Origin of the sequence: Rhodobacter sp. NSM (assembly GCF_052244495.1) — a bacterium.
Classification (GTDB): Bacteria; Pseudomonadota; Alphaproteobacteria; order Rhodobacterales; family Rhodobacteraceae; genus Cereibacter_A.
In genome coordinates, this window is record NZ_JBQPXH010000017.1 from 1 (window position 1) to 47,042 (window position 47,042).

Sequence of the window (47,042 nt, forward strand, 5' to 3'; positions counted from 1 at the left end):
ATTCGAGGAACGGTTCGCCACCGCCCTGCGGCAGCGCCGGACTTCCGGCGGCGATCTCGCCCTCGTCCTCTTCGACATCGACGATTTCAAGGCCTTCAACGACACCTATGGCCATCCTGCGGGCGATCGGGTTCTCAGGTCCGTGGGACGCTGTACCCGCAGCACGATCCGCCGGTCGGACATCTTCGGCCGCGTCGGAGGCGACGAGTTCGCCATCGTCCTGCCCGACACCTCCCTGGCCGAAGCCGAGCGGCTCATGGAGCGCCTGCGCCGGCGCCTGGGCGCCATCCGGCTCGTCGAGGCCCCCCATGTCGCCGTGACGGCGAGTTTCGGCCTGGCCGCGGTCCGTGATCCCGATGCCACGGCCCGCAGCCTGATGAAGAGCGCCGACAAGGCCCTCTATGCGGCAAAGGCCCACGGCAAGAACGCGATCGGCGTTCCGGATCCGTGACCTCCGCGCCCGCGCAAGGCCAGGCGTCCGGAGGCTCGACAGAGGGAGGGAGGCGCAGCAGGCCCGCCCCGGCCGGCCACGGAAAAGGACCCCACGCGCCCTTCGCGTCCCGCAGAACGTGACACCGCACCCGGAGCAGCCGGATCACCATGGACATTCTCCCCTGCTTCACCGGTCTCGCCCTCGACAGCGCGGTCTATGCCACGGGGACGACGCTCGTCGGCTTCGTGCTGCTTGCCTCCTGGCTCCTGCGCCAGGACAGCTTCTTCGGCCGCGCGCATTTCCTGGCCTGCATCTTCGGCATGATCTGGTGGCTGGGGGCGGCCGGCCTCGAACTGGCGGTCCCGCTCCTGTCCTGCAAGCTCGTCTTTGCCACCGCGGCCTGGCCCGCGATCGCGCTCGTGCCCATCTGCTGGTTCTTCTTTCTGAGACACTATTGCTTCGATCTGCGCAGGGGGCGCCTGCGGGCCGAAGCCGTCTTCATCGCAGGTCTCGTCGGCCTCGTGGCAGCCGTGGCTGCGACCAATCCCTGGCACGGGCTGTTCTACCTGCCCGGCACGCGGCTTGCGATCCTGCATGGCCGGCCCTCCGGCATCTTCGAGCACGGACCGCTGTTTCACGCCGCGGCGGCACTGCTCTACGTCTTCCTTCTCTCGGCGCTCGCCATCACCATCCTGGCCGCCTTCCGGGCCAGCCGCATCATGCGGCCGACCCTGATGATGATGATGTTCGGCACCCTGGCGCCCCTGGCCGCCAATCTGGCCCATCTCACGCTGGGCACGACCCTCTTCGGCTTCGATCCCACCCCCTTCGCCTTCGCCTTCATCCTTCTGATCTTCACCTGGGCGATCTACGCCAACCGGTCCTTCGACATCGCGACGCTGGCCCGCGACCTGATCTACTTCAACCTGAACGATCCGGTGCTGGTCCTGGACGGCCGGGGCCGCATCGCGGGACTGAACCCGGCCGCCCGAAAGCTGCTGCCCGATCTCGACCTCGGCGAGAAACCCTGCCGGAGCGGGCCCCTCGCCAACCTGTGCGACCTGCTGGACAAGGACGAGGAGGGCATGAGCGAGGGCGGATCGATGGAGATCCACGGCCGGACGCTCGACATCCGGCTGCTGCCCATGCACCCTCCCCTCGGCGGGCGGACCGCGCGCCTCGGGACCGCGGCCATCCTGACCGACAGGACGGAGCTTCACCGCAATGCCGAGCGGCTCGAGGAGGCGCTCGAGCAGTCGCGCGGCCAGCTTGCCGAGATCACCCGCCTGCGCGAGGCGGCCGAGCACCTGGCGCTCTTCGACCCGCTCACCGGCCTCGGCAATCGCCGGGCGCTCCGGATCGCCTTCGAGGCCGCGCAGGCGAGGCATGCGACCCTCGGCATCGCTCTGATCGACCTCGACCATTTCAAGCAGATCAACGACCGGTTCGGCCATGCGGTGGGCGACCGGGTGCTTTGCCGCTTCGCCACCGCCATGACCCGGATCCTGCCCGAGGGCACCCGCGCCTTCCGGGTGGGCGGAGAGGAGTTCCTGATGCTCTGTCCCGGCTTCGACCGGCCGTCCATGGTGGAGCTGACCGGGCGGCTGGCGCAACGGACCGTGGACATCCCGCCGCTGCGCAGTTCCGACCCCGTCCAGCCGACCTTCTCGGCAGGGATCGCCATCGGTCCCGACGATGGCAGAACTCTCGACGACCTTCAGGCGCAGGCCGACATCCGCCTCTACGAGGCCAAGCGGGGCGGACGCAACCGCATCATGGACCAGACCGGCCCGCTCCCGATGCGCAAGAGCACACCCGCCGCGCCGGAGCCCCGCCCCCGGCGGGGACAGGAGGCCTGGCTGCCTCTCGCGGAGGATCTGGGTGATCCGGCCCGTCTTGCACAGCGCCTGTCGAAGGGACAGCGCCTGGCCACGCCGCTGATGCGCGTCCTGATGCGGGCCACGAGTGCGGAAGTGGATGCCGCGATCGACCATGCGCTCGCGGAGCTTGGCGCCCATTGCATGGCCGACCGGGCCTATGTCTTCCGGATCGGGGAGAGGATGTGCAGCAACACCCATGAATGGTGCCGCGATGGTATCCCGCCGGAGCGGCATACGCTGCAGCGGCTGCCGCTGACGATCATCGAGCCCTGGCTGCCGCTCCTGCAGGATGACATGGCCGTCGATATCCCCGATGTCGCGGCCCTGGAGGACAGGGATCCGATCAAGGCGCATCTTGCCCGGCAGGGCATCCATGCCCTGGTCATCACGCCGCTCACCGACGGCATGAGCCTGACGGGCTTCGTCGGCTTCGACGCGGTCCGGCCGCGTCCGCCCTTCGATCCGGGAGAGACCGCCCTGCTGCGCGCGGTCGCGGATGCGATCGGGGCCGCGCTGGCCCGCCGTGACGCCGAGGCAACCGCGATCATCGCGAGGACCGCCGCCGAGGCCGCCGAGAACACTCTCCATCGCCTCGCCCGCGTGGCAGAGGTGATGACGAACCTCGTCGCCATCCTCGACACCGGCTTGCGGGTCGTCTGGGTCAATCGCGCCTTCGAGCTCCAGACCGGCTACCGGCTCGCCGATGTGGCGGGGCGGGATTTCGGGGCCCTGATCCGGGGGGCGCAGACCGATCCCGCGGCCGTGGCCGCGGTCCATGCCGCCGTCGACCGGCGCGAGAGCCACGAGGGCGAGACCCTCAATTACGACGCGATGGGCCAGCCCTACTGGATCCGCTTCAACATCCATCCGCTCTACGATGCCGATGGCACCTATGCCGGCTATGTCTCGGTCGAGACGGTGATCAGCGACCGCAAGGCGCTCGAGAGCAAGCTCGAGGCGCAGAATGCCCTCCTTGCCGGCGTCCTGCGCACAAGCGTCTCGGCCATCCTGGCCACCGATGCCGCCGAGCGCGTGATCTATGCCAATGCCGAAGCACGGCGCCTCCTGGATCTGGTCCCCGCGCCCGACGATCCGCACGTCCTCCTCATCCCGGACTGGCCTCTGGAAACGCTCCAGGGCGAGCCGGTCGGGAAGAGCGCCCTGCCCTCCGCCCTCGTGACGGCAACCGGGCAGGATCAGCACGACCTGCGCTATGCCCTCCGCCTGTCCAACGGCAACCGGCGCGTGCTCTCCATCAACGCAGCTCCCCTGCCCACGGCACCTCAGGGCGCGAGGATCGTCCTTTCGCTGACCGACATCACCGCAGCCGAAGCCAGTGCCGGGCAGCTGCGCCGGCTGGCGGCCGAGGACCCGCTGACGGGCCTGGCCAACCGCCGCGCGCTGAGTACGGAGCTGCTGGCCCGGCTGGACGGAGGCTCCGGAGAGCCCCTCGCGCTCATCATGCTCGACATCGACAGCTTCAAATCGGTCAACGACACGATGCGTCACGAGACGGGCGACCGGGTCTTGCGCCTCCTGTCCCGACGCCTGCGCGACACCGCGCCTCCGGACAGCCTCGTTGCCCGGACGGGAGGGGACGAGTTCCTGCTGCTTGCGCCGGGGCAGGAGCATGAAGCCGCCGTCGCCCTGGCCGAAAGGCTGCGCCAGGCGGTCACCCTGCCGATCGAGATCGACCGGCAGCCGATCAATCTCACCGCCTCGGCAGGCATCGCGCTCTGCCCCGCCCATGGCACCACCATGGCGATGCTGATGAGCGGGGTGGACATCGCCCTCCATGCCGCCAAGCGCCGCGGACGCAACCGGACGGTCGTGCTGTCGCAGGAGCTCTTCGCGGCCGAGGAACGGCGCAGCGCCATCTGCCAGGCGCTCGCCGGGAGCGCGATCGGCCGGCTGCAACTCGTCTACCAGCCGCAGTTCGCCCTCGACGCCGCCCACCGTCTCACGGGCGCCGAAGCTCTGGTGCGCTGGACGGACCCCGTCCTGGGCGAGGTGCGCCCCGACGAGTTCATCCCGCTGGCCGAGGAAACCGGCCTGATCCTCGGCATCGATGCCCAGGTGATCCGCCTCGCGGTGCGTCAGCTCGGCCAGTGGGCCCGTCGGGGCTGGCGTCATCGGCTCAGCGTGAATGTCTCGGCCCGGAGCTTCGCCCGCCGTGACTTCGCCCGGGATGTCCTGGACCATCTGTTGCAGGAGAAGGTCGACCCTCGCCAGCTCGTGATCGAGCTGACCGAGACCTCCCTCATCACCCGGTCCGAGGCTGCCGCCCGGAACAGCGCCACCCTCCGGCAGGCCGGGATCGGCATCGCCATCGACGATTACGGCACGGGCTACGCCTCCCTCTCCTACCTCCACCGCATGGACGCGTCCGACATCAAGATCGATCGCAGCTTCATCGCCGGCCTCGCTCTCTCCGGCTCCCGGCACAGCGGCCCCCTCATCGAGGCCATCATCAGTCTCGCCCGGACGCTGGGGATGACCACCACGGCAGAGGGCGTGGAAACCGAGGGGCAGCGGGAATGGCTGCGCGCGGCCGGATGCGACCGCATCCAGGGCTACCTGTCAGGTCCTCCCCTGCCCCCTCGGGCCTTCGAGGCCGCCCATGTCTCCGCGCCGGAGGGATCCGCCGCGGGCTGACCGCCCGGTCCCTTGGCTGTCGAGGGACAGCGCCTGGCCACGCCCCCTGATGCGCGTCCTGATGAGGGCCACGGGGTGCGGAAGGGGATGCCGCGATCGACCATGCGCTCGCAGAGCCTGGGGCCCCTTTCAATGGCCGACCCGACGCGCGTTCGACCCACCGCCGCCTGCCCGCGCCACCTCTGAGGGCTGCGATGGCTCTGGAGCAATGCCAGCTCCAGCCCCTTCCTGTTCGCAGGGCCACGCGAGGTACGTATATGTATTTTCAACAAGCTTCCTGTTACGTTCAGGGATCTCTCTTGCTGACTGATCGGAAATGATACGTTCCGATATCCTGGTCTGGAGAACTGATCCGAAAGAGCATCATGAAGCAGAAGTCCGAAGCCATGCGGATGATTGGCAAGCTTTTTCGCAGGAAAAGGCAGGCGGCGCGGCTGACCCAGGAACAGGTGGCCGACCTGGCCGGGATTTCGCGCCCGCGCTACCGCGACGTCGAGACCGGCACGGCGGCCCCCCGCACGACGACCCTGATCAACATCGCCAGGTCGCTCGGCCTGGAAGTGATGCTGGTCCCGCAGGCATTGGTGCCGGCCGTCGAAGCGCTGCTGCGGCCGGAGGACGAGGAGGATCGTCCGGCGTTCAGCCCGCAGGCGGAGCACGAATGACAAAGGCCCGCGCCGCTGAAGAGATCCCCTCACTGGACGTGTTCCTGAACGACGTGAAGGTGGGCACGATTGTCCGGACCCCTGGCGATTACACCGCCTTCAGCCTGACCCCCGCCTATCGCGCGACAGGAGGGCGTCCCATCCTGAGCCTGTCCCTGCAGGCCGCAGGAGGCGAGGCGGCTTGCGCCCTTCTGCCGGCAGGGTCGGTTGCGATTTTTCGAGATGCCTCAGAGTCGATTTGCCGTCTCTTCACCGAGGGCCTGAATGGATAGGTGGGAACTGGGCAGCCACAAGGATCTCCGGATCGTTCACCGCCGACTGCAGGGACATCCTGACGGCGGGCTGATCAGTGCGACCTGAGCCTTGGCCCCGCCGCCTGGACTGGTGTCAGGAGGCGAGACCTGCCCCATACCGCTCGGCGATCCGCCAGAACAGTCCTCGTCGAGATCGGGCCACCGCTCCACCTCGACAATGTCCGGCTCAGCGCGGTCGAAGAGCGCGAGGCAAAGCTCATCGTCGTCGTGCCTGGATCGGTAGAGGATGCCATCGAACCGGGCAGGATGATCGTGAAGGACTTTCGACCAGGCTTGCGGCGCATCGTAGGGAAGGCCGCCATGCGTCACTTCCGCCGTTGCTCCGATGACTCCAAGACCCGGACCATGCAGACGGGCGATCAGGTTGAGTCCGGGCCGGCGCAGGAAGGCTTCCGAGAAGGCTCCACCTTCCCCTTCAGCAACGTAAAGAACGCCGTATGCGTGCGCGGGGTCGTCGAGGCGGCCGGTGCCCGTCTGCCCAAACCAGATCGGTCCGAAGGCCCGGTCATGGAAGCGATGCAGCCGCGCGCCGGCCGACAGCGTGCGGATGAGAGGCGTCCGGAGGTCGATGTCCGGCGGTGGCAGTGGCGGCATCAGGCTCCCTGCTGCCCTTCGCTCTCTGCCGCCTGGATGACAAGGCGCGTCTTCCCGTCCTTGAGCAGGTCGATCGGCTTTCTTCCACCAAGGGCGTCGTGCGGGTTGACAAGGAAGTTGAGCATCGACCACGGGCTTTCGTGTCCGAGTGCGTTCCGCACCTCCTTCAGACCTGGGACGAGAGTGCCGTCACGGGTGAACTGGACCGTCGGATAGACCTTGCGGTTGCTTGGACCCGGTACGGCAAGCAGGCTTCCGTCCTGCACCCTCTTGCCGACCGCCTGCCGGCTCACACCACGCATCAGGCGCTGGACCTCGGCGAGGTCGAAGGCGCCGCCGGCAGAGGCGAGATCCTGTTCCGAGATCTCGATGCCGCGCAGCACGGCCCGGGCTCGGGCATCCGGCCGGTACGCGTCCGGACCTGGAAGAGGACGCGTGGCAGGCTGGTCCGACGTCTCCCGGTCGGCTTGCGCTTGAGCCGCCTTCATGCGCCGTCGGCGCAGCGCAAGGGACCTCCAGTTCTGGACCTTGCGGAGGTCGTCCTTCTCGACCAGCAGCCGGACATCTCCGCCCTCCGTCCGGAGAAGAAGATACTCCATGCCCTTCCTCGTCACGCGCCTGTTCCTGACAGGAGCGAGAGTCCTGAGAACTCGCTTGTAAACCTGTTTCCTGAGCATGCACGCCTCCTTATCCTGGATATGATATGAGGACGGGCCGATCGCTGCCTCGCACGGATTTGCGGTGCAACCTCATCGAACCTCGCCTCCCCCGCTCGGGTGAAGCCAGTTGCCTCGCGGTGCTTCAGCCGGGGATCCTGACGAACTTGCGCAGGTTGTCGGCGGTCCAGGTCCGCCCGGTGAAGGTGCGCAGGCCGGTGCGGTTCAGCGCCTCGGCCTGGGCGGGCCCGGCCAGCGTCTCGAGATCCTGCAGGGCGGCGAGGATCAGCGCCCGGTGCTCGGGCTTGGTGGCGATGCGCGCTTCGTCTGCCCGCCGCCAGCCGCGGAAGTGCTCGACCGGGTTGAACGCCACGCCATCGAGGTCCAGCGGCACGGGGGATATCAGCTCGTGATCCTCATGCGCCAGCCGATCCCAGAGCGGACCATGCCGGCGCCAGCCATGCGCATCGGCGAAGTCCACCAGCACCAGCCGCGCCGCCTTCCGCGCCGCGATCCCGAGCGCGCGTTCCAGATCGTCGAGAAGCGCGGGACTGGCGCGGTCAGGGGCGATCTCCATGGCCACCACCTCGTCCACGATCTCGGCGCCACTGCGCGAGGCCCACTGGCGCACGAGTGCGCGCTGGTAGCGGATGGTGCGGCTCTGGCCTGCCGCGATCTCGGGCCTTGGATCCAGCTGCCGGAAGCCTGCCCAGAAGACGGGCAGCGTCCAGTAGAAACCGACGTGTCGCATGATCCGGAAAATCCCGACGTTTTGCCGCAAGACCAACCCGTTGCGGCATCCTCGGCACATCAAGAAACGCAGGAATGGAGCGACTGCAAGTGCGAACGAGCGTGACACATCCCCTTCTCATCGCCGAACTGCCGGTGGCCAACGGCCGGATCGGGCTGACCTTCTGCCCGGGAAAGGCGGGGCCCAGTCTGCAGGGCGACCCCTGGTGCCGCGACCTCGAGACCGATCTCGACGCGCTGCGGGACTGGGGCGCCACCACCGTGGTGACATTGATGGACCCCTCCGAACTGAACCTGTTGCGGGTCGACGGGCTCGGCGCAGGCGTCCGGCGGCGCGGCATGGAATGGCTGCATTTGCCGATCCCCGACCTTGCAGCGCCCCCAGCCGCCTGGATGGCGCTGTGGGAGCCCGTTTCACCCCGGCTTCACGCCGCGCTCGAAGCCGGGGAGCGGGTGCTTCTGCACTGCCGTGGCGGGCTTGGGCGCACCGGGACGGTGGCGGCGCTGATGCTGATCGAGCGCGGGGCCGGCGCGGCCGAGGCGATGGCGCGGGTGCGGGCGGTCCGGCCCGGGGCGATCGAGACCCGCGCACAGGCGGCCTTTCTCGAGGCGCGGGGGGCCTTGCCCGACCGGCGGACCCAGCTGGTGCGGGCGGCGCTGTTCGGCGGGGCCATGGGCGATGCGCTGGGGGCCGGGATCGAATTCTGGAGCCTCGACCGGATCCGCGCGACCTGGCCGCGCGGGATCGACGAGTTGCCGGTGGCCTATGGCCGGCGGGGCGCGATCACCGACGACACGCAGATGACCCTGTTCACGGCCGAGGGCCTGATCCGCGCCCAGGTTCGCGGCGTAGCCCGGGGCATCTGCAACCCGGCCGGCGTCGTCCACCACGCCCTGCTGCGCTGGTACGGCACGCAAGGAGGCCGGCCGCAGGTGCCGGAGCTGTGCCGCACGGGCCTCGTTGCCGATCCGCGGCTTCACGCCTGCCGCGCGCCCGGGACCACCTGCCTCTCGGCGCTTGGTGCGGCCCGGCAGTTCGGACAGCCGGCCCGCAACGGCTCGAAGGGCTGCGGCACGATCATGCGCGTGGCGCCGGTGGCCCTTCTGGGCGAGGCCGTGCGCCCGCTGGCGCTGGAGACCTCGGCGCTGACCCATGGCCATCCGACCGGGCAGGAGGCGGCGGCAGCCTTCGCCTGCATCCTTTCGGCGGTGCTCCGGGGCGAGCCGCTGGAGCCCGCCATCGAGCGTGTGGCGGTCCCCTGCGAGGGGGAGACCGCCCTTGCCATCGCCTCCGCGCTCGCGGCACCGCGCAATGGCCGGCCCGAGACGGTCGAGCGGCTCGGCGGCGGCTGGGTGGCCGAGGAGGCGCTGGCGATCGCGCTTTATGCGGGCCTTGCCGCGCGCGGCTTCGAGGAGGGACTGCGCCTCGCCGTGACCCATTCCGGCGACAGCGACAGCACCGGCGCGATCGCCGGAACGCTCCTCGGCCTCCTCTACCCCGAGGCGGCCATGACGCACCGCTGGCGCGAGCAGGTCGAATGCGCCGACCTGATCGACCGCCTCGCCCGCGACCTCGCCGCTGCCCGCGATCCGGGGGAGGATTTCGTCCAGAAGATGTGGGAGCGCTACCCGGGCTGGTGAGCCGGGCAGCCCCGCCGCTCAGCGACCGAAGTGCGGCGCCTTCTGTCGAACGTGAACGATGGTGATGATCTCGACCCTGTCCGGATGCAGGCGGTAGTGGATGCCGGGCACGACCAGAGCCCGCGTCGGCCCCTCGCGCCAGGGTGCTCCAAGCTGGGGGTGGTCCTCCAGCATCTCGGCGGCATAGATGATCCTGTCCACCACGCGGACGGCGGCGCGGCTGTTAAAGAAGGCGATGTAGGCTTGGATCTCGTGAAGCCTGACCCGGCTCCGGTCGGAGAAGACGACCTTCATTCGAGGCCGAATTCCTTCTTCACCTGCTCCAGTGTCGCGACCCGTCCGGCGTCGAGTTCGGCCGTGCCGGCCGCGATCTCGGCCTCCAGCCATGCATCATAACCCGGCTCCGCCGCGTCTTCGGGCCGGGCAGGTTTCAGCCAGTGCTCCACGTCAGTGTGCGTCTCGATGCCCATGGCCGTGCCTCCTCGCGCCAAGGTAGGCTCCCTGATGCTCATGGGCAAGGAACGTCTTGCGGTCTGCTGGTCGCTCACCCGAGGGCACCTCTATCAATTGGGTCCCGGTACCTGTCAGGTCCTCCCCTGCCCCCTCGGGCCTTCGAGGCCGCCTGTGTCTCCGCGCCGGAAGGATCCGCCGCGGGCTGACCGCCCCTGTTCCTTCTTCTCGAGCGCCGCGCCGCAGGATGCGTCAAAACTGCGCAGGGCGGCCACCGCCGCGGCCGCTCGGCGCACAGTCATGCAACGGAAATGCGACAGATCCGTCCTCCTGGTCAGGATTCATGGCGGTTCTGCATATCTTAAAAGCAGTTTTCCGCTGCATTCGCCTCGATTTCTTCCTGCAGTTGATTTATAGTCGTTTTAAATCCCCTTGTGGCGCAGTGGCATGGCTGCCTTGAGTCACCTTTTATCTTTCGATTAATACTTGCGATACCGGCTGCGCACAGGAGATAAGGTGCCATGCGTTTTTTCACGTGTTATGCGCGGATAGGTCAATCTCGGCCACATCGAAAGCGGTATGGCCTCCCTTTGATCACGCCGCGCCCCGCAGCGCGGATATCGCACAAGCACCGTGTCGAAAAAGAAGGATGGAGCAGTCCAATGGTGTTTCAATTGTCGGCGAAAGGTTAACGGACAGTGATGCAGAAGAGAAGGATCGCTCTCGCGGAGAACCAGTGCCTCATCCGGGAGGTGATCGCCGCCTATCTTGCGACTCAGCTGGACGTGGAGATCATCGAGGCCACGAGCGTCGGGGAGCTGGAGACGCTCGTCAGGACCCATGGCCCCGTCGACATGATCCTGCTCGATCTGCTCCTGCCGGGGATGATGCCGGGGCTCGAGGCCCTCGCACGCCTGGTGGAGCTGAACCAGGCTCAGCCCGTCGTCCTCTTTGCCAGCGGCGCCGCGCCCAATGTTGTCATCGAGGCCCTGGAGAAGGGAGCCGCGGGCTACATCGACAAGTCCCAGGGCGCCCGTTCGCTGGTGAACGCCATCAATTTCATCCTGGCCGGCGAGACCTACCTGCCGGCCTTCCTGCGCCTGACACCGCGACGCAACGTGTCCGACGAGCGGGGACTGACGCCGAAGGAACTTGAAGTCCTGCTTGGGCTTACTGCCGGATTGATGAACAAGGAGATCGCCCAGAACCTCGGTCTCTCCGAGGTGACCGTGAAGATGCATGTCCGCTCGATCTGCGCCAAGCTGAATGTCAAGAACCGGACGCAGGCGGCCATGGTGGCCTCCCAGTTCGGCTACGGGACCACGGCGGCCGCAAGAAAGACGCCTGCGACACCCGACGGGGTCACGACCGGCACCCAGAGTGGCCTGAATGCCTGACCGATGACGCCGGCCCCGCGGCCGGCGTCCGGACGGCGAACCGGGAGACGCGCGGCAGGTGCAGCGGTCCCGGAGCGGAAGACGGGATCAGGAACCTTCCGGGATCCGCAGCAGACGGCACAGGCCCGGCCATCCCTCTTGCCAGCCCAGGGCGGATACCGGGGGTCCTGGTGATTTGAAAACTCGAACCGGTTCTCCTTCCGGACCCCGCAGGCCAAGGCGGTCGGCGGGATCTTGCCATATGCCAGGTCCGAACCATCAGGACGGGCTGAAAGAGACTTTTCGGAACCGCTCATCGGCTTTCAAGTTGTCAAGCTGACTGAACGAGGGCTTTCCGGATTGCGACTGTCGTGCATACTGCTCTGATTACCTTTCTCCTTACCTTTCTCCCAGCTTCAGCCACTCCCGCAGAGCGCGCATGACAGGCCACGAGAACGATCCACGGGATGAACGCTCCCTTGCGCCATACGCAAAGGACATGCGCCACACGCGCAGACTGCCTGCCGCAACGCCCTGCGGATTTCCGGCGCAGGAAGACGGAGCATTCGCGGATCTGAACCCATCAGCGAGCCGGACCATGCACGAGGCCAGCCAGACCGGTACCATCGAACGGTCGCGGCCCTTCGACGGCTGGGCATTCGAGGCGGCCTGTGACCTGGAACGGCGCACCTCGGTCCCGATCGTCTCCCGCCTCTTCCGCGCCAGCGATCTGCGCCGCGGGGCGGTCTTTCTCGCCCTTGCCGCCTGGTGCGCGCCCCATTCCCAGCAACGCCCGCTCCTCGCCGGCGTGACGGAGGCGGAATTCGCGAGCTGGCTCTTCCTGGAGGATCCCGCCGAAATCGCGGAGGTGCTCGACAGCCGCAGGAGCGACCCCCGGAGCCTTGCGCTCTTCGGCCAGGAGCCGCTCGCACGCCCGGAACAGTACCAGAACCCCTTCGTGTAAGGGCCGCCGCGAGGACCGATCGCCCGCGACGATCTTCTTCCGCTGCGGCCCGCTCCCGTCGGATCGGGACGGCAGACAGTTACCAAGACGAGAAACTCTGCCCGGCCGGTGATCCGGCGGGACGTCACTGCAGAGGCTGACAGGACCGTCTTGAGCAGCCGCCAAATTCGAGAAGAGTCCTGAACGGGCGTTGGGGGAATTGGACGATGCGCATGACTCTCTCAATGATCCTTCTTGTTGCGACAACCGCGGCCGATGAGGCTCGGGCCAATGTGGCAATCGCATTTTGCCAGGACGGGGACGCGGATATCGCTGTCCTCTCGACCCACGGGGATAGCGGATGGATCACGGGAGGCACGAAAGGCATCTCGGGATGGCATCGGATCGACGCGGGCGGCTGTTTCAACGACCGCATATTTACCTACCAAAGCCGCGAATACGTATTCGCGGGCATGACGAGCACCGGTCGGATCGTGCCGCTCGAACTATCCTTTCGCAACATGGGTCCTGTCTCCCATCGGCTCCAGACTGGCCAGATCTGCGTACCCCAAACCATCAGTTCCTTCGGCAAGACCTCTCTGAGGTCGGGAGCCGAACGCCCCCCCTGCCAACCTGGCGAAGTGTCGTTCGCTGCGTCGCTCTTTGTTCTCGCGGGCAACGAATTCGAGAACTTCAGGATTCATCTGGATATGGATCAGGGCGAAATTGACGCGCTGCTCCCGGCGGATGAAGGGGCGCCTCCAGCTCCGATCCGGCCTGCCCCGTCGCCGCCGGTTCCTGACAAACAGGCCTGCGGTCTGCTTTGCCGCCTGGCACTTGGTGCGCTGATCCTGGGCCAGGGAGGAACCAGCGGCGCCGCAAGCGACCCAGGACCGCCTGTCTCGGGCCAGGACCCGGCTCCTGATGGTGATGTGCGTTCCGGACGTCTGCCGGCAGCGCCCATTGTCCCGCCATCGGAACCCGCGCTGGATCCCCGAACGCGTGCGCTGATCGACAGCGTCAAGGACGCGATGCAATCCCCGGACCTAACCACCGCGAGCGATGTCAGCGGAAAGCTTGACCTCCTTCGGAAGGGATGGACCACTCTGCCTCTGGACCTGCGCCCCTTGATGCCCAGGGACGTCCGCGACGGTGTGCTCAGGAATGCCTACCCTGAGTACCGCACAGTCAGGCTGGCATTCATGGACCAGGACGACTTTCTGATCCGGGCATTCATCTACGATCAGGACCGGTCGACGAATGTCTTCGTCGCCGTCGATGGCGCATCAGGTTCAAGCTGGTGGCTCAACGGAGACAGCGCCAATCTCTACGCGTATCTGAAGGCCGATCCGCCAGAAGTGACGACGGAAGAGCAGGCACTTCATCTCTTCTGGGCCTACATGTTTTTCATTCGAGGGTCCGAATCCGAAAATGTCTTTGCCATTGTGGAAACCATCAATGACGCGACCTACCCGAGCGAAATGCGTGAGCAACATCCCGCGTTGACTGCGGAAGTTGCGGAGCGATTGAAGCCGGCACGTTGCACGCGCCTGAACGAGAAGTGGCGCTGTACCGGCAACATTTATCATCGGAATGCGATCTCCGAGGCCATGCTCGAGTTCATTCCTGGAAATCCGCCCGAGATGGTGAGCGATACGCTTTTGTTCGAGAACCTGCCGGTTTCGGTTCGGATGGCGATCGACTGAACCTTGGGTCGGCGATCCGCTGGCTGGCCGGATCGCCGACAATCGATCAGGCCAGAACGGCACCACGTAAATCCGTATCTCGCCATACTGGCTCGAATGGCGGGTTCCCCGATCGGCGCTGCGGGTTCCCAAGCCCATGGGACATCAATAGCACAGCCAAATCTGCAGCAACCACTTGACGGTTTGCCACCGCGGAGGCAGGATGCACCCATGAATTACTCGCGCACCATGCCGTTCAAGATACGCTGTCTCCTTTAAGGAGGCCGCTTCGGCCGTGCGGAAAGGTCCCGTTATTCCCGGGAAATAACAGCTCCCGTTCCCTTTTGGAACCTTTGACCCTTCCCTCGCCATTCCGATAGCTGCGCAAGCGCCAATGCGGGCGCAGGGGCAGCAACCGAAAGCATGCGGGAAGGCCCCCGCGTCGCGGCTCCTGGCCGGCACGACCGGTCAAAGACTGGCCCGCAGTCCGCATTTCTTGAACAACCTGCCATGAAGGAAACAGATCTCATGAAGACCGGCATGGACCGCATTCTGGACGATATCCTCTCCGGCCCGAAACACTCCGGATACCATGTGGTGACGGCCACCAATCTCTCCGATTTCAAGCGCAGCGTAGAGGCCTGGGTCGAGAAGGGCTGGACACCGACCGGGGGGCTCGCCGTCTACACCGAGTTCTCGCACATGCCCACCTATGCTCAAGCGCTGTGGTGGCGCGCCTGACCGGGGCTTGAATCCCAGGCGGCCGACCGGCAGGCGTCCTCGGTCTCCTCGCATCGGGATCGGCTCCGGTGGCGGCCTGGGACTGCCGGCGACCCTTCTTCAGAGCGCAAAAACGCCCTTGCCGCCTGGCGGGTGCCGTCCACCACACGCGAGAGAATGAACCGGGCTTGCGGCTTGCCGTCCGGGACCTCCTGACGGGCCTCGAGAAAGTCCACCAGTTTGGACGCAGCTTAGATGTCATGGGGGGTCGGCTGAACCCGGGCGGCCATAGACGTCCTCAAGCCCGCAGAGATGGAACTACAGGATATTGCCCTGCGGCTAACCGCAGAGCTGAACCGACGCGGCTTGCTGACGCCCGGGACCGAGACCGGAACGGGATGGACACTGAACCGGCGACGAAGGATTGCCGGTCTGCAATGGATCGGGCTGATGCCTGGGGCCATGCGCGCCGTGATCGACAGGCCGGAGGTCGGCAGGGATGTGCCGTGCCGGGTGTGTCACGGGCAGGGGACCATTGGCAAGGACGCTGAAATCTCTCCCGTCTGGCTGGCCTACGGCAAAAGCCGGAATCTGATGGATCAAGAATAAAATGTCGCGATACGATCACGAACAATCAAAGCTCTGCCCGCATTGCGGCGGATCAACGACCTTCCTGCACATGCTGAAAGAGCCACGGCACGAAAGCGGATGGCGGCACATCTGCAAGACCTGCGGGGATGTGGGGCACATCCCCGATCCGCCTAAAACGGATCAGGAACTGATGCTTGAGTATCTGACGAAGATGAAAAAGCGGCTCGCCCGGATGGCCGAGAATGGCAACCCATGGCCGCTCGATTCCGACATGCGTAAGGTTGTCCGGTTTTCGGAGCTTCAAGACCCGCCGTCCGATGAGTGGAAGCGCGGACAATTTGATGCCTTCAACGCTCTCTGGTCGGTCTATTGCGATCTCGAAGCCAAGGCGATCGACATGGGACTCATTGAAGGCCGGATCGAACTGGACCCACAAGAGGATGAGGCCATGCCGTTCTAGCGGCCTCGTGGCCTCGTCCACGCGATCTGTCCTGCTGTTCTTGCATCTGTTCTCGGGCGGATCGACGTTTCTCAGGTTCTTGCGAAGGGGGGTCCGGCTTGTCTGACTGCCGACAAGCGGGCGGTCGCACGGCAATACATGCGACTTGAAACCCTCGCCCTCTTCCCTGACACTGTCACCATCAGCCCGTCCGCCGCGACTGCCTGATAAAGCCCTGACGTCTCCATGGCCGGCGCTCCTGCACCATTCGGTGGAATACCCTCAACGAAAGGGAGGAACCTGTGCGATGATGCGAAACCGGACAGGCATGATCGCGTTGCAGGCAGCCCTTTGTCTGGGCGCCTCTTCGGCTCTGGCGCAGGAATGGCAACATGGGAAATCTGCCGATCGCGCCTGGACCACGGCGAGCAGTAACGGTCGCGAACTGCTGTTCCTGTGCCGTCGTGGCACGGGACGGGTCTCCATGAACCTGAGCGACAGGTCGGAAGGGGCGGATCTTTCCGCGCCGCACAAGACCATCAGCACCACCGGGGGCCTGATGATCTGGATCGAGTTGCCGGACGGCCGCACGAGCCGCGATTCGTTCACCGGCTTCAACGAGCAGGGATCGATCTCGGCCGAGATCCCGGCAGACCACATCCACTGGGACTTCTTCGCAAATGGGCAGCGGCTCTGGATTCAGGACACGGGGTCATGGGAGACGCTCTTCGAGTCCGGCATGAAGGGGACCGGCGCGGCCCGGCTCGCCCTCCTGGAGCGCTGCGGGATTTGACATGGGATCGCCGCGCGACCTCGAACGCGCCGCGATGAAGCACGAGAGGGCGCGCGGCCGCTCCTGCGCCCTGCCCGCGCTGCGCATTCCTTCCATGCCACCGATTGATCCGGAAGGGAGAAGACCGAAATGCGTCTCATGACTTTCGGAGCGCTCGCCGTGGCGGTCCTTCTCCTCGTCCAGGAGGCTTCGGGGCAGACCCGGGTAGACGAAGCGGCGCGGATGATGTCGAAGAACATCGCGAAGCAGTCGCTGCAATCGCTCATGCTCGGCGACAGCCAGTCGGCGCTGGACCTGGCCTTGCAGGCCTTTCCCCCTCAACCGACAGAGCAAGAAATGGCAGCTTTGCCTGACGCGGTCTTTGCCCTCGAGATCGCGGCAGGCTCACGGATCGCGCGCATCGCAGAGGAAACCCGCGGCCTTTACAGCGTCGACAGCACAGGCACCCGGGCCTTCGTCGGTTTCTTCGATCCGCGCGCCGGCGCCGAAGGCGCGGTGCCCGCAATCCACGACCCGCGTGACGGAACCCTCATCAGGCGCCTCGTCGAGGTGAAGGCGGCAACCGCGCCCGAACATTCTCCCGTATTCTCGCCCGACGGCCGCCTTCTTGCCTATCCGAACATGCCCGGGAACTCGGTCCATCTCTTCAACGCGCAAGACGGAAGCTGGGCCGGGGAGATGAGCGCCAGCGGGATGCTCGAGCGAGATGCAATCGCCACCCGGCCGCTCGGCTTTTCAAGCGACGGCGCCTTCTATGCGGTTGGCTACCTGGGCGGCGGCGGCGGGATCCTGGTCTGGAATGTTTCCACCCGCTCGCTGGTCCGACATCTGGTCTCGAATAGCGGGCCCGGGAGGACGTCGTGGCCCCTGGGCTGGGATCACGAGGATGGCTTTGCCGTGCAGAATTTCGTGACGGACAGGGCTTCAGGCAGACGGTCGGGTGTCGTGCTGGAACGGTGGGCCATGGATGGCCAGCGCCGGACCGTGGCCGATCTGGCAGGGGTCATCGACGCCCCGTCGAGCCGCTCCTTCACCTTTCCCGGCGTGCCGATGGTGTTGATGACGGACGAGGCGCGCCTCGCCGCGATCGATCTCGAAACCGGGAGCGTCCGCTTCACGACCGAGGTGCTCCATCCTGAGGTCGCGCTGGTCCGTGGAGGATCTGCTTTCGCCATCCGGCCTTTCGACCTCGGCTCGCTCGATGAGTTCCAGGTGATCGACCGGCGGGGTGCAAGGCTGCCGCCAGAGGGGCGGGATCTCATCCCGCTGGTGCAAGCGGCGGTGTCGCGGACGGGCAAGTTGGTCGCTGTCGCGAGAAATGCGACACGTCACACCTATGGCGGCCAGGACCTTCCTCATGGCTCGGCACTCTACGGCGCCGTCCTGCAGAGGCTCAGCGGCGACCGGAGAGTGGTCATCGACCAGAACGGGGCCGGAGCACAGACCGACGCCGCACGAGTTGCGCAGCTCATGTCGCAGAACTTCGCCACCGAGGCGATCACCGCCCTGCGGCACGGCGATTGGAGAGGAGCCATCGGCCTCGCGCTGCGTGGCCTTCCGGACGGACCGACCGAAGAGGACATGGCGACGTATGCCGCGGCGGCCTTCGCACTCGAACTTGCCGCAGGTGCGAGGGTGCCCCGCATCCCTCAGGACCGAGAAGCGCGCTTCAGCGTCAACAGCAGTGGAACACGTGCTTTCATATCCCACTGGGAAGACAGCTCCCGCCTGGACACGGGAGCCTTTCCGCAATCCATCATCGATCCTCGTGACGGTCGGGTGATCCGTCAACTCGAGCCTCAGATCGACGTTTACGGCATCTCGAGCCCGGGGATATCGGCAAGCTTCTCGCCCGATGGCACGCTCCTTGCGGTTCCGTCGAACCGGACGTCCAGCGTGCATGTCTTCGCGGCCGGGGATGGCGCCTATCTCGGGGAAATGAGGCCAGGCGGGACAGCGGCGGGACGGAAAGGAGTCGGATACGAGGTCGGCTTCTCTGTCGATGGGCGGCTATATGCGCGGGGCTATGGCGTCCCGGGTGCGGCCGGCATCCATGTCTGGGACGTCGCCACACGGCAGCTACTTTACCACCTGCCCATGTCCCCCGACAGGAACGCTCGTCAGTGGCCCCTTGGGTGGGATCATCAGGCGAACCTGTTCGTTCAGACCGTGATCAGGGATCCGAGCGCCTTGGGGCAGAGCCGGATCGTCATTGAGCGGTGGTCGCTGAGCGGCTCCGTTTCTCCGTTCATTGCCACGACGGGCAGGCCTTTCGACGCGGAGTTCACGGCCTTCGCCTATCCGGCCACCGGGCTCCTCTTTCTCTCGACCGAGGGAGGTGTCACGGCGGTCGACATGGGGAACGGCCAGGTGCGCTTCGTCCGCCAGCTCGCCGCGCCTTTCGTCGCCATGGCGCGGGGAGGTCGGGCCGTGGTGCTGAAGCCACGGCAACTCGTTTCGCCCGATCAGTTCGTCGTTCTGGACCTTGCCGGCAACGAACTGACGATCAGGGGCCGGGATGCCGTTGCCTTCATGCACGCCCTGTTCTCGTTGCGCGGCAACCGCATCGACGAGTCCCGAGGTCCGTTGGCAACGACGTACCTCGGCCATGGTACCGCAGAAGGCCTGGAGCTTTATCATGCTCTATGGGCACAACTCGGCGCGGAGGAGCGCGCGCGCATAAACGAGGAGCGCGTTCCGCGGCAGTGATTGCCGTAAAGCCGTTCTGTCCACTATGGGCGGGAGAGCGGTCTTTGGCGGCGACATCGCCCAAGGACCGCTTTTGGCTTGCTTCGTCTATCAGCTCGGCGAAGAAGGAGTGCGAAAGGCTACCAATCAGCAGCCTATTCAAGTTAAACTCACTAAGCCGCGCCGCGGCTTGAGCGTACCAGCCCGCGCCGAGCCGCAGGCCACTACGGAGAGCATCAGCCCGCCGCTTCGAGGCGCGCCCGCGCCCATGAGATCGCCTCCGGGTCCTGCTCGGCAAGGCCGTTGACCAGGAAGGTCGCGCGCTCGGCTATGTATTTTTCCACTTCACGCACCCAATCTTCGGCGTCGGGGTCCATCGCAATGACCTCCTCCACCGCCTGCGGCAAATGCTTCATGGTCGCCCTGCAAAGCACCTCGACGCGACGCAGCGCGGCTGTGGGGTTCAGGCCACAGAGTGCGGCCTCTCGCTGCCAGTGGCGACCCTTGAAGTAATCGCCGTCCCACTTCGTCGCGAGCGACATTGCCTGCTTTCTGATGATGCTCGGCCAAGGCTTGGCGCACATCACGTCATAGATCGGCGCCAAGTTGGCGCCGGAGGCCGTGACCATGACCGAATAGTTCTTCGCATGGGCGTCGGTATTGCAGACGATGGTGTTAAAAATCACGTAGTCGAAGATCGACAGTACCCCGCGGAGCGGATCGAGCGTGCGCATCACGCCGACAATGTCGCGGACCATGGGGCCCCGCTGCCCGGTCTCGTTGCGCTCATACTTCGCACTCGGCAGGCGGCCCAGGGCCTGGCACATGTCTTCTTGGTGCAGGCGGCGCCAACTTTCGCCCTGCTGACGCCGGTCGTAGCGCTCCACCAGAAGATACCGGCGCGCGCCGGCGCGCCCCACCCGCACCTCCGGCGCGGCGAGGCCGATGAGAGCCGCCAAGCGCAGGCACAGCGCCTCGTTATAGACCCCGCCAGGCAGATTCGCGGCATCCGGCTTCAGGATCCAGGTCGACGGCGCGCCCTCGACGGGGATCGAGATCACTCCATCAGCACCGACATGCACGCCAATCTTGGACTGGACGCCGGCCAGGGACATGGAGACACCGTCTTCGCCGACGAGGAATGGCTTCTTCGGCAGTTCCTGAATGATCCGCTCAAGCGCCGCCTCGTCCGGCACCTCCCGAGTGGTCATTCGCGCGAAGCCGCGCTCGGAAAAGGACATGGCTCCGGAAGTATCCCGCCCGATGCTGGCCAGCAGCGCGAGGGGGTCGGCCTGCGAGGCGCCGGTGGCGCGAGCCACCATCTCGAGCTGCTGGCTTTCCGGCAGAAGGTTTGCCACCCACGGCAGGACCTCGCCCGCACCATGGTTCGCAACCCCCAGAGGCATCCTTGTCGATATCGGGAAGGCACCGCGCGTCCCCTGCCAGTCAAGGTTGTAGGTCAGCGTCGCCGCGCCGTCTTTGCCCGGCGCGATTTCGGCCACTTCCCTGCTTTCGTAGTAGATCTTCATCTCAGTCCTCCAACGGCGGCAAATCGTCGGGCAGATCTTCGGGAATCCTGTCGGACGGATCTTCGGGGATCATGCCGGGAAGATCACTGTCTTGCGGCGCGCTCAGCGCGTGCTCAACCATCGGCACGATGCCGAGGAAGCGCGCAATCATCAGGGCCGGACCGATCCTCAGGGTCGGCTTCCCGTTTTCCATGTCCACGATGTAGCGCCGGCCCACGCCGGTCGCGCTGGCCACATCCTCCTGGCGCAGCCCCTGTGCCTTGCGCCTGGCACGGACCATCCGACCGAAACGGCGCGCGTCTTCGGCTCCAAATTGATCCGGTTGCGATATGGCGGACGACTGATCTACGTTGCTCATGGGAGCACCTCGACTGATTGGTCAGGAAAACTGATGTTCCTGATCGGTAACATATGGTGCTATCGGATCGATACAAGGCCGAATGTTCCCGATCGGGATCATATAGAGGTTTGGCGAGATATTGCGGCTATATGTTCCTGCTCGGGAACATACATGTGAAGAAGGCCTGTCATCCCCTGAAAAGATCCCGCTCGGTAACATCATGTAAGGCGTGGGTGAAAGAAACCGACCACCGCTCCCCGACAGCCTAACTTTCTGGCACCCGACCTCGATCTCGTAGACGATGCTGCGCGCTGCCTCGAAAGTCCGGTGTGGCAACCGCGCTGCGGCAATGGTGACCCCGCCAGACGGCAGCAATGGGCGAGTGCGCGGATTCGTGACCCTTGATGCCGCGGCCCTGCAACGTCCGCTTGCTGCGCCGCTGGATGGGCGGCACGGAGATGCACACCGCGCCTGTCTGCCTCGGCACATGGACTTCCTCGAGGAAGCGGGTGAGCGCTATGGGTCGGCTCATCCCTACCCGAGCGCCACGCCGGAGTGCTGGCCCCATCATTATGTGCGGCGCTGACATGACCAGCGTTGCTACATATACGGAAATCCCGTATATTGGTGGCTATGGAGAGCAGTTTCGATCCCACGAAAGACGCCGCGAACCTGCAGAAGCACAAGTTGCCACTGATCTTTGGCGATCGGATCTTCGAGGACGATAGTCACCTCATTATCCCCTCGATCCGTGCCGAAGATCAGGAAGAGCGCTTCAAGGTTGTAGGTGAGGTCGAGGGGAAGCTCTTCACGGCCGTGTTCACATGGCGGGGCGATCTGCCCCGCTATATTTCCGTGAGAAGGAGCAACAATGGTGAAGAAAGAGCCTATCGTTCTTCCTGCTGACCCGTCCGACGCGGAAGATTTCGATGCGACGGCGGAGGCAATGGATCGCGGCCAGCGGGCGCGGCTGATCCGCAAGGTAAGGTCGGGCCTCGGGCTCTCGCAGGCCGATTTCGCGGAGCGTTTCCGTGTCCCTGTCGGGACTCTGAGGGATTGGGAGCAGGCGAGAGCCACGGCACCTGATTTTGCCGTCGCCTATGTTCGGGTCATCCAAGCCGCCCCGGAGTTGGTCATGAAGACCCTCGCCGCCTGACAGCTCTCACGATGTGCAAGTACTGCTCCTCCTTGTCACGCGCGGCCAAGTAGAAGAGAGCTACTAATGATCCAATAAGCCCGTTGGCGAGTATCCGACGGGCCTATTGTCTGCAATCTGCCGAAAATCCGAGTCCATAGATAGCGCCAGAAGCTCGGTTTTTCCTGTAGCCGAGCGGGCCCTGCCGGAAGTCCGACTTGCGGCGTCTGCCCGTAGAAATGCGCTTTGGCGGCGCGATCACGACGGCGCTCGGCTTCAACCTGCTCGTCACTCCACGGGCCAGCTTTGATCACCTTACCGCGGTCGATCACGTAGTGTGACCTGTGATCCGGCGCGCAAGTTTGACCCCTTTCGGCATTCGTCGGACCGTCCGTTGCGAGGCAGCGGGCGGAGTGGGCCGTCCGTGCCAAGTGGACCACCACACTTGGGCGAGGTGATCGTCGCAGCGCCGCATGACCGCTTCGAGCCCCATTGCAGGCGGTCGTCCGGTCATTCCCCGCGAAGCCAAGCCCTGTTTTCAGGAACGGTCTCGAACCTCAGCGCATCGTCAGGTATGACAACCCACGTCTGGGCACTTCGCAGGAAGACGTGATGACTGGGTCGCAGCCAGGATGAATTGTCCAATGTTCCGGGCTTAAGACTGATCTGGCCGGGGGTTCGGTCTGCCCGATGATGGATACGTGTCCCACAATACGGACAGAACGAATTGGTGAAGACCTGCCCACTGTCCGCCACGCGCCTGAAGGTTTTGAGTGTACCCTTCGTCAGCGAGAAACTCTCGGCAGAAATCCGCATCGCCATACCAAAGGCGCTTCCCGACTGGGTCTGGCAGATCGTGCAGTGACACGCATAAATAACTATCGGGGCGGCGCTGACCGTATATCGGATTGCGCCACATTCGCAGCCGCCATGATAGGGAGGGTTCAACCGTTTGTTCCTCGATACCTTGTTCAAGGCATACTTACATAGGCAATGAACGGCAGCAATGTCCGCGCTAGGGACCTTTGATTTGTCGAAATGCTGCGTGGTCGACGAATGGCCGGTCTGATGGAGCTGCGCCGCAGCGCTCGGCCACGAAGCGAAAGGCAGGTTTGGGCCGTCTGTGCCAGGTGGACCACCACACCTGGGCGAGGTGATCGTCGCAGCGCCGCATGGCTGCTTCGAGCCCATTGCGGTCTATTCGCTGGTTCTCTCCCTGGTTTCCTGCCGCAAATTCTCCAGGAAGAGAGTGAAAGCACGGGTTGGATGGCGCCGGCTCGAATAGAAGGCGTGATAGCCCGGAAACGGCGGGCACCAGTCGGCAAGGACCTCGACGAGCTGCCCTTCTTTCAGAAAGGGCGCGGCGAGATCTTCGAGCATGTAGGCCAAGCCCACCCCTGCGCAGGCGGCCCCGACGAGCGCGTCGCCTTCATTGACGATCAGGGACGGCGACACCTTTACAGACTCGGCATGTCCGTCCTTCTCGAACGACCACGGCGATAAGGCGCCGTCCGCCTTTCGGAAGCCGACGCAGCGATGCGTTGCCAGGTCGCGCGGCGTGCGCGGAGGATCGCGGGTGTCGAGGTACCGCGCCGCCCCCACAACGACAGCTCTCAACGGAGGGCCCACTGGCACGGAGACCATGTCCATCTCCAAGTCTTCGCGCAGCCGTATCCCGATGTCGAACCGTTCCGCGACGATGTCGACATGCCGGTTCTCCACGCTCAGCTCGCCGTCGATCTCGGGATGGGCCGCTATCAGTCGCGAGAAGGCCGGCCAGACAAGCGTGTCTGCGGCATGCTTGCCGCATGTCACCCGCAGGCGCCCGCCCGGTTCCTCGCGCAGCTGTTCCAGGTCCTCGATTTTCGCATCAAGCTCCGCGATGACCGGCGAGAGTGTGGCCAGCAGCCGCTCGCCTGCCGCAGTCGGGGCAAGGCTACGTGTCGAGCGGGACAACAACCTGATGCCCATCTCCCGCTCGAGGCGCTTGACGGTCTGGCTTACGGCGGACTGGGTCACGCCGAGGCTCCGTGCCGCCGCAGTGAAGCTGCGCTCTTCGGCAACGCGATTGAATATGACGAGGTCCGAGAACTTACGCGGGTTCATTCAGTAGTCTTACTAATTGGCCCGACAAATTTCGAGGCACTAATCCCATACTGCATCGATGGGATAATTATCAGTTCGCCAACCAAAGGAGGCGACTATGACTGACAAGGTATGGTTTATCACCGGCGCTGGCCGGGGACTTGGGCATCTGCTCGCCTGCGATGCACTGCGCGCCGGCGACAAGGTCGTGGCAACCAGCCGAAGCGTCGACGGGCTTGCCGAAAGCCTGTCCGCTCCGGACGACAGCCTGCTCGTGCTACCCCTCGACGTGACCGATGCCCGGGCGGCTTCGGCTGCGCATGATGCAGCCATGGAGGCGTTTGGCCGGATCGATATCATGGTCAACAACGCCGGCCGCGCCCAGCTTGGATGGTTCGAGACCATCCCGGAGGAAGACGTGCGCCGGCAGTTCGAGATCAACCTCTTCGGAGCGATGAACATTGCGCGCGCGGTGCTGCCCACGATGCGCCGGCAGCGCTCGGGCCTCGTCGTTACCATCTCGTCGGTGAACGGCCTGGTCTCGAATCCCGGCGGATCGATCTACTCGGCATCCAAGTTCGCGCTCGAAGGCTGGATGGAGGGCGTCGCCGAAGAGATCGCACCGCTTGGCATCCGCTCTCTCATCGTGGAACCGGGCATGATGCGCACAAACTTCCTCGACCCATCCACTGCACGACAGGGTCATCTCGAGATTGCGGATTATGCCGAGGCGGCGGACGGCTTTCGCACATTCATCGCGGAAGCAAACGGTGCGCAGCAGAACGATCCGGCGGCACTGTCCGCCCTGATCGTCGCCGAAGCGTCCTCTCCCGACCCGGCGCGACGGCTCTTATTCGGCGCTGATGCGCACGGATGGGCGAGCGCCAGGTGCCGGCAACTCGCAGCCGAGATCGACGCTTCGAGCGCCCGTGCCTGAGCACGGGCAATGTCCGCTTCGTCCGCTTGGCAGGCATGCCGGCGCAGAAAAATTCCCGAAGATTTCTTCGGGAGCTGCTGTTCAACAGGCGTTGTGCCCACAAGGCCATGAGCTGGGACCAGGAACCCTGGCAGGTGCCCGTCGACGTCAGTCGCCCGTCTTTGCCGGCGCAACGCGTCGGGGCCATCCACGATGGCCGGCTTCAGTCGGCGTCGCTGTCGCTTGCGGCATTCAGCGGGAAGGTCAGCGTCATGCGGAAGCCGTCCGGCTCGAAGTGCTCCTCGACGGTCCCCTGAAGCTGGCTCTGGACCTGCCCCTCGATCAGGGTGAGGCCGAAGCCCTTGTGGTCGGGGCGCGCCACGGGCGGACCGTCGTGCTCCTGCCAGACCAGGCGCACCTGTCCTTCCCCGGCCGTCCAGTCGAGGGACACACGGCCGGCGCCGCCCGAGAGGGCGCCGTATTTCGCCGCGTTGGTGGCGAGTTCGTGGATCACCATCCCCAGCGCCAGCGCCTGCGTGGGGGTGAGCAAGACGTCGGGCCCGGCGAGACCGATGCGTCGCTCCCCGTAGCCCCCCAGCGCCAGCCCCGCGAGATCGCGGATTGTCACCTGGCTCCAGGAGGCGCGCGACAGCAGGTCGTAGGCACGCGCCATGCCATGCAGCCGCTCCACCAGTGTGGCGATGAAGTCTTCGGCCGCCGACCTCCGTCGCCCGGTCATGTGGACGATGCTGATCACCACCGAGAGCATGTTCTTCACCCGGTGGTTCAGCTCGGCGATCAGCACCTTCTGCTGCGCCTCGGCCTGGGCGAGGCTGGTGATGTCGACGAAGGTGACCACCACGCCCTGCATCCCGTCGCCACCGTCGCAGTAGGGAGTGAGGCGGACGAGATAGTGCCGCTCGTCCCCCGTGGCGTCGAGCCGGTGTTCCAGGAGCTCGCCGCTCGCGAAGACGCGCGCGATGTGGTCCTGCAGTTCGGGGTAGTCGAGCACGCTCGCCAGTTCGGTGAGCGGCCGGCCCACGTCCGAGGCGCGCAGGTTGAAGAAGGCCGAGGCCGCCGGCGTGAAGTGCCGGATCACCAGGTTGCGGTCGAGGAACACCGTGGCGATCTGCGTCGCGCAGTAGAGATTGGCGAGATCGCTGTTCGCCCGATCCAGCTCCTCGACCTTGCTGTTCAGCTCGAGGTTGATGGTGCTCAATTCCTCGTTCAGCGACTGCATCTCCTCCTTCGAGGCCTCGAGTTCCTCGTTGGTGGATTGCGCCTCCTCGTTGACCGAGACCAGTTCCTCGTTCGAGGACTTCAGCTCTTCCAGCGCGGTCTCGTATTCCTCAACGGTGGATTGCAGACGCTCGCGCATCTCGCGCAGCTCGATCTCCAGCGCCTCGGCGGCGTGCGGTGCGGTGGCCTCGGCCTCGCTCGCCCGCGGCGCGGCCCCGAGCGGGCGGAAGAGCACGAGGAACAGGGGCTCGCCGCCCTCGCGCGCCTCGAGCGGCTCGACCGTCATCTCGACCCGCTCCGCCGGCTCGCCCCCGGCTGCCAGCAGCGTGGCGCACCGCTCCGCAATGCGCCCCGTTTCCAGTGTCTGGCGCAGGGCCGCGCGCAGGTCGAGCCTGAGTTCGCGCCGGACGAGTTCCATCAGCTGCCGGCTCGGCGCACCGCGCGGCGCCTCGAGGTATTGCCCGGTGCGGGCCGAGTAGAAGACGATGTCGCCCTGCCGGGTGATGACGACATGGGGCGGCGCGTGATGGTCGAGGACCTGGGCCTCGACCCGCTGGCGCAGGTGGTAGCCCGAGGCGGCCTGCGCGCGCTCGCCATCCTCGAACCGCGCCGGCACGGATGTGCTGCCCCCGAGCGCCAGCGGCAGGCGCGGCCGCCGGCCGTCGAGCCCGCGGCTCTGGAAGATGCGCTGCTTCTTGTCCACCGGCGCGAAGAGGTCGCCATGCGCCCCGATGCTTTCCGAGGTGCCGAGGAACAGGTAGCCGCCCGGCCGCAACGCATAGTGGAAGGTCGGGATCACCTGCTTCTGCAGGTCGGCTCCGAAATAGATCAGCAGGTTGCGGCACGACACCAGGTCCATCCGCGAGAACGGCGGGTCGCTGATCACGCTGTGCGGCGAGAAGATGCAGAGGTCGCGCACGTCCTTCGAGACGACGAAGCTCGCCCCCTCGCGCCGGAAGAAGCGCTTGCGCCGCTCGGGCGAGACGCTCTCCAGCATCGGCTCGGGGTAGCGCCCGGCACGGGCGACGCTGAGCGCCGCCTCGTCGATGTCGGTGGCAAAGATCTGCACCCGCGGGGCGGGCTCGGACGCCTCCATCGCCTCGCGCATCAGGATGCCGATGGAATAGACCTCCTCGCCGGTGGCGCAGCCCGGGACCCAGACCCGGATCGTCTCGTCGGCGCCCCGGCCCTGAAAGAGCCGCGGGATCACGGTGCCTTCCAGGGTGGCGAAGGCCTCCGCATCGCGGAAGAAGTCGGTGACGTTGATCAGCAGGTCGCGAAACAGCGCCTGCGCCTCGCCGGGCGTCGTGCGCAGCCGCTCGATATACGCCTCCAGCGACGGGATGTGAGCGACCTGCATCCGCCGCCGCACGCGGCGCAGGAAGGTCTTGCCCTTGTAGCGCGCGAAGTCGTGGCCGCAATGCGTGCGCAGGATCCGGGCGATCTCGTCCTGGACGCGGGCGAGGGTGCCGGCCTCGCTCTCCGTGTGTTCCCGCGCGACGATGTCGGCAAGCGCGCCGTGGCTCTGGTGGATGCGCTGCAGCGTCGGCCCCATCTCCTCGGCGGAGATGGCGAAGTCGACGAGGCCGCTCGCAATGGCGCTGTCGGGCATCTCGGCATTCAGCACCTCCGAGCCGTCCGAGACCTGCGCCACGGTGAGGCCGCCACGCTCCTTCAACGCCTTGACGCCCAGCGTGCCGTCGCCGTCGCCGCCCGACATGATGATGCCCACCGCGTTCTCGCCCTGATCGACGGCGAGCGAGCTGAGGAACACGTCGATGGGCTTGCGCTCGCGCTTCAGGCTGTCTTCCGGCTCAAGTTCGAGACAGCCGTGGCGGATGGTCAGGATATGGCCCTGCGGCATGACATAGACATGCCCCGGCACCACCTTCTGCCCCGGCGCGGCGATCTCGACCGGCATCGTCGTCTGCCGGCCGATCACCTCGTGAAGCAGGCTCTCGCGTTGCGGATTGAGGTGGGTGACGACGACGAAGGCCGCGTCGATGTCGTGCGGCATGTGGCGGAAGAAGCCCCCGAGCGCGCGGATGCCGCCCGCCGAGGCGCCGATTCCCACGATGAGCGGCTGGTCCTGCGTCACCGGCTGTCCCGTGCCCTCGGCCGCCGCTCGTTCCCGCTCCGCCGGACCGGCAGTCGCAGCACGCGCATCGGCGGAGGCACCCGCCTCCGCCGGCATCTCGTCATTCGTCCCGTGGCCCGACATCGCAGCCTCGCTTTCCGGAAGGATTCCCCACCCCGTCGTTCATGCTCCCGCCGCGGGAGCCCGCCGCACCATCCGCCAGCGCCTCGTGGATCTTGGCACGGAACCAGGTGTCATGCGTCGCACGATCCACGGTCAGGCCGCCGGGCAGGCCCCTCTCCTGGATGATCCGCGTGAGCAGGATGCGCACCGCCTCCGACATCGTCAACCCGATCGCGGCGAGCACCCCGGCGGCCTCGGCCTTCAGCCGATCGTCCACCCGGACATGAAGCCTGCGGGTCTGGCCGGGCAAGGCAGCACCTCCTGCCTGAAGTGTGTCTCTCGCAGGAGAGACGGGTCGAGCGCAGTGCGCGACCCTTGTTCCGCCGGAGGTGGAGGGCCTGGCCCGATGACCTTCATCCGTGGCCATTGATGTCTCAGAGCGCGCCCTGAAGACCGAGCACCCGCTTCCCGTGGTCCCTCAGCGCCCCGTCGGGTCCGACGTGGCGGTAGAGCGTGACGCGCCTGATCCCGAGTTCGGCGCAGAGTTTCGAGACCGAGGTGTCGCGGTCCTTCATCGCAGCCTGGGCAAGCCGGACCTGCGCCTTGGTCAGCGCGAACCGCCGCCCGCCCTTGCGCCCGCGCGCGCGGGCGGCGGCAAGACCCGCCATCGTGCGCTCGCGGATCAGGTCGCGCTCGAACTCGGCGAGCGTGGCGAAGATGCCGAAGATCAGGCGTCCGGCCGGAGTGGTGGTGTCGTCTCGGCGCCCTGGCCGGTCAGCACGCGCAGGCCGATCCCGCGATCCGACAGATCGCGCACCAGGTTCACCAGGTGCTTCAGCGTGCGCCCCAACCGGTCGAGTTTCCAGACAACGAGCACATCTTCCTGCCGCAGGGCACGCAGGCAGGCCTCGAGCCCCGGCCGGTCGTCGCGCGCGCCCGAGGCACGATCCTCGTAGATCCGTTCCGCCGATATGCCCGCGGCGGCAAGCACGGCGCACTGCAGCTCGAGGGACTGCGAGCCGTCCGCCTTGGACACCCGGGCGTAGCCGATGAGCATGTTGCACAAACGTTCCGTTTTGCCGCGCAGAGGCAAAGAAAGTTGACAAATTATCTATTTTATCTATAATAAAATTTTAGAAAGTAGGAGAATAAAAAATGCGCGTCACATCTACAGAGTTTCAGCAAAACGTCGGTACTTATAGCGACGCCGCGCAACGCGAACCGGTTATTATCACTAGTCATAACCGTGATCGCCTCGTGCTTTTATCGGCTGAAGAATATCGCTCTCTGACTGGTCAGACTGAGGGTGTATCGGAAGAACGCAAGCGTCTCATCCGTGAGCGTGCCGAATACCACCGGAACACCATCATCGAATTGGCGAACCGGTGACCGAGCCACGCTGGCTGGATCGGGAAGCCGTCGAAGCAATCCACGAAACTATGATCGACATAGGCGGCGGCTCGCATGGATTACGGGACGCCGCCTTGCTCGAATCTGCTCTTGCCAGGCCTCAGAACCTTTATGCCTACGGAGAACAAGATACCTTTCAGCTTGCCGCGAGTTATGCGGAAGGGATCGCCCGCAATCATCCTTTCGTGGATGGAAACAAGCGGACAGCTTTTGCCTCAGCCGATCTTTTTCTTGTAGAGAGCGGTTACAACTTGGAGAAGGCCAAAGCGTTTGAGCATGCCGAGATGATGGAAAAGCTCGGCCAAGGACATATCACGAGGGCCGAGGCTGCTGAATACCTCAAGGCGAACGTTCTTTCAAAGAAAGAAGATAGGCAGAAGGCTGGCGAGAAATTCGAGGAGAAATCGCGGAAAGACAAATGGGCTAGGCTAGAGGAGCTGGGAAAGCAAGCCGATCTTGACAAAGGAATGTCAAAAGACCTGAGCCGAAAGCGCTAGAATGTTCCCTGCATTTTCTCCTGATCTGATTAATTTTGGTTAATTAAGTCTTGCCGTGTGAATAAACATATTCACAGTGCTTCCGAAATTCCTCCTCGGTTATCTCCTGGACCTCCGGGCCTTGCTCGATGCGGCTGAGATAAGTGTGCGCATACCGTAGCGCACCCGTTGCGGCATCAGGTACCTGTGCCCCAGCTTTCAGACCCTTGCGCAGATGAACGCGCACAGGAACCGAATTGCCGAGCAAATAGTATCGGTAGCCACCGGCGGCATCAGTCAGGACCGAAGCCCTTACCGTCGCACCAGCCCTCGACCCTGTAGCAGGGGTCGCTCAAGCTTGTGACCTGCCACCAGTAGCCGCCCCGGTCCGTACATTCCGTCACGGGACCGTTCGGGGCGAGGAAGTTTGTTTTGCACCACCACTCGGCCTGCCATTCGCCGTTGCCACGCTCGGCCGCGAGGTTGTCCTGGCGCGCCATGCTCTCAAGAAGCATCAGACCCACGATGCCTAAAAAAGAGAGGCCGTCACGGCCAGGAGTTCATGGCGCAACCGGCCTTGATGGGCTGCACCCGGCTCAAGACGCATCGGCGTCCGGACCCTGGCCAACCCCGGCACCCTTCACAGCGCGGCGCTCAGCAGGGGTTCCTCCTGATCCAGATAGGCAATGTCGAAACCGGCCAGCCGCACCAGCTCGGCAAGGTCGAGGAACTCCACCTTGCCTTTCTGGAACCTCATCAGCCCCGTCTCCCGAAATCCGCGAAGCACCCGGTTCACGTGGATCGCGGTCAGCCCGAGCGCGTCGGCGAGATGATACTGCGACAGCGGGCAATCGAAGGAGGTCGCGGTCGCGAGACCGACAAGCCGCAGCCGCGCGTGGAGTTCGAGGAAGAAGTGCGCCAGCCGCTCCCTCGGCTCCCGGCGGCCGACGCCCACGAGATGTTCAACCACCATGGCCTCGTCGCGCGAGGCCGCCCACAGCACCGCCGCCGCCAGACGCGGCACGCGATTGAAGTCCCTGAGGAGATCCTGGATCGAGACCTCGGAGGCTTCGATCCTCGTCACCGGCATGATGTTGTGATCGGAGGTGCGGAACAGCAGCGACCGAAGCCCGAGGAAATCGCCCGGAACCTGGAAATCGACGATCTGCCGGCGCCCGTCCGGCAGCAGCTTGTAGGACGATGTCCAGCCGGAGGCGAGGACATGGGCCGAGTGGCGCTCCTGCCCCTGATGGATCATGTCCTGCCCCGGGGAATAGACGCGACGGCGTCGGTGCATGGCCTCGAGAACCGTCAACTCGTCCTCGGAAAGCACGGCGAAGGCGCCGAGCTTGCGGGCGAGAGGGCGGTTCGCGATCGACATGGCATCCCCGGCCGTCGAAGAGCGGCCCGTTGACCTGTCTATCACAGCGACCCGGCATGACGCTGCTCTGAATCAGTACCCGCCTCGCGAATGCTGCCATACTCGACGGGTTCGGTCGCCAGGCATCCGACCATCACCCCTGTCCTGAAGGTCCCATCATGCACGTGCATCCCCCGGACACTGCAGGAGTCGCGGCCCTGGCGATCTGCGAGGCCCTGCTTCTCTCGCTGCTCGACAGGAAGATCCTGCCCGAGGCCGAGATCGCGGGCATCCTCGAGGATGCGGCGGCGGCCCATGTGGGGCATCCCGAGGACGGCGATGCCGAGTTGCACAGGGCGGCGGCCCGGCTGATCGCCGGGATCAGCGTCGGGCAGGATACGCTGCGACGGAGATGAGGGGCTCGGGTGCGGCACGTTCGGAAGCGGCCCGCGACGGGCGAGGGGATTTCACGGTGCCTATTGATGCGGCGGTATTCGGACAGTTCGTTTCATGACGGCGGGCCGGCTCTTTCGCAAGGAGGAGCCGGTCCTCATTATCCGTGCTCGGACCACGCGGCTCCCCGGGGAACGGCGGTCATTTCCGGCCGGATTTCCGCAGCGGCTTGGGCTCCGCAGGCAGGGCCGCGAGTATCGCGTCGCGTTCGAGCCGTGCGGCCCGCTGGCGCGCGACCTGTGCATTCCGCGCATCTGTTTCGGCGGCGACAATTGCCTTGGAGGCAGCGTCGGCGCGCTGTGCGGCATGGCCAGGACTGGCGCGAAGGGGATCGGGCTTGGGGGATGGCATTGCTGTTCCTTGTTCTGTCATCGAGGGCCGCCGTCGCGCGCACGGTCCGGCGGCCGCAGGGAAGGCCGGCGGATGCATCCGCCGTCCCGCGTCGCACGGTTCAGGGCTTCTTCAGGGGGCTCGTGCCGGACGACAGCGCCGAGGCCGAGTGGGTGCGCGTCACAGTCACGACGGCGGGCGCCTTCTTCGGCTGTTTCGGCTTCTTCGTCTGCCGGTCTCCGCGGATGTTCATGCCTTTGGCCATGGGGCTCTCCGGTTGAAGGGGTCCCGGCAGGCACGCGCCGGTCGCGGTTGCAGGAGAAAAATCGCAGGCATTTTCGGGAAGACGCGGGGGGTCGAGAGGCGCCTCCAGTCCCGCCCGTGGTCCGGAAGGCGGGGCGCGGTGCAGATCCCCGTGCCATGCCTCGAGATGGGGACGACGGGTCCCGAAAGCAAGGTCCGACGAGATCCGGCCCTTTCAGGGCGGCCTGCCACGCGACGCAGGACTGCCCGCATCAGGAGGTCGCGTCATCTTTCGATCCTCTCGTCAGGACAGCACTGCACGGTCGCTTGCAAGGGAGAGCAGCCATGGAACGACGCACCCTCCACTGGAATGCTTCCTTCCGGGCCGCGTTCCGGCTGGGTCGCAACCTTTTCCCATCGGGAACGTACGAGATCTGCGCCGAGGTGGATGCCAACCATCAGCCGACGGAAGATTGCTGGCGGGAGATCCAGTTCTACATCACGATCGAGCACTGGAACCGGCGCGAGCGGCGTCCAATCGATCTCCGCGCCCTGGATGGTGCCCTGCGCCGGGATCGCGCCGCGGTCGCCTCTGCGAATGCGAACGTCGTCCCGCCGGACCGGTCAATGCCGACACCGCGGGAACGGCCGCTCCGGACATTCGCCGCGCATGAAGCGCCTCAGCGGATCGCGAGCGGGCCCCGAGACAGGAGGAGGACCATCATGGCCGACCGCATCGTCCGATCCACCGCGGTGTTCCTGCGGCCGTTCCGCCTGCCCGGCTTTGATGGCGAGCTTCCGGCCGGCCGCTATCAGCTCGATACCGAGATCCGGGCCCCGGCGGGCCTGTCGGATCCGGCGGCATGGCGGGCGTCGGTGGTGATCCATCTTCATCCCCCCGCGGACATGCCCAACCTCGCCCGGGCCCTGACCGTGCGGCTGGCGGACCTCGACGCGGCGGTCGCGCGCGACGAAGCGTCCGGCCAGCCGCTCGACCGGTTCTTCCTGCAGGCGATGCTGGACGATCCCATGATCCGGATGGTCATGGAGGCCGACGGGGTCACCGAGGCGGACCTGCGCCGCCTCTACGAGCCGTGACCGTCCCGGGATCGATCGAAAGCCCCCGCTCGCGGCGCCTGCGCGGAAGACCCCTTGGCTCCTGCTCCCGGCGCCCCGATGTCATGTTTTCGATCGAGGCTTGTTTCGAGGGGCGATTTCTGTCATGCAGGCAGGGCTAAGCATCCTCTTTCGACCTTCTGTTTCCTTGCGGCTTCAGTTGCGACTCTGACGACACTGAGCCAGGCCACCGCATAAAGCGGGTGGCACACAAGACAAGGAAACATCACGATGGCCAATGGCACCGTGAAATGGTTCAACGCCACCAAAGGTTTCGGCTTCATCGCTCCGGCGGGCGGCTCCAAGGACGTGTTCGTTCACGTCAGCGCGCTTGAGCGCGCCGGCATCCGGCAGCTCGATGACGGCCAGGCCGTCACCTTCGACCTCGAGCGTGACCGCAACGGCCGCGAGTCGGCGACGAACCTCGTTCTCGCCTGAGCGCACCCTCTTCGGATCGACATGGACGGGCGGCCATTGGCCGCCCGTTTGCTTGCCGGGGTTGTCCATGGGCGCCTGTCGGCGGCATCCGTGAAGACCGGACAGGCCGTTCCGCCAGGGGTGCCCTGCAGAAGGTCGGCCGTAACGCCGTCCGGATCCCGCGCGCGAGCAGGGCGGCCGTTCACGCCGATCCGACGGCACGCCCCAGCGCGTCGAGCAGACGCCGCGGGCGGATCGGCTTTCCCGACTTCCGGGCCGAGAAATCAGGCTGACGCGATCGGCGCGAGATCCTCGTCCCATTGGTCGCGCCGCAGGGGCGCTTCCATCATTTGGGCCCCTCTGGCCATGGACAGGTCCGTCGCAGCCAGCCTCGCGATGATGCTGGCATGAATCCTCGCAATCTCCTCATGGTCCCCGTCGTCGAGCAGCTTCAACTCGGGCACAAGCTCATACAGGTCCCGGCGCGAGACCAGCTGCATGGACCAGTTGGGAAAGCGTCGCCTTTCGATCCCGGACAATCCGAAGGCCACCAGCCCCTCGTGGCGGGGATCCCTGGAGATGCAGGAGAACAGCTCGTTGCAGCCGCTTCGTGGCCCCTCGAGCGTCTGCACGAAGTGGAAGCCGTTGTAGAACAGGATGCCGGTGATCCCGAGACGGGGGTTCATCACGCGGCTCATCCGGACGATGTTCAGGATATCCGCCTGCGGATCGGCAAGGCGGGCGCGGCTCTTGTAGGTCAGGGATATCAGATCACCCGACATGGCGGCGATCCGACATGTCGAGGCCGAAGCCGCGCCCCACCACACGGGGCACCGGCCTGGAGGCAGGGCGACGTTCCGGCAATGGCGTTGCAACGGGGCCCGTCTGGACCTGGCCGGTGCGGAAGAAGGCGACCGCATCCTTGAGCTGGTCGGCCTCGGTCGAGAGTTCACCTGCCCCGCTCGCCAGCGCCTCCGCCGCGGTCGTGTTCTGCTGGGTCACCTGATCGAGCTGCTGGATGGCCAGCGCCACCTGCTGAGCACCGACCGAGAGCTCCCGCGAGGCGGCAGAGATGGACGAGACAAGTTCCGAGGTTCGCTCGATGTCGGGAACAAGCCGGTCCAGCATCTCGCCTGCCGTTCGGGCCGTGGTCGAGGTTCGCGCCGAGAGCTGCGAGATTTCGGCGGCGGCGGACTGGCTGCGTTCGGCGAGCTTCCTGACTTCGGATGCGACAACCGCGAAGCCGCGCCCATGCTCGCCGGCCCGGGCGGCCTCCACGGCGGCATTGAGCGCAAGAAGGTCGGTCTGGCGCGCGATCTCCTGGACCACCGTGATGCGATCCGCGATCTCGCGCATCGCTGCGACCGCCTCGCGAACCGCCATTCCCGAGGTCCGCGCATCATCGGCCGACTTGGCAGCGATATGTTCCGTCTGCCCGGCATTGTCGGCCGTCTGCTTGATGTTCGCCGCCATCTGCTCGACCGAAGCCGAGGCTTCTTCGGTCGCAGATGCCTGCTCATTGCTGCCCTGCGAGAGCTGTTCGGAGGTGGACGCCATCGTCTGGCTGTTCGCCACGACCTCACCCGTCGCCGCCGTGACCCGCCCGACGACATCCCGGAGCTTGACGATCATGGTGTTGTTGACTTCGAGAAGGTCTGCGATCTCGTCCGACCCCCGCCGCTCCGCGAGCATCGTGAGGTCGCCCTCGGCGACCCGCCGCGAGAGGGCAAGAGCACTGCCAATTCCCCGGGTGATCGAGCGGATGACCGTCATGGCCGCGAGACCGCCCGCGATGACCGCCGCGAGGGCGAGCAGCGACAGGTTGAGCAGGTTGGCGCGCGCCTTTCGACCCGCCTCCTCTGTCGCCGTGGCCATCTGGGCGCGATAGACATCACGGAAGGCTTCCAGTTCCCGCGCCAGGGCCTCCATGCCCTTGCGGGAATCGGTGGCGAGAAGACGGGCGGCCTCCCGGGCCTGCCCATTTTCGGCCAGGGAGAAGACCTGATTGTTGATCGCGGCCGCCGCCTTCCGTTGCTCGCTGTAGGCGGCAATCATCGGTTGTCCGGCCTCGTCGGCCAGTTCATTCAGATGATCAATGCTCGCGCTCATCGCCCCCCGGAGTCTCGTGATGTCCTCCTTCAGCGCCGCACGCTCCGCCGCGTCGCCTGCGAAGACATAATCGCGAAGCACTATGTTGAACTCCGCCTGCTCGACCTCCAGCTGGCGGGCGGCATCCACCCGGGCCGCCAATGAACCGGCAATTTCCTCTATCGTCCGGTTGGAATGGCGAAGGTCGATGATGCCGAGAACCGTACCGGATCCCATCAGCATGAAGACCAGAAGGAAGGTCATGGCGAGCTTGTACTTGATGGAGACTTTCACCTATGGGCTCCTCGTTATGGTCGCCTGCGGGCAGGTGATCCCGACAGCAGGTCACAGTTTGCCAAAGGCCCTAGCCGTCTCTGCCGCTGTCGGGCAGCAGGGAATTCGGCTGGGCAACATGGCGTGGTGCTGCCTCGGGGATCCCAAGGGAAGTGCCGGTACCCGAATGACCGTAAGACGCCTCCGTTGGAGGGGCTTCCCCACCCTCGACCAGGCGGCCAACCGGCAGGCACCCTGCTCTCCTCCCGATGCCCGGATCAATGTTCCCTTCCTCCGTGGAGTGGACCCCGCGGGCTGGACCACGGGGGCCCTTCTTCGGAGGGAAAGCGCAGCGGATGCAGCCGCTGGGAAGATCTTCGCCAGCCCCGTGCATCCGCCAGCAACTCGGACAAGCAGCGGCTGGCGCGGCTCCCGGAGGACCCACTCACGGAGCAGCCCTCCGAGCAACCCCCATCTTTCGGATAGGGAGCACGCCATCAGCCCGTCCCTGCGGTCGTCCGGCAAGCGATATTGCCCCACCCGACACCTTGGGACATATCCCGTGATGCAAGGATCCTTCCCAAGATAGGGTGCGGCGTCCCGTTTCCCGTGTTAATCGCCCATGAGACGGTCGGATGAAGGGGATTTAACCAGCTTCGGGTTCAATCCGGAGTCCCGCCCATTCCGGACCGGCGATCGCGCAAGACGGTATACTGCCTGTGACCGCAGGCTTTTTTCATAGCCAGAATCCATGCCGAAGAAAACAATTGCCATTGCAGACGACCACTGCCTGGTCCGCGAAGTGATGGCCAATTATCTGACGGTCCAGATGGAGGCGGACGTTCGGCAGGCAAGTTCCGTCGAGGAGCTTGAAACCCTCATCAAGGCGGAGGGGCCCTTCGACATCATCCTGCTCGACCTGATAATGCCGGGCATGATGCCGGGACTCGACGCGATCCCGCGCCTCCTGGAACTGAACCAGCAGCATCCGATTCTGCTTTTTTCCGGCAGCGCCTCCGCCGGAGTGGTTTATGAGGCGCTGGAGCGGGGGGTCTCGGGCTATGTCGAGAAAAGCCAGAGTGCCCGCTCGCTCGTCAATGCCATCAATTTTGTTCTCGCCGGCGAAGTCTATCTGCCGATGTCTGTCCGCCTGAATGCTGTTCGTCCCTCCATTACGGATGAGAAGGGCCTGACACCCAAGGAGATCGAAGTCCTCCGCTGCCTGACTGAGGGCATGATGAACAAGGAAATCGGACAGAGCCTCGGCGTGAGCGAGGTGACGATCAAGATGCATGTCCGCTCGATCTGCGCCAAGCTGAACGTCAAGAACCGGACCCAGGCGGCCATGATCGGGTCCCAGTTCCTTCTCGTCTGATCAACAGATCCGGACCGCCGCCAGATCCCGACCTACCGGAAGGCCGGCGGCCCGCAACCATCAGATCCTGGCCTTCCCCGGGATAAGAACCAACGGAGCCGCCCCTGCCGTGCGGCCCGATCCTGGCGAGGATCCAGGACATGCAGGACCATGATCATGAGTGGGTATGAGTAGGCGCTTTGAAAAGGAAAGGCTGCTGCTTCGCGCATTCGCTCCCGCCGGCTATTATATCGGGAGGCGGATACGGTTTCTCGCCCCCGAAACCGAACTCAACTCGCTGCCAATCGGGCTGATCGAAGCCTACTCCACCCGGGCCATGGCTCTGCACGACCCCCTGATGCGGTGGGCCTTCCAGAACAGCGGCACGCTCCGCTGGAGCGAACTTGCCGATCGCGACCCTGCCGGTGTTCTCGCCGAATTTCGCCGCCACGGCCTCATTCACGGCGCCGTCGTCAGCATCCTCACCCAGGGCAGGCAGACCCTCCGGACCATCGGGATTTTTGCCAGGGGGGACCGGAATTACAGCGATTCGGAGCTTCTGCATCTCCGGCAGATCCTTGGAAAACTGCATGGGCCCATCGAACTTGCCCTCTCCGCCCGGCAACTCGAGGTCCTGCGCCTGCTTGCCAAGGGCCATCGCTACAAGAATATCGCTCATATCCTCGGCATCACGGAGAGCGCGGTGAAGGCGCGTCTCAAATCCGCAGCCCAGGCCACTGGAGCCAGAACTCCCGCCCAAACGCTGCGCATGGCTGTCGATGCAGGCCTGCTGAACATGGATCAACCAGGTCCGAACGTATGATCTTATGATTAAGCTTATGTAACTAAATATTTAAACGTCCATGATGACACGTGATCACAGATGCGTTACAAGTCAGGCGGGGTGCTGGCCAAACGCCTGCCCAAGACGGTGACCCCAACTGCCGCACCTCTGCTGCTGTGGTTCCGCCCCATGCAGCACGGACGCCCAGGCCTTGCCGGGCGTCCATCTTTTTATTGCCATGCCACCCGCAGCGTGGCGTCTTTCGGCGGAACCCCACCTCCCTTGGATAATCCGCCGAAACCAAAGACAAGTGCATGCCTCCCCCGAAGGATCGTACACTTGTCCTGTCGCAGGCAGCAGGGTCGCAGGACGGGAGGCCGCATGTATATCTCGAATGAGACAGGCGAGGACCGCCCGGAGCCAATGCCCTCCGGGCGTCCCATCAATCTTGAAGCGGTAAAGCGCGCCCTCGATCGTCAGGCCGAAGAGGAACGCAGGGTTCCGGCCGCCTTCTGGCTCGTCGTGGGCCCGGGCCTGCTCATGTTCACCCTGGCTCTGGTCGCTCTCGGCTGACCCGCTGCCTTCTTCCCCGAAATGCCGATCAAGCACAGGCGCTGTTCTTGCGCTGTCACGGCTCGCTCGGAAAGACCCAGCTTGCGAGCGCATATGGACGCTGTCCGCAGCCTGCCACCCGGAAGGGCGCATTCTCCCGCAGCAGACCATCCCTGGCCAAACGGAGATGGGCTGCGGCGTTGACATGACCATCCACCCTGATAGCCTCGCAGCATCTTTATTCAGAAGACACGATTAAAAGAGTTGAATCATGACGACATTTTACTGGAGCGGAAGCTATGCTCACCGCACTTTCCGGGATCTCGGCAGCCCCTACGACCCTACGGAAGTCACTTCGTATGATGTCTATGGCATCTACAGTACCTCGATCTGGAGCGGAAGTTCGCGGGACAGGATCGTGGGAACGGCCGGCACCGATCTCATCTTCATGGACAGCCTGGGTCATTCCACACCCCGGATCACCGGCATCGCCACCATCCATGCTGGCGCGGGCGACGATCTTGTGGACTTCACGTCCCAGCGGTTCACCTATGGCCCCGTCCGCTTCGACGGCGGAACCGGAAACGACTGGCTGCTCGGCAATGACGGCGCAGACACGATTTCCGGCGGCAGCGGAAACGACTGGCTGAAGGGCTATGCCGGATCCGACCGCCTGATCGGCGGTTCAGGAGCGGATTCCATCCTCGGCGGCAGGGGCACGGATGTCCTTCTGGGGGGCAGCGGCAATGACCAGTTGGCGGGGGAGGAGGGCCACGACCGCCTGTTCGGGGGGCTCGGGCGCGACTTCCTCAGCGGCGGGGCGGACAGGGATGCGCTCTGGGGCGGGGACGGCGCGGACAGGATCCTGGGAGGCGCGGGACATGACACCCTCGTGGGCGGCGCCGGAAACGACATCCTGGCGGGCGGCAGCGGAAACGACAGGCTCCTGGGAGGCCTCGGCACCGACCTGCTGCGTGGCGGAGCGGGCGCCGACCTCTTCGTGTTTCACAATGTCCGGGACTCGGCACCGGCGGGTCGCGACAGAATCCTCGATTTCGGACCTGCGGATCGTATCGACCTGCGCGGGATCGATGCGGATGCGACCAGGGATGGCGATCAGGCCTTCCTGTTCATCGGCTCCAGATCCTTCTCCGGCCGTGCGGGGGAACTGCGCCACGACCTCGTCCGCGGGAACACCTTCATCGGCGCCGACATCGACGGGGATGGCCGCGCCGACTTCAGCCTGCGCATCGACGGCGCCGTCGGCATGGGGGCGACCGACTTCCTGTTATAGCAAAGCCTGCAGAGGCACAGGCAAGTCCGGCCCAAGAGCCCGCAACCGCTCCGGCCAGGCAGAGGCCGGAGCAGGGCTACCGGCGAGCCTGCCGCGAAGACACGCGCCGGAAGGCGCGTGCCGTGCCGGCCCTAGATGACGAAGAAATCGGTTGCCGAAAGAAGGTGCGGCGTGTCCAGCATGGCGAACTGGATCGCCTGCCCCCTGCCGCTGCCGTCCGCGTCGTAGAACAGCCGGCCGGTATCGGCCTCGAGGATGATGCGATCCTCCCGATCGAGGGCCCGGCCCGAGTTGTTCGCGGCAAAGGCCTCCTCCGGCAGACGCCCGACCCCGAGGGCGCCGAACACGGCATCGTCTAGCTGAATGCGATCCTGCCCCGCCCTGAAATCCGCGATCCGGTCGATGCCGGAGTCGAACGGCTGGTTGAACAGGAAAGTGTCGGCACCAGCCCCGCCCACGAGCATGTCCTGGCCGGCATCTCCCACCAGCCTGTCGTTTCCCGATCCGCCAATCAGCGTGTCGTGACCCGCACCGCCGCGCAGAAGGTCATTCCCCGCGCTCCCGCTGATCCTGTTCGCAAGGGAATTGCCGGTCAGCCTGTCATTGAACAGTGATCCGGCAAGATCCTCCATCGAGCGGTAGACGTCGCCGGAAGCCTCTCCGGTGTTCCTGGAGGGATTGGCAAGGCTCGCCGTCACACCGGTTGTCGCGGTCTCGTAGCTTGCCGTGTCCCGGCCCGGGCCGCCGGACAGGACATCCGCACCCGCACCGCCCACCAGGCGGTCATTGCCGCCCATTCCCTGCAGGATATTTTCCCCGGCATTGCCCCTGATGGTCTGCGAAAACGCGTTGCCGGTCAGGTTGATGGCCCTGCTGCCGGCCGGATTGATGCTTTCGAGGATCTCGATCCTGCTGTCCGCGGACAGCGTGTAGGACACGCGGGCCCGGACGGTATCCGCCGGATCGGGCTCGTTGTCATACTGCGGAACCCAGGTCTCGTAGATCCGGTCGCGCATGCTGTCCACGACAAAGACGTCGCCGCCGTCGCCGCCGTACATGTGATCGGAACCAGCTCCGCCGTCGAGGTGGTTTCCCCCGCCTCCGGCCTGAAGGATGTCGTTCCCGGCGCCCCCGAACAGCCGGCTGTCCGTGTTGCTCCAGAAGACGCGGATGTAGTCGTTCCCATCCTCGCCATACAGGCGGTTGATCCCCGTGCCACCCTCGAGCGTGTCATGCCCGTTGCCGCCCCAGATGTAATTGTCGCCGCCGAAGCCTCCCGCAAGAAGGTCGTTGCCGCCATAGCCGTACATGTAGGTCGAAATGGAAAAATCATCCGGCCCTGCGAGCCGGTTGTCGCCGTTGTTTCCCCTGATCGTGGGCATTGTTCATCCTGTCGGAAATGGTGAAGTGAATAAACTGCTGGAAATCTGGACGGGTTACCTGCTCCCCGGGTGAAGAGACCGCCTTCGCCGGTTGCCGCCGGCGCCGGACAGGGAGCAGCCATGACCAGTATCCACATCAATACGCACCCGCAAGTCCCTGACCACGCTGATCGAGAGACGGCTGTCCTCGCTCGATGACGGTCGGACCTGTGAAGCTTGCGACCCGGCTTTCGGACGGCCCGCCATTCCAGCCGATCCAGATGCGCTGGTGGGCGTCTCGGCTGCCTTGGGTTACTGCGCAGATCGTGCGGCGGAGCCAGAGCGTGCCCGGACTCCCGGAATGCGTCAGCTGCTGGTCCGCCTGATGCACAAGTCGGCCGGGGGCAGGGCTTGAAGGCGACCATTGCCCTTCAGGGCCATGCAGTTCCACCTGCCCCGTCCTGCGGACGTCATGCCGTTCGCTTCGCACTCTCCTGGCTGCGCCAGCGGATGTCGATGGTGTAGCCCATGACATCGCATATGAACTCGTTGAGGTCGTCGGGCTTGTACGTTCGATAGGCCTCCGACCGGATCCGCGCCATCAGCGACAAGCCGACCGCATGAAGCTCCGGCGCCTTCTTCTGAAAAGGATTTGCAAATCCCTCCGGCCGGAAGCCCGGAACAAGAAAGACCGGGGACATGTCGCGGACCAGATCCCGGAAGACCAGAAGCTCGTTTTGCGTCCGCTCCTCCCGATCCCGGCACAGATCGGAAGGATAGGCCGCCACGATGGTGCAGCACCGGAGCAGGCCCTGCAACTGCGGCCTCTCCCCCCGGTCGGTCTCGAAGACCACGTCCGGACCCTGATGGCTGCGCCGCATCACTGTCTGGCCCGGAGATCCCTCCGCCGCTTCCCGCTCCAGCACATGCTCATAGAACCGCTGCAGCGCATCGCGTGCGCTGGCCAGGAACGCCCTCTTCTGGATGTTGTAGGCGGTGCCGGGATCTTCCGCATTGGCTCCCCGTCCCGAGATGTAAGCCACAAGCGGCATCACAAGGCCCATGAATTTCCCCTTTTGAAAGGCGCATGCGGGAGCGCGCGTCAGCACGGTTCCCGTCCTGCGGGACCCGAGGGTGTGGTCACGCGCCCCCCGGGTGAGGTCAACCCGGACTCGGCCAAGTCGCGCCTTTTGCCCAGTATCCTCTGACTAAAGAGGAAAACGACCAGATGCAGAAGAGATCGCAAGGACGAGGATCCGCCCGGTGACCCGGACTTCCCGACCGCCGGATAGAACCCGTTCCGGATCATTTGCCGGCAGGAGCCCGCCTTTCCTGCCACGCGCATCTTTCGACATCCGACCCGCAAGACCCAAGGATGCGGCTCTTCCGAGCTGCCGCTTCCTGCCTGCAACTCACTCGAAGGACACCTCATGGTCCCCCATCTCAATCACGTCATGCTCCTGAACGGCCATTTTGCACGGCAGCTTCGCAGCATGGTCTCCGACGACGCCGTGGCCAGCGCCCGCAAGCTGCTGAACGCGGCACTGGCCGGCACATATCCCGCCCTTCCCCTCGACGACGGCCAATGGCTCCTCGATGCGGTCGCTTCGGGCCAGAACCTCGTGGCCATCCTCTGGGCCCGCTCCCCCCGTCTCCGGCCGATCTTCAGCATCGGCGTGGCCCTCGATCCCGATACCGCGCCCGCCCTGTGGCGCGCCCTGCATGAAACCTCGTCGGTGCCTGCGGTCACCAATCCAGATCATCCCCCCCGGGCCCCCTGGATCGCGGACCGGATCGAGCCCGCGGCGTCCGACCATCTCGATGCCGCATTCTGGACCCGCGACTTCGGCCGCTGCCTCGCCTGGGCCTGGGTCGAGAAGATGCGTGAGCGACCCTCGCACGGGGGCGGTGAGGACCGCTCCTTCGAAGCCGGCGCTACCGGCGGGAAGAACGGGCCTTCCGGAGGCGCGGCACCGGGATCCGCCGGCGCGTGTCACTCGACCCGCCCGAAGAAGGCGCGGCAGGGTTGACCCGATCCACCGGGAGGGTCCGGGCGGTCGTCGCCCGAGCCCTCCGCCTTGGCCAGGAGTCCTTCAACAGCGAGGTCGGCCACCTCCCGGCGGCACCGCATCGCTGCAACGGTGCCGGCCTGCCCCCGCAGGCGACAGGCTCCCGGACGATCCTCCGGGCGGGCTGCGCCCCATGCGGGCCGGCGTTACCTTCATCCTTCCGGCGAGGACGGCAAATGCGCCGCCTGCCCTGAGGGAGTCGCCATGCCATGGATGCTTCAGCAGTTCGAGGACATCTGACGGCTGTTGCCTGCGCGAGCGACCCTGACGGCCGGCAGGACCTTCATGGGCGCCACTGACTTCATCTTCGCCTTGCGCGAGGAGGCGAAGGCCGGCCATGCGGAGCTAATCCGGACATCCGGGAACGATCGGAAGACCGGACATGCGGCGTCTCACACAACCCGGAGCAAGCCGCACAGGACGCCGATCCGGAACCGGGCCCCTGCCGGCCGTGCCCAATGCCCGCTGCATGTGCTGACTTCGGCTCGCCGCCCGGATCCCGCATGCTTCATCCCGGCAGGCCCGACCGCAATCAGCAGGAGTTCGGCACCAGGCTTGCCAGAGATTCCTTCATCCTGATCCCGGGCACCGCGTGGCGTCACAGCGGGAATCTGGCCGTCGAGGTTCAAGCCGCGATCTTGAGGAGATCTCGCCGAAAACCCGCACGTCCATGGCGCCAGCCTGACGGGTGGCCCACCCTCGAAGGCAGCCCGGCCTCGCGCCGCCCCCGGCCGAAGGCAGCGCGGGGCCGCAACCGGGCCCGGGCCTCAGGGAGCGGCCGGCGACAGCACATGGCAGGGCTCGTCAGGGACAAGCCCCTGCAGGTGCCGCAGATGATGGTGAAGGGCCTGCTGCGTCTCGAAGGTGTCCCAGGCGTAGCGACCACGCTCCAGGCCCGGCGCAGGATGTGGGGACCAGACCAGGACGAGCCAGGGCCAGCCCTCGGCCGGCGGAGGATAGACCGCGACATTTGCGGTGGCGCCGGGCCCCAGCGACAGGCCGGTGGCCGGACGCGAAACCGCCCTGTCCGGTCCGCGCCGGAAATCGAGCGCCCCTTGCGTCACCGGGCAGGGCCTGGCCAGCTGCTTCAGGACATCCTCCCGTTCCTGGCCGGTTTCGCAGATCCAGGTCTTCCAGCGCGATCCCCTCGCAGCGGCCACGAGGCCCGGGATCTTCCCCATGACAATGTCCGGCATGCCGGCAAGATAGCCCTTGTAGATGGCGATCGGCATCCAGCTGCGGATCGGATCGTTGAAAAGTTGGTCACGGGTGACCATTCGTATCTTCCTTCAAGTGGTGGTCATGCACCCTCCACAGGGCAATGACCCGTTCTGACTGTCCGGACGGCGGGACCCGGAAGGACAGGGAGACCGGGCCAGACGCCGGCCCGGGCGAAGCGGTCGGAGCGGGGTCGCTCAGGTCACCCGACGGATCATGTGCTCCTGCTGCAGACCGTCCCGGCTGTAGACCAGCAAGGGCTGCCGGCAGGTGGAGGGAGCGAGTGCGCGGTCGAACAGGCGCTGATCGAGCAGCATGCGAAACGGCGTGGCGGTGCCGTCGTCGAACCAGAGCGTTGCCACCCGGCGATTGCACAAGACACCGGTCTCGATGTCGACATGACGGGCCGTGGCCATGTCCGGCAGCGCCCGGCACTGGCTGTCCGGAACCAGCAGGCGCCAGGCGCCGGCATTCCCGGTCATGGCAAACAACCCCTGCCGCGCCGGCGGGCTGTCCCAGTAGCTGGTGCTCTCGATCCGCATCCCGTCGTTGATGATGCCGTAGACGTAGGTCATGTCTTCCTTCTCCGCCGCAGGACGATCCTGCGATGCCCTGAAGATCTCCCGACGGCGGGCGATCCGTCAGCGGAGGGTCACCTCAGGGGAGGACCGCGGGGTGAGGGTCACTTGCCCCCGTGCAAGGCGGAGCCGGAATGGGACTTGTCGAGGCGTCGGTTCAGGCAGAGAGCGGGCTACGTTACCTGAGCTGCGCCAAGCGCTCGCCGCTCTTCTCGCCATAGTCGGCACCAGTCTTGGCACCTAGCTCGAGTTCCATCAGCCGCTCGGCGGCGAAGCCGATCATCTCGCACAGCAGGTCCCCATCGGCGCTCTTCTCCACCAGCGCACGGAGGCCCATCATGGGTTTGGTCATCGGGGCATCCCTCGGTTCAGGTTGGCTCAGCAACCCGACCCTACCGAAAAACCCGATGACCACCGCGCCGCCGTACGCTTGTTACGGCGCTTGATGTGAGCGGGCGAGCGGGCGGCGGTGCTACCGGCGAGCTACATCATTTGAAGGGCACGTCACCCATCGAGCCGGCGGCGGCGGATCATGGTCCGGCCGGCAGAACGAGCATTTCGAGCAGGCATCAACTCCTTTGACAGACACCGTTCAGATCACCAGGAAATCGACCGCCGTGAGGCTGAGTCCAGCAGAGATCGTCGCGAACTGGATGCGCGCTCCGCTTCCGGTGCCATCCGCATCGTACCAAAGCGCCCCGCTGTCCTTCTCGTAGATCAGCCGATCGAGTGCGTCCGTGGCTTTGCCAGTCATGTTCGATGCAAATGCGGAGGCGGCAAGCGTACCTGCCGAGAGCGTGGTAAAGATGGCGTTTTCCAGCAGGATTGTGTCGTCGACCACGCTGAAGTCGTTGATCCGATCAATGTTATTTGTGGTGAGTCTGGTGTTGAAGACGAAAATGTCCGCTCCCGCGCCGCCCGTCAGCCTGTCGTTGCCGAGGCCACCGAT

Annotated in this window: 47 protein-coding genes and 2 pseudogenes; 24 read left to right on the top strand and 25 right to left on the bottom strand. The window is 65.4% G+C overall.

The features are described 5' to 3' along the window. The 3 genes from ACTVZP_RS19475 to ACTVZP_RS19485 all read left to right on the top strand — a co-directional run. Window positions 1-451, top strand: a 451-nt coding sequence (locus ACTVZP_RS19475; protein ID WP_443213830.1) for a GGDEF domain-containing protein, incomplete at its 5' end; no start/stop codon positions are given. Window positions 452-600: 149 nt separating this feature from the next. Beyond that, window positions 601-4,968: a diguanylate cyclase domain-containing protein gene (locus ACTVZP_RS19480; protein ID WP_443213831.1), complete on the top strand. Its 4,368-nt coding sequence runs from the start codon at window positions 601-603 to the stop codon at window positions 4,966-4,968. Between the two features lie 365 nt (window positions 4,969-5,333). Then, window positions 5,334-5,633 (top strand): helix-turn-helix domain-containing protein, encoded by a 300-nt coding sequence (locus ACTVZP_RS19485; protein WP_443213832.1) that lies wholly within the window; start codon window positions 5,334-5,336, stop codon window positions 5,631-5,633. Between the two features lie 308 nt (window positions 5,634-5,941). On the opposite strand, the gene ACTVZP_RS19490 is transcribed toward ACTVZP_RS19485, so the two are convergent. From ACTVZP_RS19490 to ACTVZP_RS19500, 3 genes are all read right to left on the bottom strand, one after another. Next, window positions 5,942-6,541, bottom strand: coding sequence for an RES family NAD+ phosphorylase (locus tag ACTVZP_RS19490; protein WP_443213833.1), 600 nt, complete (start codon window positions 6,539-6,541; stop codon window positions 5,942-5,944). Further along, window positions 6,541-7,140: a hypothetical protein gene (locus ACTVZP_RS19495; protein WP_443213834.1), complete on the bottom strand. Its 600-nt coding sequence runs from the start codon at window positions 7,138-7,140 to the stop codon at window positions 6,541-6,543. The genes ACTVZP_RS19490 and ACTVZP_RS19495 overlap by 1 nt, the downstream gene beginning before the upstream one ends. Before the next feature lie 202 nt (window positions 7,141-7,342). After that, window positions 7,343-7,948: a hypothetical protein gene (locus ACTVZP_RS19500; protein ID WP_443213835.1), complete on the bottom strand. Its 606-nt coding sequence runs from the start codon at window positions 7,946-7,948 to the stop codon at window positions 7,343-7,345. Window positions 7,949-8,022: 74 nt separating this feature from the next. Here ACTVZP_RS19500 and ACTVZP_RS19505 point away from each other — a divergent pair, with 74 nt between their 5' ends. Beyond that, window positions 8,023-9,588, top strand: a complete 1,566-nt coding sequence (locus ACTVZP_RS19505) for an ADP-ribosylglycohydrolase family protein (RefSeq protein WP_443213836.1) — start codon at window positions 8,023-8,025, stop codon at window positions 9,586-9,588. A gap of 18 nt (window positions 9,589-9,606) precedes the next feature. Here the strand turns inward: ACTVZP_RS19505 and ACTVZP_RS19510 are convergent, their stop codons facing one another. After that, entirely contained in the window at window positions 9,607-9,882 is a 276-nt protein-coding gene (locus ACTVZP_RS19510) for a type II toxin-antitoxin system RelE/ParE family toxin (RefSeq protein WP_443213837.1), read from the bottom strand. Then, window positions 9,879-10,058, bottom strand: coding sequence for a hypothetical protein (locus ACTVZP_RS19515; protein ID WP_443213838.1), 180 nt, complete (start codon window positions 10,056-10,058; stop codon window positions 9,879-9,881). Before ACTVZP_RS19515 ends, ACTVZP_RS19510 begins: the two co-directional genes overlap by 4 nt. A 681-nt stretch (window positions 10,059-10,739) precedes the next feature. Here ACTVZP_RS19515 and ACTVZP_RS19520 point away from each other — a divergent pair. The 7 genes from ACTVZP_RS19520 (at window position 10,740) to ACTVZP_RS19550 (ending at window position 19,294) form a co-directional block, all read left to right on the top strand. Then, window positions 10,740-11,435, top strand: coding sequence for a LuxR C-terminal-related transcriptional regulator (locus ACTVZP_RS19520; protein WP_443213839.1), 696 nt, complete (start codon window positions 10,740-10,742; stop codon window positions 11,433-11,435). Window positions 11,436-12,012: 577 nt separating this feature from the next. Next, a complete protein-coding gene (locus tag ACTVZP_RS19525) occupies window positions 12,013-12,378 on the top strand; it encodes a hypothetical protein (RefSeq protein ID WP_443213840.1) in 366 nt (121 codons plus the stop codon). Window positions 12,379-12,584: 206 nt separating this feature from the next. Next, window positions 12,585-14,063, top strand: coding sequence for a hypothetical protein (locus ACTVZP_RS19530; RefSeq protein ID WP_443213841.1), 1,479 nt, complete (start codon window positions 12,585-12,587; stop codon window positions 14,061-14,063). A 519-nt stretch (window positions 14,064-14,582) separates the two neighbouring features. Continuing rightward, window positions 14,583-14,783: a hypothetical protein gene (locus ACTVZP_RS19535; RefSeq protein WP_443213842.1), complete on the top strand. Its 201-nt coding sequence runs from the start codon at window positions 14,583-14,585 to the stop codon at window positions 14,781-14,783. 589 nt (window positions 14,784-15,372) lie between these two features. Further along, window positions 15,373-15,813 (top strand): hypothetical protein, encoded by a 441-nt coding sequence (locus ACTVZP_RS19540; RefSeq protein WP_443213843.1) that lies wholly within the window; start codon window positions 15,373-15,375, stop codon window positions 15,811-15,813. Between the two features lie 307 nt (window positions 15,814-16,120). Next, window positions 16,121-16,585 carry a hypothetical protein gene (locus tag ACTVZP_RS19545; RefSeq protein ID WP_443213844.1) on the top strand — a complete coding sequence of 155 codons (465 nt, stop codon included), beginning with the start codon at window positions 16,121-16,123 and terminating at the stop codon, window positions 16,583-16,585. A 129-nt stretch (window positions 16,586-16,714) separates the two neighbouring features. Continuing rightward, complete coding sequence (locus ACTVZP_RS19550) at window positions 16,715-19,294, top strand: hypothetical protein (RefSeq protein WP_443213845.1); 2,580 nt, start codon at window positions 16,715-16,717, stop codon at window positions 19,292-19,294. Window positions 19,295-19,509: 215 nt separating this feature from the next. Here ACTVZP_RS19550 and ACTVZP_RS19555 read toward each other — a convergent pair whose 3' ends face one another. Then, a complete protein-coding gene (locus ACTVZP_RS19555) occupies window positions 19,510-20,802 on the bottom strand; it encodes a HipA domain-containing protein (protein WP_443213846.1) in 1,293 nt (430 codons plus the stop codon). A gap of 1 nt (window position 20,803) precedes the next feature. Beyond that, complete coding sequence (locus ACTVZP_RS19560) at window positions 20,804-21,160, bottom strand: helix-turn-helix domain-containing protein (protein WP_443213847.1); 357 nt, start codon at window positions 21,158-21,160, stop codon at window positions 20,804-20,806. Between the two features lie 669 nt (window positions 21,161-21,829). On the opposite strand from ACTVZP_RS19560, the gene ACTVZP_RS19565 reads away from it, so the two are divergent. Together ACTVZP_RS19565 and ACTVZP_RS19570 are read left to right on the top strand one after the other, a co-directional pair. After that, window positions 21,830-22,048 (top strand): BrnT family toxin, encoded by a 219-nt coding sequence (locus tag ACTVZP_RS19565; RefSeq protein ID WP_443213848.1) that lies wholly within the window; start codon window positions 21,830-21,832, stop codon window positions 22,046-22,048. Then, window positions 22,014-22,298 carry a helix-turn-helix domain-containing protein gene (locus tag ACTVZP_RS19570; RefSeq protein ID WP_443213849.1) on the top strand — a complete coding sequence of 95 codons (285 nt, stop codon included), beginning with the start codon at window positions 22,014-22,016 and terminating at the stop codon, window positions 22,296-22,298. Before ACTVZP_RS19565 ends, ACTVZP_RS19570 begins: the two co-directional genes overlap by 35 nt. Window positions 22,299-22,787: 489 nt before the next feature. Here ACTVZP_RS19570 and ACTVZP_RS19575 read toward each other — a convergent pair whose 3' ends face one another. After that, window positions 22,788-23,468 (bottom strand): GFA family protein, encoded by a 681-nt coding sequence (locus ACTVZP_RS19575; RefSeq protein ID WP_443213850.1) that lies wholly within the window; start codon window positions 23,466-23,468, stop codon window positions 22,788-22,790. A 6-nt stretch (window positions 23,469-23,474) separates the two neighbouring features. Next, window positions 23,475-24,383, bottom strand: a complete 909-nt coding sequence (locus tag ACTVZP_RS19580) for a LysR family transcriptional regulator (protein WP_443213851.1) — start codon at window positions 24,381-24,383, stop codon at window positions 23,475-23,477. Between the two features lie 97 nt (window positions 24,384-24,480). Here ACTVZP_RS19580 and ACTVZP_RS19585 point away from each other — a divergent pair, with 97 nt between their 5' ends. Beyond that, the gene (locus tag ACTVZP_RS19585; protein ID WP_443213852.1) at window positions 24,481-25,299 is read left to right on the top strand and encodes an SDR family oxidoreductase; all 819 of its coding nucleotides are present in this window, start codon (window positions 24,481-24,483) and stop codon (window positions 25,297-25,299) included. A 202-nt stretch (window positions 25,300-25,501) separates the two neighbouring features. Here ACTVZP_RS19585 and ACTVZP_RS19590 read toward each other — a convergent pair whose 3' ends face one another. The 5 genes and pseudogenes from ACTVZP_RS19590 to ACTVZP_RS19610 all read right to left on the bottom strand — a co-directional run bounded on the left by ACTVZP_RS19590 (window position 25,502) and on the right by ACTVZP_RS19610 (window position 29,774). Further along, on the bottom strand, window positions 25,502-28,738 hold the full coding sequence (locus ACTVZP_RS19590; RefSeq protein WP_443213853.1) for a CheR family methyltransferase: 3,237 nt from the start codon (window positions 28,736-28,738) through the stop codon (window positions 25,502-25,504). After that, window positions 28,716-29,027, bottom strand: a complete 312-nt coding sequence (locus ACTVZP_RS19595) for a type II toxin-antitoxin system RelB/DinJ family antitoxin (protein ID WP_443213854.1) — start codon at window positions 29,025-29,027, stop codon at window positions 28,716-28,718. The genes ACTVZP_RS19590 and ACTVZP_RS19595 overlap by 23 nt, the downstream gene beginning before the upstream one ends. A 124-nt stretch (window positions 29,028-29,151) precedes the next feature. Beyond that, entirely contained in the window at window positions 29,152-29,385 is a 234-nt protein-coding gene (locus tag ACTVZP_RS19600) for a hypothetical protein (protein ID WP_443213875.1), read from the bottom strand. Between the two features lie 18 nt (window positions 29,386-29,403). Then, a pseudogene (locus ACTVZP_RS19605) lies at window positions 29,404-29,448 on the bottom strand (hypothetical protein); the annotation flags it as partial. Next, complete coding sequence (locus tag ACTVZP_RS19610) at window positions 29,445-29,774, bottom strand: recombinase family protein (protein ID WP_443213855.1); 330 nt, start codon at window positions 29,772-29,774, stop codon at window positions 29,445-29,447. The gene ACTVZP_RS19610 and the pseudogene ACTVZP_RS19605, both read right to left, overlap by 4 nt. Window positions 29,775-29,872: 98 nt before the next feature. On the opposite strand from ACTVZP_RS19610, the gene ACTVZP_RS19615 reads away from it, so the two are divergent. After that, window positions 29,873-30,106 carry a type II toxin-antitoxin system Phd/YefM family antitoxin gene (locus ACTVZP_RS19615; protein WP_443213856.1) on the top strand — a complete coding sequence of 78 codons (234 nt, stop codon included), beginning with the start codon at window positions 29,873-29,875 and terminating at the stop codon, window positions 30,104-30,106. Continuing rightward, window positions 30,103-30,624: a type II toxin-antitoxin system death-on-curing family toxin gene (locus tag ACTVZP_RS19620; RefSeq protein WP_443213857.1), complete on the top strand. Its 522-nt coding sequence runs from the start codon at window positions 30,103-30,105 to the stop codon at window positions 30,622-30,624. The genes ACTVZP_RS19615 and ACTVZP_RS19620 overlap by 4 nt, the downstream gene beginning before the upstream one ends. Window positions 30,625-30,896: 272 nt before the next feature. On the opposite strand, the gene ACTVZP_RS19625 is transcribed toward ACTVZP_RS19620, so the two are convergent. Together ACTVZP_RS19625 and ACTVZP_RS19630 are read right to left on the bottom strand one after the other, a co-directional pair. Continuing rightward, a complete protein-coding gene (locus ACTVZP_RS19625; RefSeq protein ID WP_443213858.1) occupies window positions 30,897-31,118 on the bottom strand; it encodes a hypothetical protein in 222 nt (73 codons plus the stop codon). 125 nt (window positions 31,119-31,243) lie between these two features. Next, on the bottom strand, window positions 31,244-31,984 hold the full coding sequence (locus tag ACTVZP_RS19630) for a Crp/Fnr family transcriptional regulator (protein ID WP_443213859.1): 741 nt from the start codon (window positions 31,982-31,984) through the stop codon (window positions 31,244-31,246). Window positions 31,985-32,142: 158 nt separating this feature from the next. Between ACTVZP_RS19630 and ACTVZP_RS19635 the strand changes: the two genes are divergently transcribed. Continuing rightward, window positions 32,143-32,379: a hypothetical protein gene (locus tag ACTVZP_RS19635; RefSeq protein ID WP_443213860.1), complete on the top strand. Its 237-nt coding sequence runs from the start codon at window positions 32,143-32,145 to the stop codon at window positions 32,377-32,379. A 488-nt stretch (window positions 32,380-32,867) separates the two neighbouring features. Here the strand turns inward: ACTVZP_RS19635 and ACTVZP_RS19640 are convergent, their stop codons facing one another. Continuing rightward, a complete protein-coding gene (locus tag ACTVZP_RS19640) occupies window positions 32,868-33,011 on the bottom strand; it encodes a hypothetical protein (RefSeq protein ID WP_443213861.1) in 144 nt (47 codons plus the stop codon). A 701-nt stretch (window positions 33,012-33,712) separates the two neighbouring features. Between ACTVZP_RS19640 and ACTVZP_RS19645 the strand changes: the two genes are divergently transcribed. Both ACTVZP_RS19645 and ACTVZP_RS19650 read left to right on the top strand, forming a co-directional pair. After that, a complete protein-coding gene (locus ACTVZP_RS19645) occupies window positions 33,713-34,087 on the top strand; it encodes a hypothetical protein (RefSeq protein WP_443213862.1) in 375 nt (124 codons plus the stop codon). Window positions 34,088-34,336: 249 nt separating this feature from the next. After that, a complete protein-coding gene (locus tag ACTVZP_RS19650) occupies window positions 34,337-34,543 on the top strand; it encodes a cold-shock protein (protein WP_443213863.1) in 207 nt (68 codons plus the stop codon). Window positions 34,544-34,806: 263 nt separating this feature from the next. Here ACTVZP_RS19650 and ACTVZP_RS19655 read toward each other — a convergent pair whose 3' ends face one another. Together ACTVZP_RS19655 and ACTVZP_RS19660 are read right to left on the bottom strand one after the other, a co-directional pair. Further along, window positions 34,807-35,304: a BLUF domain-containing protein gene (locus ACTVZP_RS19655; RefSeq protein ID WP_443213864.1), complete on the bottom strand. Its 498-nt coding sequence runs from the start codon at window positions 35,302-35,304 to the stop codon at window positions 34,807-34,809. Beyond that, window positions 35,294-36,904 (bottom strand): methyl-accepting chemotaxis protein, encoded by a 1,611-nt coding sequence (locus ACTVZP_RS19660; RefSeq protein WP_443213865.1) that lies wholly within the window; start codon window positions 36,902-36,904, stop codon window positions 35,294-35,296. Before ACTVZP_RS19660 ends, ACTVZP_RS19655 begins: the two co-directional genes overlap by 11 nt. 730 nt (window positions 36,905-37,634) lie before the next feature. On the opposite strand from ACTVZP_RS19660, the gene ACTVZP_RS19665 reads away from it, so the two are divergent. The 4 genes from ACTVZP_RS19665 (at window position 37,635) to ACTVZP_RS19680 (ending at window position 40,867) form a co-directional block, all read left to right on the top strand. Next, entirely contained in the window at window positions 37,635-38,258 is a 624-nt protein-coding gene (locus tag ACTVZP_RS19665; RefSeq protein WP_443213866.1) for a LuxR C-terminal-related transcriptional regulator, read from the top strand. Window positions 38,259-38,424: 166 nt separating this feature from the next. Next, complete coding sequence (locus tag ACTVZP_RS19670) at window positions 38,425-39,060, top strand: autoinducer binding domain-containing protein (RefSeq protein ID WP_443213867.1); 636 nt, start codon at window positions 38,425-38,427, stop codon at window positions 39,058-39,060. 342 nt (window positions 39,061-39,402) lie between these two features. Then, the gene (locus ACTVZP_RS19675; protein ID WP_443213868.1) at window positions 39,403-39,594 is read left to right on the top strand and encodes a hypothetical protein; all 192 of its coding nucleotides are present in this window, start codon (window positions 39,403-39,405) and stop codon (window positions 39,592-39,594) included. 250 nt (window positions 39,595-39,844) lie between these two features. After that, the gene (locus ACTVZP_RS19680) at window positions 39,845-40,867 is read left to right on the top strand and encodes a calcium-binding protein (protein ID WP_443213869.1); all 1,023 of its coding nucleotides are present in this window, start codon (window positions 39,845-39,847) and stop codon (window positions 40,865-40,867) included. 131 nt (window positions 40,868-40,998) lie between these two features. On the opposite strand, the gene ACTVZP_RS19685 is transcribed toward ACTVZP_RS19680, so the two are convergent. Both ACTVZP_RS19685 and ACTVZP_RS19690 read right to left on the bottom strand, forming a co-directional pair. Then, window positions 40,999-42,249, bottom strand: coding sequence for a calcium-binding protein (locus tag ACTVZP_RS19685; RefSeq protein WP_443213870.1), 1,251 nt, complete (start codon window positions 42,247-42,249; stop codon window positions 40,999-41,001). Window positions 42,250-42,698: 449 nt separating this feature from the next. Beyond that, complete coding sequence (locus tag ACTVZP_RS19690; protein WP_443213871.1) at window positions 42,699-43,292, bottom strand: hypothetical protein; 594 nt, start codon at window positions 43,290-43,292, stop codon at window positions 42,699-42,701. A 366-nt stretch (window positions 43,293-43,658) separates the two neighbouring features. On the opposite strand from ACTVZP_RS19690, the gene ACTVZP_RS19695 reads away from it, so the two are divergent. Continuing rightward, window positions 43,659-44,258 (top strand): hypothetical protein, encoded by a 600-nt coding sequence (locus ACTVZP_RS19695; protein ID WP_443213872.1) that lies wholly within the window; start codon window positions 43,659-43,661, stop codon window positions 44,256-44,258. An 806-nt stretch (window positions 44,259-45,064) separates the two neighbouring features. Here the strand turns inward: ACTVZP_RS19695 and ACTVZP_RS19700 are convergent. The 4 genes and pseudogenes from ACTVZP_RS19700 to ACTVZP_RS19715 all read right to left on the bottom strand — a co-directional run. Then, entirely contained in the window at window positions 45,065-45,574 is a 510-nt protein-coding gene (locus tag ACTVZP_RS19700) for a hypothetical protein (RefSeq protein WP_443213873.1), read from the bottom strand. Between the two features lie 138 nt (window positions 45,575-45,712). Further along, a complete protein-coding gene (locus ACTVZP_RS19705; RefSeq protein ID WP_443213874.1) occupies window positions 45,713-46,090 on the bottom strand; it encodes a hypothetical protein in 378 nt (125 codons plus the stop codon). Window positions 46,091-46,280: 190 nt separating this feature from the next. Next, window positions 46,281-46,445 (bottom strand): annotated as a pseudogene (locus ACTVZP_RS19710) (IS256 family transposase); the annotation flags it as partial. Window positions 46,446-46,685: 240 nt separating this feature from the next. Beyond that, window positions 46,686-47,042 (bottom strand): calcium-binding protein (locus tag ACTVZP_RS19715; protein ID WP_458575426.1); only part of this gene is annotated, 357 nt, incomplete at its 5' end.

What these genes read in the sequence shown, in the direction of transcription:
- ACTVZP_RS19480 (WP_443213831.1), top strand. Translation starts at nt 601, where the DNA reads ATGGACATTCTCCCCTGCTTCACCGGTCTCGCCCTCGACAGCGCGGTC.
- ACTVZP_RS19485 (WP_443213832.1), top strand. Translation starts at nt 5,334, where the DNA reads ATGAAGCAGAAGTCCGAAGCCATGCGGATGATTGGCAAGCTTTTTCGC.
- ACTVZP_RS19490 (WP_443213833.1), bottom strand. Translation starts at nt 6,541, where the DNA reads ATGCCGCCACTGCCACCGCCGGACATCGACCTCCGGACGCCTCTCATC.
- ACTVZP_RS19495 (WP_443213834.1), bottom strand. Translation starts at nt 7,140, where the DNA reads ATGGAGTATCTTCTTCTCCGGACGGAGGGCGGAGATGTCCGGCTGCTG.
- ACTVZP_RS19500 (WP_443213835.1), bottom strand. Translation starts at nt 7,948, where the DNA reads ATGCGACACGTCGGTTTCTACTGGACGCTGCCCGTCTTCTGGGCAGGC.
- ACTVZP_RS19505 (WP_443213836.1), top strand. Translation starts at nt 8,023, where the DNA reads ATGGAGCGACTGCAAGTGCGAACGAGCGTGACACATCCCCTTCTCATC.
- ACTVZP_RS19510 (WP_443213837.1), bottom strand. Translation starts at nt 9,882, where the DNA reads ATGAAGGTCGTCTTCTCCGACCGGAGCCGGGTCAGGCTTCACGAGATC.
- ACTVZP_RS19515 (WP_443213838.1), bottom strand. Translation starts at nt 10,058, where the DNA reads ATGGGCATCGAGACGCACACTGACGTGGAGCACTGGCTGAAACCTGCC.
- ACTVZP_RS19520 (WP_443213839.1), top strand. Translation starts at nt 10,740, where the DNA reads ATGCAGAAGAGAAGGATCGCTCTCGCGGAGAACCAGTGCCTCATCCGG.
- ACTVZP_RS19525 (WP_443213840.1), top strand. Translation starts at nt 12,013, where the DNA reads ATGCACGAGGCCAGCCAGACCGGTACCATCGAACGGTCGCGGCCCTTC.
- ACTVZP_RS19530 (WP_443213841.1), top strand. Translation starts at nt 12,585, where the DNA reads ATGCGCATGACTCTCTCAATGATCCTTCTTGTTGCGACAACCGCGGCC.
- ACTVZP_RS19535 (WP_443213842.1), top strand. Translation starts at nt 14,583, where the DNA reads ATGGACCGCATTCTGGACGATATCCTCTCCGGCCCGAAACACTCCGGA.
- ACTVZP_RS19540 (WP_443213843.1), top strand. Translation starts at nt 15,373, where the DNA reads ATGTCGCGATACGATCACGAACAATCAAAGCTCTGCCCGCATTGCGGC.
- ACTVZP_RS19545 (WP_443213844.1), top strand. Translation starts at nt 16,121, where the DNA reads ATGATCGCGTTGCAGGCAGCCCTTTGTCTGGGCGCCTCTTCGGCTCTG.
- ACTVZP_RS19550 (WP_443213845.1), top strand. Translation starts at nt 16,715, where the DNA reads ATGCGTCTCATGACTTTCGGAGCGCTCGCCGTGGCGGTCCTTCTCCTC.
- ACTVZP_RS19555 (WP_443213846.1), bottom strand. Translation starts at nt 20,802, where the DNA reads ATGAAGATCTACTACGAAAGCAGGGAAGTGGCCGAAATCGCGCCGGGC.
- ACTVZP_RS19560 (WP_443213847.1), bottom strand. Translation starts at nt 21,160, where the DNA reads ATGAGCAACGTAGATCAGTCGTCCGCCATATCGCAACCGGATCAATTT.
- ACTVZP_RS19570 (WP_443213849.1), top strand. Translation starts at nt 22,014, where the DNA reads ATGGTGAAGAAAGAGCCTATCGTTCTTCCTGCTGACCCGTCCGACGCG.
- ACTVZP_RS19575 (WP_443213850.1), bottom strand. Translation starts at nt 23,468, where the DNA reads ATGGGCTCGAAGCAGCCATGCGGCGCTGCGACGATCACCTCGCCCAGG.
- ACTVZP_RS19580 (WP_443213851.1), bottom strand. Translation starts at nt 24,383, where the DNA reads ATGAACCCGCGTAAGTTCTCGGACCTCGTCATATTCAATCGCGTTGCC.
- ACTVZP_RS19585 (WP_443213852.1), top strand. Translation starts at nt 24,481, where the DNA reads ATGACTGACAAGGTATGGTTTATCACCGGCGCTGGCCGGGGACTTGGG.
- ACTVZP_RS19590 (WP_443213853.1), bottom strand. Translation starts at nt 28,738, where the DNA reads ATGTCGGGCCACGGGACGAATGACGAGATGCCGGCGGAGGCGGGTGCC.
- ACTVZP_RS19600 (WP_443213875.1), bottom strand. Translation starts at nt 29,385, where the DNA reads ATGGCGGGTCTTGCCGCCGCCCGCGCGCGCGGGCGCAAGGGCGGGCGG.
- ACTVZP_RS19610 (WP_443213855.1), bottom strand. Translation starts at nt 29,774, where the DNA reads ATGCTCATCGGCTACGCCCGGGTGTCCAAGGCGGACGGCTCGCAGTCC.
- ACTVZP_RS19615 (WP_443213856.1), top strand. Translation starts at nt 29,873, where the DNA reads ATGCGCGTCACATCTACAGAGTTTCAGCAAAACGTCGGTACTTATAGC.
- ACTVZP_RS19625 (WP_443213858.1), bottom strand. Translation starts at nt 31,118, where the DNA reads ATGCTTCTTGAGAGCATGGCGCGCCAGGACAACCTCGCGGCCGAGCGT.
- ACTVZP_RS19630 (WP_443213859.1), bottom strand. Translation starts at nt 31,984, where the DNA reads ATGTCGATCGCGAACCGCCCTCTCGCCCGCAAGCTCGGCGCCTTCGCC.
- ACTVZP_RS19635 (WP_443213860.1), top strand. Translation starts at nt 32,143, where the DNA reads ATGCACGTGCATCCCCCGGACACTGCAGGAGTCGCGGCCCTGGCGATC.
- ACTVZP_RS19640 (WP_443213861.1), bottom strand. Translation starts at nt 33,011, where the DNA reads ATGGCCAAAGGCATGAACATCCGCGGAGACCGGCAGACGAAGAAGCCG.
- ACTVZP_RS19645 (WP_443213862.1), top strand. Translation starts at nt 33,713, where the DNA reads ATGGCCGACCGCATCGTCCGATCCACCGCGGTGTTCCTGCGGCCGTTC.
- ACTVZP_RS19650 (WP_443213863.1), top strand. Translation starts at nt 34,337, where the DNA reads ATGGCCAATGGCACCGTGAAATGGTTCAACGCCACCAAAGGTTTCGGC.
- ACTVZP_RS19655 (WP_443213864.1), bottom strand. Translation starts at nt 35,304, where the DNA reads ATGTCGGGTGATCTGATATCCCTGACCTACAAGAGCCGCGCCCGCCTT.
- ACTVZP_RS19665 (WP_443213866.1), top strand. Translation starts at nt 37,635, where the DNA reads ATGCCGAAGAAAACAATTGCCATTGCAGACGACCACTGCCTGGTCCGC.
- ACTVZP_RS19670 (WP_443213867.1), top strand. Translation starts at nt 38,425, where the DNA reads ATGAGTAGGCGCTTTGAAAAGGAAAGGCTGCTGCTTCGCGCATTCGCT.
- ACTVZP_RS19675 (WP_443213868.1), top strand. Translation starts at nt 39,403, where the DNA reads ATGTATATCTCGAATGAGACAGGCGAGGACCGCCCGGAGCCAATGCCC.
- ACTVZP_RS19680 (WP_443213869.1), top strand. Translation starts at nt 39,845, where the DNA reads ATGACGACATTTTACTGGAGCGGAAGCTATGCTCACCGCACTTTCCGG.
- ACTVZP_RS19685 (WP_443213870.1), bottom strand. Translation starts at nt 42,249, where the DNA reads ATGCCCACGATCAGGGGAAACAACGGCGACAACCGGCTCGCAGGGCCG.
- ACTVZP_RS19690 (WP_443213871.1), bottom strand. Translation starts at nt 43,292, where the DNA reads ATGGGCCTTGTGATGCCGCTTGTGGCTTACATCTCGGGACGGGGAGCC.
- ACTVZP_RS19695 (WP_443213872.1), top strand. Translation starts at nt 43,659, where the DNA reads ATGGTCCCCCATCTCAATCACGTCATGCTCCTGAACGGCCATTTTGCA.
- ACTVZP_RS19700 (WP_443213873.1), bottom strand. Translation starts at nt 45,574, where the DNA reads ATGGTCACCCGTGACCAACTTTTCAACGATCCGATCCGCAGCTGGATG.
- ACTVZP_RS19705 (WP_443213874.1), bottom strand. Translation starts at nt 46,090, where the DNA reads ATGACCTACGTCTACGGCATCATCAACGACGGGATGCGGATCGAGAGC.